Here is a 43,273-nt window from a genome sequence, read left to right as displayed (position 1 = left end):
GGAGCAAGCTCCCATCGATCCGCTCGACTTGCATGTATTAGGCACGCCGCCAGCGTTCGTCCTGAGCCAGGATCAAACTCTCCATAAAAAGTTTGAATAGCTCTTTTAAAAATAAATCTAGAATTAACGTTGACGTGTTTGTCTTGTTTTGTTCAGTTTTCAAGGTTCAAATGTTCGTTGCTTTTCTCGAAGCAACTTTTATATTATATCGCATCTTTCGTTCTGCGTCAAGGGTTTTTGTTAATTATTTTCTCGCGTTTCTTTCGAATAAGTAACTTCCCTTTCGGACAACAAATATTATTATATACAGGATCTAAGGAGATTGCAAGACTTATTTCAAAAACTTTTATCCATTAGAAATCTATTCTTTTAATACGAAGTTTTCCCTCTTGTTCCTCCATGGTTATTGGCAGTCTAAAAAGAATCAGCCCGCTAGCAGATCGGCAGCGGGCCTTTCCTCATGAGAGGACTTCTGCTATATGTACGTCCTGCTGCTTAGACAAATCGAGGAGTTCTTCTGACCCCTCCAATTTTATGATCGGTCTTGTCGGTGAGTGGGATTGGGTGAATACCACCTTCCCCTGATGACCGGAAGTAAGTCGTACTCCTGTCCCTGTACTCAGTCCACTGATCAAGCCGAGGAGACCCGTGACGACCTGCGGAGGGAATTGACCAAAGTGGTCCTTTCTTATAATATCTAGCACTTTGAAGATCGGTTGTTTGGTTTTATAGAGTCGATCCGAGCTCATGGCGTGGAAGATATCTGCAATTCCGATGATCTGGGCATACAGATGAACGCGGTCTCCTTTTTCCCTCGAAGGATAACCGGTCCCGTCATACCGCTCATGATGCTGGAGGATGGCGAGCTTGGTTTCGCTTTTTAAAAGAGGAGAGTCTTTGATCAGTTTATAACTATGGACAGGATGCATCTTCACTTCACTAAATTCTCTTTCTGTCAGTGGACGTTCCTTTTTAAGAATGATTGAACTGATTTTTGCCATTCCACAGTTTGATAGGGCTGCCCCCAACCCAAGCTGGGTGCTCTGGGTGTCGTCTATCCCCAGCTTCTTTCCGATCAGCATGCTGAGGAGGGCAGTGGCCATGGCATGATGATAGAGATAATCCGGCTTGGATTGCACCTGGATCACGGTGTGGATCAAGGTAGGGGATTGCTGGACCTCTGCCAATACAGAGAGGAGGATTTCTCGTATTTTAGCAATATCGACTGCCATACCGGATTGCCACTTCACAAATTCCTTCTTATAATCCTCTACTGACTTCATGTACCGCGTAAGGAACGGGGTGGATTCCACCTTCTGCTCATCTCTTTCACCTTGCTGGGCAGGAGGAGTTGCCTTCAGTAGATCCCCTGCACTCTCCACGGTTAATTCTTGGATATTGAATGCGCGCAATGCTTTTATGTGCTGGTCGGTCAAGACCGTGCCTTTCATGATCAGTGGAACAGAGGTCATTCCCATTATATCTTCTGATACCAGATGTCCAACTCTTGCATCCTGACGTTTAATTTTCACGGCTCTGACTCCCTCGGTACTATTTTTAGTTTATTTTACCAATAAAAAGGGCCGAGCGGGGGACTTTGTCGCTTCTTTCCACGAAAAAAATGCCCCCGCTCGGCGGAGGCATTTTCATTCTTGCTAGTTATTCTTCTGAATCGTCACCCGGTTGTTCCTGTGGGTCGAGGTCATCTGCCGTTTCGACCGGCGGGGTGGTTTCTTCGTCTTCCTTCTCCACCTTAGCCACGGTAGATACAAATTCACCATCTTGGAGACGGATCAGTTTGACCCCTTGGGTGTTACGGCCGGTGGTAGAGATATCATTGACGTCCATGCGGATCATGACACCTTGAGCCGTGATGAGCATTAGGTCTTCTTCACCCGTTACAGCTTTGACGGCAACGAGTTCACCGTTCCGCTCTGTCACGTTCAATGTTTTTAATCCTTTACCACCACGCGTCTGGATGCGGTACTCGCTTGCAGGTGTACGTTTACCGTACCCATTGACGGTGACAACCAGCACATCATTGGTTTCTTCAAGGATTTCCATGCCGACGACGTGATCATCGTCGCTCAGGTTGATCCCTTTGACACCGGTAGCCGTCCTTCCCATGGACCGGACATCGGTCTCTGGGAACCTGATAAGGAGACCATTCTTCGTACCGATGATCATATCCTTGTCCCCATCGGTCAATCTGACAGAAATCAGTTCATCCTGTTCCCTCAGATTGATGGCGATTAGACCGTTCGTGCGGATATTGGCGAAGTCCGAAACCGGCGTACGCTTGGAAATCCCCTGCTTCGTTGTGAAGAACAGATACCAATCATCGACAAACTCTTCGATACGAATCATGGCATTGATCCACTCATCCTTCTCGACGCCGAGAAGATTGATAATCGGCAGGCCTTTAGCCGTTCGGCTGAACTCAGGAATTTCATATCCCTTCGCCTTGTAGGCCTTCCCTTTATTCGTGAAGAAGAGGATCGTATCGTGGGTGGAAGTAGTCAAGAGGTTCTCAACGAAGTCCTCCCCGTTCGTACCCATCCCTTGAATACCGCGTCCTCCACGCTTCTGGCTGCGGTATGTCGAAACCGGAAGGCGCTTGATGTATCCGTTATGAGTAAGGGATACCACGATATTTTCACGAGGGATCAAATCTTCATCTTCGATATTTTCGATTCCGCCGGCTACGATTTCAGAACGGCGGCTGTCGTTGAAGCGTTCTTTGATCTCCAGCAGCTCTTCACGGATGATTTCGAGTACCTTCTCATCATCAGCAAGGATTGCTTTCAACTCATTGATGAGCTTTACAAGCTCTTGGTACTCATCTTCGATCTTCTCTCTTTCCAGACCAGTCAACCGTTGTAGACGCATGTCCAGGATCGCTTGAGCTTGTTTATCGGATAGGGAGAAGTTCTCCATGAGTCCTTCTTTGGCGATGTCTGTGGTTTGTGAACGACGAATCAACGCAATAATCTCATCAATGTGATCCAGGGCGATACGCAAACCTTCGAGGATGTGAGCACGGGCTTCTGCTTTCCGAAGCTCGAATTCCGTCCTGCGTCGGATCACGATACGCTGGTGATCAAGATAATGCACCAGGCACTGCTTAAGGTTCAAGACTTTAGGCTGTCCGCCTACAAGAGCAAGGAGGTTGATTCCGAAGCTCGTTTGCAGGGACGTTTGTTTATATAGATTGTTCAGAAGAACGTTGGCATTGGCATCCTTACGAACTTCTATGACGATCCTCATCCCATTACGGTCGGATTCATCGCGAAGATCGGTGATTCCTTCAATCCGCTTATCGCGCACAAGCTCGGCAATCTTTTCGATAAGACGTGCCTTGTTGACCTGATAAGGGATTTCGTGGACGATGATCGTCTCTTTCCCGTTGCTCTTCTCTTCGATTTCCACACGTGCCCTCATGGTAACGGAGCCTTTACCCGTTTCGTATGCACGGCGGATTCCGCTCCGTCCGACAATCAGTCCGGCGGTAGGGAAGTCAGGTCCGTGAACATATTCCATGAGCTCAGGGATTGTGATTTCCCCATCCCGGCTGACAGCAAGGATCGCATCGATCACTTCCCCGAGATTATGGGGAGGGATATTGGTGGCCATCCCGACGGCAATCCCTGAGGAACCATTCACAAGCAGGTTAGGGAAACGGGCAGGAAGCACTTCCGGCTCACGCTCGGTACCATCATAGTTGTCTTTATAATCAATCGTGTCTTTATTGATGTCGCGGATCAGCTCCATCGAGATCTTGGACATACGGGCTTCTGTGTAACGCATGGCCGCCGCAGCGTCCCCGTCCACCGAACCGAAGTTCCCGTGTCCATCCACGAGCATATAGCGATAGTTGAAATCCTGTGCCATACGCACCATCGTATCGTAAACGGCCGAGTCACCATGCGGATGGTACTTACCGATGACTTCCCCGACGATACGGGCCGATTTCTTATAGGCTTTATCCGCGGTCATACCAAGGTCGTTCATCGCATAGAGGATCCTGCGGTGAACAGGCTTCAGGCCGTCACGGACATCAGGTAGGGCACGGGAGACGATAACGCTCATGGCATAATCCAGGAACGATGAGCGCATCTCATTACTAATATTAATCTCTTGAACATTAGACTGTGGTGTTTCTGCCATAGTTAAAGGGACCTCCTTTTGAAGAAAGATGGATTCTTTCTCATTTTTTCTTGTCCACTATGTAAAAGACAGGATAGAGTTTCAGTCTATCCTGATCATTTTAGGGAATTTTCGTTTAGGTTAACGGGCTTTGGGGCTCGAGGTCGTAAGCCGTGCCGACCAAAAAGGCAAGGAACGCCTTTCCGACCGGCCCGTCTTACGCTTGTCGCCCCATGTCTAAGCCCGTCCGCTTTTCTTTAGATATCCAGGTTTTTGACGTAGGCGGCGTTTTCTTCGATGAAGTTCCGGCGCGGTTCTACTTTGTCACCCATGAGGATCTCGAACGTTTCGTCTGCCTCGATGGCGTCCTGAAGGCTGACTTGGAGAAGCGTCCGTGACTCCGGATCCATGGTTGTTTCCCAAAGCTGTTCCGGATTCATCTCACCAAGACCTTTGTAACGCTGGATGCCCGGTTTCGGTGTCGGGGAGATTTCCCCGAGGATCCTGTCGAGTTCTTTATCATTGTAAGCGTACTGGATCCTCTTGCCCTGCTGGACCTTATACAATGGCGGCTGTGCGATGTAGATGTAACCCGCTTCGATAATCTGCCTCATGTAACGATAGAAGAATGTCAGAAGCAGCGTCCGGATATGGGCACCGTCGACATCGGCATCCGTCATGATGACGACTTTATGATAGCGCGCCTTCGATAGATCGAAATCTTCTCCGATGCCTGTTCCAAGCGCTGTGATGATGGCGCGGATTTCATTGTTGGAGAGGATTTTATCAAGGCGTGCTTTTTCCACGTTGATGATCTTACCACGCAGTGGAAGAATGGCCTGGAAGTGACGGTCACGGCCCTGTTTCGCAGATCCACCGGCTGAGTCACCCTCAACCACGTAGATTTCGCTGATACCAGGGTCCTTGGACGAACAGTCTGCCAGTTTACCAGGCAGGCTTGAAACTTCCAGTGCACTCTTACGGCGCGTGAGCTCACGGGCCTTTTTGGCAGCCATACGTGCACGTGCCGCCATGAGCCCTTTTTCCACGACCTTACGCGCGACGACCGGGTTCTCCAGAAGGAAGGTTTCAAGATGCTCGGAGAATAGCGTATCCGTGATTTGACGGGCTTCGGAGTTTCCGAGCTTCGTCTTGGTCTGACCTTCGAACTGTGGATCCGGGTGCTTGATGGAGATGATCGCAGTGAGTCCTTCACGAACGTCTTCCCCTGAAAGGTTGGCATCACTGTCTTTGAAGACGCTGTTCTTTCTTGCGTAATCATTGATGACCCGTGTCAGTGCCGTCTTGAAGCCTGATTCGTGGGTACCACCTTCATGGGTATGGATGTTATTCGCAAACGAGTAAATATTGCTGGCGAATCCATCATTGTATTGAATGGCGATTTCAACGGTGATGTCATCCCGCTCACCTTCAATGAAGATCGGCTCTTCATGGATGACTTCTTTCGTCCTGTTCAGGTGCTCCACGTAGGATTTGATCCCACCTTCGTAGTGGAAATCCTTACGGCGTGGTTCTTCTCCGCGCTTATCTTCAATGCTGATCTGGATTCCCTTGTTCAGGAAGGCAAGCTCCCTGATCCGGTTTGCGAGGGTATCATAATCATACTCCGTCGTTTCCGTGAAAATCTCGGGATCCGGTGTGAAGTGGATGATCGTCCCGGTTTTATCCGTATCACCGATCACCTTCAAATCGAAGCTTGGGACACCCTTCTCGAATTTCTGATAGTGGATGTGTCCTTCCCGGTGCACATAGATTTCAAGCTCGGTGGACAGGGCGTTCACGACGGATGCCCCTACACCGTGAAGTCCGCCGGACACTTTGTATCCGCCGCCGCCGAATTTACCTCCGGCGTGAAGGACCGTCATGATGACTTCGACTGCGGGACGTCCCATTTTCTCGTGGATTCCGACCGGGATACCGCGTCCGTTATCTTTGACGGTAATGCTGTTGTCTTTCTCGATGATGACCTCGATATGATCACAGTATCCTGCGAGTGCTTCATCAATACTGTTATCGACGATTTCCCACACGAGATGGTGCAAGCCTCGACCGCTTGTGGAACCGATATACATACCCGGTCTCTTTCTGACGGCCTCTAACCCTTCTAAAACCTGTATCTGATTTTCATCATAGGATTGACCTTGCTGTTGGTCCATAGCCATACTGATTCACCTACACTTTCTAACCTTCAGGGCTTTTGAATTCTATAGTAAGTTCTCATAACTTGAGTACTTCTTGGAGCGCTTCTTCAACGTACTTGAAGCCAGCGGGGATAAATAAAGCTGATTGAACGTGATGACGAGAGATTTATATGAACCCTTTGCGAGATTGCAAAGGTCTTTATCTTTTTGTTTAAGCAGACGCTGTATTTCCTCTGAAAATTGAACGGTGTCACGATCGATAATGGCAATGATTTCATCCGTACGCACCATGACATCTTCTCCTACATGAATGTACAAGGTAACACCTCATTTCAATCTTTTCATCGTACCGGCTTCCACGTGGAACGTGGTTGCTTCATTCAGGGTCTGATGGTCGATCCCATCGACGTTCGTCGTGGTGACGAAGGTCTGAACCTTCCCTTGTATGGTATTGAGCAAGTGGGACTGTCTGTAATCATCAAGTTCGGACAAAACGTCATCGAGAAGCAGGATCGGGTACTCCTTGATCTCCGAATGGATCAATTCAATTTCTGCAAGCTTCACCGACAGAGCCGTCGTCCGCTGTTGTCCCTGCGAACCGAACGTCTGGACGTCGCGGTCATTCACGATAAATTGAAGATCGTCCCTGTGAGGTCCCACAAGGGTCACCCCGCGGTCGATTTCACGTTCCCGGATCTGATCGAATTTCCGTTCATATATCTCTACCATTTTCGACCATTCTTGATCATCTGATACCTCTAAAGACGGTTTATATAGGATTTCGAGGGTTTCGAGGTTTCTCGATATGCCTGAATGAATCGGTTTGGCCCAACTTTCGAGCATACGAACAAACTCAAACCGCTTCTTCGTGATCTTCACAGCCATTTCGATGAACTGCTCCGTCAACACATCAAGCATCGTCTGATCCTTCTGCTTCCTTGTCTGTAATTGTTTCAGATAATGATTCCGCTGCTGTAAAATCTTTTGGTAAAGACTGATATCATGCAAATAAACAGGCGAAACCTGGCCTATTTCCATATCGATGAAACGGCGTCTCACCTGAGGACTCCCTTTTACGAGGTGGAGATCTTCAGGGGCAAACATAACCACATTCATATTTCCGACGTACTGGCTCAGCTTCTGCTGCTCCAGATGGTTACATTTTGCCTTTTTGCCTTTTTTCGATAGCACAAGCTCTAAAGGTATCGGCCCATTATGTTTTTGTATCCTACCTTTTATTTTAGCATATTCCTCATCCCAACGGATTAAATCTTTGTCATTTGATGTCCGGTGGGACTTGGCCATGGCCAAAACGTAGATGGACTCCATGATATTCGTTTTTCCCTGGGCATTTTCCCCGAGAATGACGTTCACCTTATTCTCGAACGTCACATCGATGGACTCGTAATTCCGGTAATTTTTCAGTTCTAATTGTTCAATGTACATGGACACGACATCCTTTATTATTCTCCGGTAACAACAAACGTCCCCACTTCAGGGATTTCAACGGTATCTCCTACCGCCAGTTTCCTGCCCCTTCGTTGATCCTGTTCACCATTCACATATACTTCATACTCACTCAGGAACCATTTCGCCATGCCGCCCGATTGGATGACTTCGGCAAGCTTGAGAAATTGTCCTAGCGTGATGATTTCCGTCTCGATCTTGATTGGTTGTGCCACTTCGAATCACTACTTTCCGTGTAAAGTCTCTGATAGTTTATTTTACTCTAAACCGGGACAAGTCACAACTAGCTGGAAACAATGGGAGCTGGAGGGTCCGGGCAAAAAAAGGCGGAGCTGTTCTAAAAAGGGAAAAAGCCAACGCCTTTAAACGGCATTGGCTTTTCAATCAGTACGTACGGACCGGCAGGATCAATTGAAGGATGGAATCATCATGAAGCGGGCGAAGGACGAATGGTCTCATCGCTCCTGTGAAATTCACATGGATTTCCGTTCCTTCGATGGCTTTCAGGGCGTCCATCATATATTTGGCACTGAAGGAGATCTTGAGCTCTTCTCCCTCGATGGATTGACTTTGAACCTGCTCGATGACCTTCCCGATCTCAGGCGTATTGGAAGAGATTTCGATCATGCCGCCTTCAAGGGTCGAAAGCTTGACCACATTATTTCTTCCTTCCCTTGCGAGGAGGGAGGCACGGTCGATGGCCTGCAAGAACTCTTTCGTATTGAGGGTGATTCCGGTTTTCGTATCTGTCGGGATCAGGCGCGTCGTATCTGGATAGTTACCCTCAAGCAGCCTTGAGAAGAACAATAGATGCTTCGCCTTGAACAGGACCTGATTCTCCGTGATGACGATTTCGACAGGCTCATCCGTATCATCAAGGATCTTATTCAGTTCGTTGAGGCTCTTACCAGGAATGACGATATTGTATGCTGCATCGTGGTTCGTTTCGATCGGCGCTTTCCTCATGGCGAGCCTGTGGCTATCTGTTGCAATACAGCTCAATGAACCATCAGCAACCTGACAGTTTACACCTGTCAAGATCGGGCGTGTTTCTGAGGTGGACACTGCGAACACGGTCTGACGGATCATCGTCTTCAGAAGGTCTGTCGATACTTTGATCCCGTTCCCTTCTTCGATCTGAGGAAGATGCGGATATTCTTCTGGATCAAGACCATTCAGATTGAACTCGGCCTGACCGGAGCGGATGACCGTTTGGAAATGATTCAACACTTCCATCTCCACTGTATCCCTTGGAAGCTTCTTGACGATTTCACTGAAGAACTTCGCTTGAAGGACAATTCCCCCAGGCTGCATGATTTCTACAATCTCTTTTCCTTCTTCTTCATTCGGGATGAACGATTCAATCGAAATATCGGAGTCGCTTCCAGTCAGCGTAACACCGTCTTCTGTCGCAATGATCTTGATTCCTGTCAAAATCGGAATCGTTGTTCTTGATGTCACGGCTTTCATGACATCTTGGACGCTTTGCACGAGTTTATCCCTCTGGATAACAAATTTCATGATCAATTTCCTCCCACTTGCACATAATTTTTTAGGACGCACATATAATAATATTTTATTTAAAAAAGTAGTAATAATAGTAATAGGGCCTGTTGATATGTGGATAAGTGTGTGAATCGAACGGAAACACAGCCTATCCACATGTGGACAGACTGTGTGCTATCTGGTTCGGGTTATTCACATGGCCCACTTGAGCTGTGGGTGAAAAAATCAGCTTTTCAGCGTTTCACGGATATCTTTCAGCTGTTGTTGAAGCAGAGCATCGGCCCCGAGGAGCGTACTGATCTTCTCATGGGCGTGGATGACGGTCGTGTGATCCCGTCCTCCGAATTCTTCCCCGATCTTCGGCAAAGAAGAATCGGTCATTTCACGGGACAGGTACATGGCAATCTGCCGTGGGAACGCAATCGACTTCGTACGCTTCTTCGCTTTGAAATCTTCGAGCTTCACATTAAAATGCTCCCCGACGACGCGCTGGATTTCCTGGATGGTGATCACGCGGGGCTTTGAGCTCGGGATGATGTCTTTCAACGCCTCTGCAGCAAGGTCCGCATTGATATCTTTATTGATGAGAGATGAATACGCCACGACACGAATCAAGGCCCCTTCAAGCTCACGGATATTGGAATCGATCTGATTGGCAATGTACAGCATCGCTTCATTCGGGATATCGAGGCCTTCCGCTTTCGCTTTCTTACGAAGAATCGCAATCCTGGTCTCAAGGTCAGGAGGCGTGATATCCGTGATCAGCCCCCATTCGAATCGGGAACGGAGCCTGTCTTCAAGCGTCGGGATCTCTTTAGGAGGCCGGTCGCTGGAGATGACGATCTGTTTGCTTTCTTCATGGAGCGTGTTGAATGTATGGAAGAACTCTTCCTGCGTTTGTTCTTTTCCCGCCAGGAACTGAATATCATCAATGAGAAGAACGTCGACATTTCGATATTTATTGCGGAAATCGACGGCCTTATTGTCCCGGATGGAATTGATGAACTCGTTCGTGAATTTCTCGGAAGATAAATAAACAACCTTCGCATTAGGGTTATGTTCGAGTACATAGTGACCGATGGCGTGCATCAAGTGGGTTTTTCCCAGTCCTACGCCCCCATAGATAAAGAGTGGATTGTACGCTTTTGCCGGGGCTTCTGCTACTGCGAGTGAAGCGGCATGGGCAAAGCGATTGCCTGATCCGATGACAAAAGTGTCGAATGTGTATTTCGCATTGAGCATGTTCTGGTTGAGATCCTGATGCTCATCATCCTTCGAAGCCTTCTTTGGCGGAAGCGGTATATCGAATTCCTCGGGTTCTTGATTCTGAGGAATGATGAACTTGATCAGCAGCTCTTCGCCGGTAATGTCATATAGAACGCCTGAAATGAGCTGCGAGTAGCGTCCTTCAAGCCAATCGCGGGCAAATTCATTCGGTGCAGTGATAACAAGTGTATCGCCCTGGATCGAATGAGCTTTGGTCGATTTGAGCCATGTATCAAAACTGGGCTTGCTGATCTTCTTTTCGATGTTTTCTAAGGCCTTTGCCCATAAATCCCCGATATTCTCCAACCCTGATCCCTCCTTTTCTCTCTTTGTATAACTTCTGTACAACATGTATAAGTGCTAAATCGCTAGTGTTCATAAAAATACAACGCTTTGAATGTGGAGAAAATATATTATAAGGAAGAAACTCGGTTTTTCGACATTATCCACTACTTGTGGACAACGTTTTACAAAGCCTCTGAATAAGTTACCCACAAACTATCCACAAATTGTGGATAAACATATTTGGTCATTCACGTTATTAAGAGTGAAAACACAATAATCATATCAAAATATCCTAAGCGGTGCAATGCTTTAAAAAATTTATCCACAACCCCTTTCCCTTGTGGAATAAATTTGTCCACAGGCAAAGAATATGTGAAAAAGTTGTCAGTATGTGTTGTGGATAATTTATAAGGGTGTCGAAATCTATCCACAGAGGCGTTTTAGAGGAATCGTGGATGATGTTTGTAGAAGGAGAAAAAGATCATCCTTTCTGGAGGAGATAGAAGTTTTTTTATTACATGCTGCTCGTAGAAATGAATGTTTGGGTAGGAGGATCTCATCGGAACTCGCGTGAAGATTTTTTCGGGGAAAATCGATGCCACATTTCCCCACTATAAAATAATATGAGAACGGTGTTGACTTTTGATGGGGGGCATCTTTATAATGGTGAAGAATGTCTTTAACTTATAAAGATATCCTTCAGGGAGGTGTCATAGATGAAAAGAACGTTTCAACCAAATAAGCGTAAAAGAAGTAAAGTACACGGTTTCCGCGCACGTATGAGTTCTAAAAACGGCCGTAATGTTTTAGCTCGTCGTCGTAGCAAAGGAAGAAAAGTATTATCTGCTTAGACCACTGAACTGACTCAGTGGTCTTTTTTTCTCTATCCATGTGATTGAAAGGCCATGTAGTTGGGCAAGATTGAGCAGGGAAAACCATTTAGAAAATTAGGTGTGATTCATGCGCAAAGAACAACGAGTGAAAAAGAATGAAGAGTTTCAGGACATCTTCAAAAAAGGAACGTCATTTGCCAATCGGCAGTTCGTTTTGTATTTTTTGAAAAAGGATGAGCCTCAGCCATTCCGGATCGGGATCTCGGTGAGCAAGAAAATCGGCAATGCCGTATGCCGGAATCGGATCAAACGGTATGTGCGCCAGTCGTTCCTTGAATTGAGGGAAGAAGTGAAAGATCAGTACGATTATTTAATCATCGCCAGGAAACCGGCGGCCGACATGAACTTCCATGAGGTGAAAAGCAGCCTCACGCACGTTCTTAATAGAGGGAAAGTATTGAAGCGGGGTTCTTATGGCAAAAATGTTCGTAAAAAGTCATAAACTATTTGCGGGATGCACAGGATTGCTCAGCACAAACCTGTGAAAAGATGTTACAATACGAAAGATTCTATCTTTTGTCATAATAGGATGTAACCGCATCCTTTATCACACTTGATTACTTATTAGTTGGGAGGAAATAGAGGGTGAAAAAGAGAATAATAGCCCTGATGTCAATTGTTGGGCTAATGGCTATTCTATCTGGTTGTACAGAATATAATAAGCCGATCAACTCAGATAGTACCGGTTTTTGGAACGAGTACATTGTTTATCCTTTGTCACAATTAATTACATTCTTCGGAGAAAAATTGGACGGGTTCGGATCCTATGGTCTGGCCATTATCATCGTCACATTGATCATCCGTTTAGCGATTCTACCATTAATGATCAAGCAAACGAAAAATTCTAAAGCAATGCAGGCACTGCAGCCGGAAATGAAAAAGCTGCGTGAGAAATACAGCTCCAAAGATGCACAAACACAGCAAAAGCTTCAACAGGAAACGATGGCGTTGTTCCAGTCACATGGCGTCAATCCACTGGCAGGATGTTTCCCGCTGATCGTCCAGATGCCGATCCTCATCGGTTTCTATCACGCAATCAGTCGTACAGCAGCCATCAAGGAACACAATTTCCTATGGTTCGACCTTGGAAGCCCGGATCCGATCTATGCGCTTCCCTTGATTGCCGGTTTGACAACCTTCATCCAGCAGAAGCTGATGATGGCAGGAACAGCTGATCAAAACCCGCAAATGGCCATGATGCTTTATATCATGCCGGTCATGATCATCATCTTTGCCATCAACTTCCCTGCGGCCCTTTCCCTATACTGGGTTGTAGGTAACCTGTTCATGATTGCTCAAACGTATTTCATCAAAGGTCCTGATATTAAAGAAGTCAAAGCGGCCAAGGCCACTGCCCAATCAGGGGGCAAGAAGAAGTGAAAGAAGTGAATGTGACAGGTCCAACGGTGGAAGAAGCCATTGAATCAGCCTTGTCTCAACTGAACATCACAAAGGACCGTGCCGAAATCACGGTCATCGATCCCGGAAAGAAAGCCTTTTTCGGCCTTTTCGGAGGAAAACCTGCCGTCGTGGCAGTGAAGGAAACAATTGATCCCGTGGAAGAAGCGAAGAACTTCCTGATAGCTGTCGCCAAAGAAATGGGCGTGGAAGCGTCGATTGAAGAGAAGCGCAGCGGGAGAGAAGTGGAATTCAATATCTCCGGTGAGAAAATGGCTCTCCTGATCGGCAAAAGGGGACAGACCCTGAACGCCCTTCAGCATCTTGCCCAGCTAGTGGCGAATCGCTCGTCTGACCAATTCGTCACCATCCTGCTCGATGCGGAGAATTACAGGGCCCGCCGCAGGGAAACCTTATCGAATCTTGCGAAGCGCCTTGCCGACAAGGCCCTCCGCATCAATCGTCCCGTTTCCCTCGAGGCCATGCCATCCTACGAGCGCAAGGTGATCCATGCTGCCCTCGTGAACAAGACCGATGTGGAAACCCACTCGGAAGGCCGTGAACCCAATCGATATATTGTGATTTCACCGAAATAAAGAACAAAACGACCCCGTTGGGACGCACTCGTTGGAGTGGGTGTCCCGGTGGGGTCGTTTTTTGATTGGATGGCGGGTGGAGGAGCGAGTGGGGAGTGTGGGAGTTGGTCATAAACGTTGGAAGTTGGAAATAAACAGTGAAAGTTGATCGGAAAGGCTGAAAGTTGAATAAATCCGGAAAGTTGGCAGTAGAAACGGGTGAAAAGGTGAGAGTTGATAGAAAAACTCGAAAAGTTGATAGTAAATTTGAAAAAGTCGGTAATAAAATCTTGGCTCTTCCGAAAAAAGTAGCCGAATGGGACGAAATCTCCCTTTTCTTAACCTGTTCAATGGTCCAAACCACTAAAAATCGTCTCCGCTACATCCCGTTTCAACCCTTTCGACAAATTTCGCCACCACCCCTTCCCATCAAAAGCCCCTAATCAGACAAAAAGCCGCCCGGATCAACAACCCGAGCGGCCTTTCTACCTTATCATTCACTCTTTTCTTTCCATTCATCTGCAAGAATTCCGTAAATCACATGATCCACGTACCTGTCATAAAGCCATTCTGCTTGGCGGATGGTGCCTTCTTCAATATAGCCGAGTCGTTCCGGGATTCCCCGGCTTTTTTGATTCCCGACGGCCGCGCGGATTTCGACTTTGTCGAGTGCATAATGTTCAAAAGCGTATGTCGTCAACGTACTGACCACCCGGGTCATGATTCCATTCCCCTGGTTGCCTTCGCCGAGCCAGTATCCGATATAGGCGGTTTTGTTGGACCAGTTGATGTTATTGAATCCGGCCGTGCCGACCACTTTACCATGATAGAGGATGGCAGCGGATAGACTGCTGCGGTTTGCATAGCCTTTCATCGTTCCGGCAATGAACTCTTCTGTATCGCTCACCTTGGTGGTGAAGTCCAGCCATGGCAACCACTCTTTCAAGTGGGAGCGGGATTTGTCGGTCAGCTCAAATAGCGCCTGGGCATCCTGGGGTTCAAGTAGTTTCAATGATAGATCGTGATCGATTTTGTAGGTGAACATGATGTGTTGCTCCTTTCCTGGTTGGCTATAGTATCGGTTCGGCCGCAGGGATATTTTAGTTTCTTTAAAAAGTATTCTTTCAAGGCGATATCCGAGGGGTTACCCATGCCTATATTTTACCAAACCACAACAGAAGGAGCTCAATCTTTTTGCGTCTGCCCTCTGGATAAGTGACAATCCTGCCAATTTCACCTGCCGTTTATTGTTATTCACATGTGGATAAGTTAAAATGAGAGGGATAAAAGAATGGGGCTGTGGATAATTTGACGTATCTGCCAGTTTTCCGTTCTTTAGGTTTAAATCGGTTTGTGCTATTCTAATAATTTGGGGAAACACTGCTTAATGATAGAGGCTGCTAGAACAAGACAGCCATTTTTTTATAGATGTAAGAAGAGAAGAAAGAGAGGTGACTCATATGGAATTCGATACGATTGCGGCGATTTCCACTCCGATGGGGGAAGGGGCGATCGCCATTGTCCGTCTGAGCGGAGATGACGCTTTTGCGATCGGGGACCAGGTGTTCAGGGGCAAGAAAGGCAAGCCGCTGACGGAACTGGACTCCCATACGATCCATTACGGTCATATCGTTGATCCCGCGACAGAGCAGGTGGTGGAAGAGGTCATGGTGTCGGTGCTGAAGGGACCGAAAACTTTCACGCGTGAGAATGTCCTCGAAATCAACTGTCACGGAGGTCTTGTATCGGTCAATAAGGTGCTTCAGCTTGTGTTGAAGCACGGTGCGAGATTGGCTGAGCCGGGAGAGTTCACAAAGCGTGCTTTCCTGAACGGACGGATCGACCTGTCCCAGGCGGAGGCCGTCATGGATTTGATCAGGGCGAAGACGGACCGGGCCATGAATGTGGCGTTGAATCAGATGGAAGGTCGCCTATCCAAGCTGATCCAGAAGCTACGCCAGGAAATCCTCGAGACCCTCGCCCATGTGGAAGTGAATATCGACTATCCCGAGTATGATGACGTGGAGGAGATGACCCACAGCGTGCTCCTGGAGAAATCGAGCTATGTCAGGGATGAGATCGAGAAGCTCATCAAGACGTCCGAGCAGGGCAAAATCCTCCGTGAAGGGCTGTCCACGGTCATCATCGGCCGCCCGAACGTCGGGAAGAGTTCTTTATTGAATAGCCTCGTCCATGAAAATAAGGCGATCGTGACGGATATTCCCGGAACGACGCGTGATGTGATCGAGGAGTATGTGAACGTCAGGGGTGTACCGCTCCGCCTCGTCGATACGGCGGGGATCCGGGAGACGGAGGATATCGTCGAGCGGATCGGCGTCGAGCGTTCACGACAGGTATTGAAGGAAGCGGATCTCATTCTCCTTGTCCTCAATCACGCGGACGACCTTACCTTTGAAGACGAGCAATTGTTTGAAGCCGTCAAGGGAATGGATGTCATTGTCATCGTGAACAAGACGGACCTTCCAAGGAAGATCGACCTGGGGAAAGTGGAAGCACTTGCTGCCAATCACAAGCTTGTGACGACGGCCCTGATCGAGGAAGAAGGAGTGGATGAGCTCGAGGAAGCCATTTCATCCCTCTTCTTTGATGGGTCCATCGAGGCGGGGGATATGACGTATGTATCCAACAGCCGTCACATTGCCCTGCTTCATCAGGCGTCGACAAGCATCAACGAAGCGATTCAAAATGTAGAAATGGGCATACCGATCGACATTGCCCAGATCGATCTGACAAGAACATGGGAGCTTCTCGGTGAAATCATCGGTGAAAGTGTACATGATAGTTTGATCGATCAGTTGTTCTCACAATTCTGCCTAGGGAAATAAATTTGTATATAGGATCATGTGATCCTTTAAGGAGGATAAATCACCATGCAATATGACGCAGGACAGTATGATGTCATTGTCATTGGTGCTGGACACGCCGGAGTGGAAGCAGGACTTGCTTCCGCCCGCATGGGGGCGAAAACGCTGATGGTCACCATCAACCTTGATATGATCGCCTTCATGCCATGTAACCCATCTGTCGGCGGACCGGCAAAAGGGATCGTCGTTAGGGAAATTGATGCCCTCGGCGGTGAAATGGGGCGCAACATCGATAAGACCCACATCCAAATGAGGATGCTGAATACAGGTAAAGGCCCGGCCGTACGCGCGCTGCGTGCCCAAGCCGATAAATTCACGTACCAAAATGAAATGAAGAAAACAATCGAGAATGAACCGAACATTACCCTCATGCAAGGCATGGTGGAAGAGCTCATCGTGGAAGATGGCGAGTGTAAAGGTGTCGTCACCATGACTGGTGCCGCCTATCGCGCGAAGACGGTCGTCATCACGACCGGGACCTTCCTACGTGGGGAGATCATCCTCGGCGAGTTGAAGTATTCAAGCGGTCCGAACAATCAGCAGCCATCGATCCGTCTGGCAGATCACCTGCGCGAGCTCGGGTTCGACACCGTGCGATTCAAGACCGGAACACCACCACGGGTGAACGGTTCGACCATCGATTACTCCAAGACGGAAATCCAGCCAGGCGATGATGTACCGAGGGCGTTCAGCTACGAAACGACGAAGTACATCACCGATCAGCTTCCGTGCTGGCTTACCTACACGAATGAAACGACGCATCAGCTCATCGATGATAACCTTCATCGCTCGCCGATGTATTCTGGCATGATTAAAGGCACAGGCCCTCGCTACTGCCCGTCCATCGAGGATAAGGTCGTCCGTTTCAACGATAAGCCGCGCCATCAGATCTTCCTTGAGCCAGAAGGCCGCAATACGCAGGAAGTATACGTTCAAGGACTTTCAACAAGCCTGCCGGAAGATGTGCAGCAGAAGATCCTTTCAACGATCCCTGGTCTTGAGAACGTCCAAATGATGCGTCCGGGCTATGCCATCGAATATGATTCCATCGTACCGACTCAGCTATGGCCGACTCTTGAGACGAAAAAGATTAGGAATCTGTATACAGCGGGTCAAATCAATGGAACATCCGGTTATGAAGAAGCAGCCGGACAAGGGCTGATGGCAGGAATCAATGCCGCATGCCGCTCCCTTGATAAAGAGGAAGTCATCCTCGGCCGTTCCGATGCGTACATCGGTGTGCTGATCGATGATCTTGTCACAAAAGGTACGAACGAACCGTATCGTCTCTTGACCTCGAGGGCAGAATACCGCCTTCTTCTCCGTCATGACAACGCCGACCTTCGTCTGACCGATATCGGTCACAGAATCGGACTAATCTCAGACGAGCGCTATGGACGTTTCACAGCGAAAAAAGAGTTGATCGAAGCGGAAAAAGAACGTCTGAAGTCAACCCGCATCAAACCGACGGAAGAGACACAGTCCGTGATCCGTGAAGCAGGCGGAAGCGAATTGAAGGACGGAATCCTGGCAGTGGATCTTCTGAAACGTCCTGAGATGAACTATTCACACATGAAATCCCTCGTTCCGAATGAATTGGATCTTGATCCAGAAGTGGAAGAACAGGTGGAGATCCAAGTGAAATACGAAGGATACATCGAAAAATCCCTTCAGCAGGTCGACAAGATGAAGAAAATGGAGAACAAGCGGATCCCTGAAAACATCGATTATTCGAAGATCAGCGGTCTGGCATCTGAAGCGAGACAGAAGCTGATTGAAGTACAGCCGTTGTCCCTTGCCCAGGCTTCCCGTATTTCCGGAGTCAATCCTGCGGACGTTTCCATCCTTCTCGTCTACATCGAACAGGGGAAAATTGCAAAAGTATCAGGTGATCAATAAAGGATGGGTTGCGCATGAATATCAATGAATTTCAAGCCGGTCTCGAGGAGAAGGGGATTTCCCTTTCCTCTGAGCAGCTGGCACAATTCGAGAAATACCACGAGCTATTGGTCGAGTGGAATGAAAAGATGAATCTGACGGCAATTACGGATAAAGAAGAGGTTTACCTCAAGCACTTCTATGATTCCATCTCTGCTGCTTTTTACGTTGATTTCAATTCCATCACTTCCCTCTGTGATGTCGGTGCAGGGGCCGGGTTCCCAAGCATTCCGATCAAAATCTGTTTCCCGCATCTGCATGTCTCCATCGTGGATTCGCTGAACAAACGCATCACGTTCCTGAATCATTTATCAGATCAGCTGGGACTTGAGAACACGCACTTCCATCACGACCGTGCAGAAACATTCGGCAAGAATAAGGATCACCGCGAAGCATACGACATGGTCACGGCTCGTGCCGTTGCCAGAATGTCGGTACTCAGCGAGCTCTGCCTGCCCCTTGTCAAAAAGGGCGGATATTTTGTTGCCATGAAGGCTGCCAGTGTGAACGATGAGATGGAGAAAGCCAAGAAAGCCATCACGACCCTCGGCGGGAAGACGGAGCAGGTCGATTCCTTCCTCCTTCCTGAAGAGAACAGTGAGCGCACGATCGTTCAGATCAAGAAAGTGAAAGATACACCGAATAAGTATCCCAGGAAGCCTGGTACACCGAATAAATTACCATTAGAATAGAAAACTGACGTAGTACTACGGAAAATGTCATGGGAATAAGGCAGGAACTTGTCATTTCTTAGAGAATAGTATTAAAGGGAGTTTCTTAAAGGTGGTGTAGGAAGATGAAGCATCCTTTCTCTCGTTTTTTTGGTCTGGGTGAAAAGGAGCAAGAGCCGGAAGAATCAACAGAATCAGCAGTAGTGGAAGATCGGGATGAAGTGAAGAAGATTCCAGTCTCTCAGATCGTACCCAACCGCTTCCAGCCTAGGACGATTTTTAATGATGATAAAATAGAAGAGTTATCGAGGACGATCCATATACACGGCATCATCCAGCCTATCGTGGTAAGGGAATACGGCGAGGATCAATTCGAGATCATTGCCGGGGAGCGGCGATTCAGGGCGGTGTCAAAACTAGGTTGGGAAACGGTCCCTGCCATCGTCAAGAATATGAATGACACGGAAACAGCCTCTGTCGCGCTGATCGAGAACCTTCAACGCGAAGAGCTGTCACCGATCGAGGAAGCCATCGCGTACGGCAAGCTTCTCGAACTTCATGAATTGACCCAGGAAGCCCTTGCACAGCGTTTGGGGAAAGGACAGTCGACGGTGGCCAATAAGCTCCGTCTCCTCAAGCTCCCCGAAGAGGTGCAGGGTGCCCTTCTTGATAAGAAGATCACCGAGCGCCATGCCCGCGCCCTCATTCCTTTGAAGAATGCCGAGAAACAGGTCCAGCTTCTTCAAGAGGTGGTCGAGAAGAACCTCAATGTAAAGCAGACGGAAGACCGCGTGAACAAAATGCAGGAAGCCTCGGACAAAAAGCCGAAGCCGAAGCGCAAAGCCTTCTCGAAAGATATGAGGATCGCCGTCAACACGATCCGCCAGTCACTGAATATGGTTTCCGACAGCGGGATCAACCTGGATGCCGAGGAAGAAGAACATGAGGAATTCTATCAGTTCACCATCCGCATCCCAAAAAAGAAATAGAGTCATAGAGTGAGAGACTGTAATCAGGCAGTTCTCACTTTTTTTGTGGGATTTTGGCAATCATAGTCGATGGGAACGCGCAACATAATAAAAATTGCCAGACAATTTTCCGAGAATTTTGTTAGAATAGAAGAATACTGTGAAAAAAACTAGGTAGGTGACAACCTTGGGCAGAATCATAGCCGTTACAAACCAGAAAGGCGGAGTCGGTAAGACCACGACCAGCGTCAATCTGGGGGCTTGTTTAGCTTATATTGGAAAGAAAGTCCTGCTCGTCGACATAGATCCGCAAGGGAACGCTACGAGCGGTGCCGGTGTGGAAAAAGGAGACGTGCAACAATGCATATATGATGTTCTTGTGGATGACGTGGAAGTGAAGGATACGATCAAGCAGTCGAAGGTCGAGAATCTGGATATCGTACCCGCCACCATTTCCCTTGCCGGTGCTGAAATCGAGCTGGTTCCGACCATCTCAAGGGAAGTCCGCTTGAAGAAGGCACTGGAAAAAGTGAAGGATGATTATGATTATATCGTCATCGATTGCCCGCCATCGCTGGGCTTATTGACCATCAATGCCCTGACGTCTTCGGATGCGGTGATCATCCCTGTTCAATGTGAATACTACGCACTGGAAGGTCTGAGTCAGCTGCTCAGCACCGTGCGTCTTGTTCAGAAGCACTTGAATCACGATCTGATGATCGACGGTGTCCTGTTGACGATGCTTGATGCCCGTACGAATCTCGGCATCCAGGTCATCGAAGAAGTGAAGAAATACTTCCAGGATAAAGTGTACCGTACCATTATCCCGCGCAATGTCCGACTGAGCGAAGCACCGAGCCATGGGGAACCGATCATCATCTATGATGCCAAGTCCCGGGGAGCGGAAGTGTACTTAGAACTTGCGAAGGAGGTGGCGATGAGTGGCTAAAGGTTTGGGAAAGGGACTTGATGCCCTATTCACAGCAAATAAAGAAGAGGAAACGGTTCAGGAAGTGAAGCTGAAGGATCTCCGTCCGAATCCGTATCAGCCCCGTAAGATCTTCCAGCCCCAGGCGATCGAAGAGCTGAAGGCCTCCATCCAGGAGCATGGGATCCTTCAGCCGATCATCGTCCGGAAATCCATCAAAGGCTATGAAATCGTGGTCGGTGAGCGTCGCTATCGTGCAGCGAAAGCGGCTGATCTCAAGACGGTCCCCGTTGTTGTAAGAGAGCTTGATGAGAAGCAGATGATGGAACTGGCCGTACTGGAAAACCTTCAGCGTGAGGATTTGACGCCGATTGAAGAGGCAGCCGCCTATCAGATGCTGATGGAGAAGCTTGGGCTCACGCAAGAGGAGCTGGCAAAGCGGTTGGGGAAAAGCCGTCCCCATATCGCCAATCATATCCGTCTTCTTGGGCTCTCACAGCCCGTTCAGGAACTGATTTCAGATGGAAAGCTTACGATGGGGCACGGCCGGGCCCTTCTTGGACTGAAGAACAAGAAAGGGTTGACCCAGCTAGTCAATCGGGTCATGAAGGATTCCCTGAATGTTCGTCAACTTGAGAAGCTCGTACAGGAACTGAACGACGATGTTTCACGTGAAACGAAGAAAAAAGAGCGCAAGGATGTGTTCATCGAGGAGCAGGAGACGCGACTTCGGGAACGGTTCGGCACGACGGTCACGATCAAGCAATCAAAGAAAAAAGGAAAGATCGAGCTTGAGTTCTTCTCGAAAGAAGACCTTGAACGGATCCTCGATCTTCTTCAACAACACGACTGATGGAGTCCGGCTCTGAAGGGAACCCCTTCAAGCCGGTTCTTTTTTGTCGAAAGCGATAGGAGAAAGAGAAAATGGTGTTATTCGGTACGATCATCAACGGAATATGTATCATCCTGGGAACACTTCTCGGGAAACTCCTCCACCGCATTCCGGAGAATGTGAAGGATACGGTATTGAAGGCAATCGGCCTTGCCGTGACGGTCCTCGGACTGCAGATGGGATTGAAAAGTGAGAACTTCCTGATCGTCATCATCTCTCTTGCAGTCGGTGCGGCCCTTGGCGAATGGATGAACCTTGATTCCAAGCTCAATGCCCTTGGGGATTGGCTTGAAAGGAAAATCGGTACAAAGGGAGATACCTCCATCTCTCAAGGTTTCATAACGGCCACCCTGATCTTCGTGATCGGTGCCATGGCTGTCATCGGTGCCCTTGATAGCGGAATCAGGGGAGACCATGACGTCCTACTCACAAAAGCGATCATCGATGGATTCACCTCCATCATCCTTGCCACGACCCTTGGGATCGGCGTCATGTTCTCAGCTGTACCGGTCATCCTCTATCAAGGTACGATCGCGTTGTTCGCCACCCAGATCCACCGCTTCGTCCCACAGGAACTCATGGACGCCTTCATCACTGAAATGACCGCGACAGGCGGCATCATGATTTTTGCCATCGGACTCAATCTGGTCGGAATCACCAAGATCAGGGTGGCTAATCTTCTTCCTGGAATAGTAGTCGTCGGAGTGATTGTTTCGTTCCTTCATCTGTATCAAGCGTAAAGAGTGCTTCAGTCATAGCAAAACCCGAATTAATTCGCCTACTATAAAGCAAATTAGTTCGGGTTTTTCATTTGTTTCATGAACATTTACATGAAATTTTTTCTAGCGGTTGATTGAAGTGCAAGACGAAGACTCCAGCGGGAAGAGTAGCTGATGTGAGACCCCGCAGGCTTGCCGAGGAGGCTCACGGGCTACCCGCGCGCAGTTTTGCACGGAAATCATGAGCGGTATAAAGAATTCACACTGATATATTTCGATAGTAAACGGACCCTTGGTTTTCTAACAAGATCTTCTTTTTATTCAGACCGTTAAGAACAATCCGTAGGCCGGTGTGGCGATTGCTTCCACTGCCAATAGGAATAGGAGCCAGTTGGCATTCACGTCTTTTTCCCTTGAATAAGTCGTTTTGATCGTGTGTGCAATAACGCCTACTAAGAGAGTGCCAAGTGCAATTTTAACAAGTAAAAGTATGGTCATTCACGTCTCCACCTTTCCACCTTTTATATACGAAAGAACGGAATGGTGGTTTCGGAAAATATCTATAAAAAAACAGTCCGCATCCGGACCGTCCTCTTATTGTAGTTCTTCCCGCCATTTTTCGATACTCACGGCGTTCCTGCGCTCGATGGTTTCGGCAGCCAGGGCGATCGACTCGGCCATGATCTTGGCCATTCGCATCACAAGGCTGAGCCGGGTATTTTGAAGTACGAAGAATTCCATGAATCCGCTCACGTTGACGATCCCGGTCAGGTGGATATTGCCGACTTCCGGAAGTTCCTTATTCACTCCAGCACCGGGTTTGAGCGGCCCGTGACTGAGCTGGATCGCCCCGACACTCTTAAGGCGGCCTAAACATGCGTCGATTCCGATGATGAATGGATTCTTATGAATGGAGTGGATATAGGCCATCTTCTCTTCCAGATTGACGGCGTGGATGGGATCATCCAGGGTCCCGTATACATGGAAGGTCTCTAAACCCCGATCTTCCAGGAGGGTACCGATCAATGGACCGAGGGAGTCGCCCGTGGAACGATCTGTCCCGATACATATGAAGACGATCGGACGCGTCCGGTAGAGGATGGGCAGCATGGCTGAAAGGTGGACGGAAAGATCCAGTGCCGCATTTTCATTTTCATAAGAGACCCTGTATGGTTCGGTCTTGCGGTCGAAAAGTCCTCGTTTCAGATTCATCACTACCACTCCCTTGCTCCTCGTTATCGTCCAGGCATGTTTACCGCTTTTTAACAGTATACGGACAATCGCCGTCGTTCATACATAATCGGGGCAGTTTTTTCATATGATAAAAATTTTTAAACTTCTTTACAGATCGAGGTTATATCTATTCATGGAGAGGGAAAGTTGTTAAAATAAAGGGTACTTCTAATAAGGGAGGGCTGTTGAGATTATGGCAACAGAGACAAAAATTGAGGAATCCGTTCAAAAAGCAGTATCAACATTAACAGATAATCAGCTGTGGACTTCACTCGGTCTCGGCGCTCTCAAAATCGTGGCCATCATGGTTATTACGTATATTGCCCTTCGTGTCGGACGGTCTGCGATCCGCAACGTCTTCAAGGCAAGGTCCCGTTCGCCGATCAAATTCTCCGAACGTCGAGAAGCCACGTTATTAAAACTATTGGAAAACGTGTTGACATATGTGATCTACTTCATCTCACTCATGACGATCCTGTCGACGCTCGAAATAGATGTAAAAGGCTTGATCGCTGGTGCGGGAATCGTCGGTCTTGCCGTCGGATTCGGTGCACAGAATCTCGTGCGTGATATCATTACCGGTTTCTTCATCATCTTCGAGGATCAGTTCTCAGTAGGGGACTATGTGAAAATTGGTTCTGCCGAAGGAACGGTGGAGGAAATCGGTCTCCGTACGACGAAAATAAAAAGTTGGACCGGTGAATTACATATATTCCCGAATGGCAACGTAGCAGAGGTCACCAACTTCTCTGTTCATAACAGCGTGGCGGTGGTGGACGTCAACATTGCGTATGAAGAGAATATCGATAAGGCCGAGCGGGTATTGCAGGAGCTTCTCCTCACGCTCCCTCAAAAATATGAGGAGCTGGTGAATCCTCCGGAGCTTCTCGGTATCCAGACCCTCGGAGCGCCCGATGTGATGATGAGGATCGTCGCCGAGACGACACCGATGAATCACTGGTACATCGCCAGGGTCCTCCGCAAAGAAGTCAAGCAGTGCTTCGAACGGAACGGGATCGAAATCCCTCTTCCGCGCATGGTCATGTATTCACGCAATGATGAGGACGATGTGCAGGAAGAACTTCAGAAAAAACAAAAGCAGGTTGAACGAGACTAAGGAGGTATGCGTCCATGGAGGCGAAGACGTTCGCACTAAATGATGTGGTGGAAATGAAAAAGCCCCATCCATGCGGCACCAATGAGTGGAAAATCATTCGCATGGGGATGGATATCAGGATCAAATGCGAGGGCTGCGGCCATAGCGTGATGATCCCCCGGAAGGATTTTTCCAAAAAGATGAAAAAAGTCCTTAGCTCATCAGAAAGCTGATACTGATAAGTACCCAGCTGGCACAAACCATAATCCAAACCAGTGTGTCTTTACACACAAAAACAGCTTACCGTTTACCGGCAGGCTGTTTTTTTATTTCCCGGGGAGCGGGACCGGGATTTTACGCCGTGTCATCAGTGGAGCATCACTTGTCTTTTTCCCCCATTATCTCTATAATTGTGAAAGGTTCGACCGTTTGTACGGTCGTCATTCAGGTATGAAGCTGTCATGATGACAGAGATATGAATAGATAGGTAATCAATCAGGAGGAGTGACCGATATGGCTTTAACAGCTGGTATTGTAGGTCTGCCGAACGTCGGTAAATCTACGTTGTTCAATGCAATTACTAAAGCGGGTGCGGAATCTGCCAACTACCCGTTCTGTACCATTGATCCGAACGTGGGGATTGTAGAAGTACCCGATCATCGTCTGGATAAATTGACTGAGCTTGTGAATCCGAAAAAGACAGTTCCGACCGCATTTGAATTCACCGATATTGCAGGAATCGTGAAAGGTGCGAGCAAAGGGGAAGGACTTGGGAATAAATTCCTTTCTCATATCCGCCAAGTTGACGCCATTTGTCAGGTTGTTCGTTGCTTCGCTGATGATAACATCACCCACGTAGCGGGGAAAGTGGATCCGATCGCAGATATCGAGGTCATCAACCTTGAGTTGATCCTTGCTGACCTTGAAACCGTGGACAAGCGTCTCGTGAAGGTCCAAAAAATGGCGAAACAAAAGGACAAGGAAGCGGTCTTTGAGTTCGAGATCCTTTCCAAACTGAAAGAAGTCCTTGAAAATGAGCAGCCTGCCCGTACGGCTGAATTCAACGAAGAACAGGCAAAATACGTGAAACAACTTCACTTGTTGACGTCCAAACCTGTCCTTTATGTGGCAAACGTCAGTGAAGATGAGATTGCCGACACAGAGGACAATGAATACGTACAAAAGGTACGTGAATTCGCGAGTGAAGACAATGCAGAGGTCATCGTCGTTTGTGCGAAGATCGAATCAGAAATCGCCGAGCTCGATGATGAAGAGAAAGCCATGTTCCTTCAAGAACTTGGTATTGAAGAATCAGGACTCGATCAGCTGATCCGCGCGACCTACTCCCTCCTTGGACTTGCCACATACTTTACGGCAGGTGTACAGGAAGTACGTGCATGGACCTTCCGTGAAGGCATGAAGGCTCCTCAGTGTGCCGGTGTCATCCACACCGACTTTGAGCGCGGGTTCATCCGTGCCGAAACGGTTTCATATGACGACCTCGTTGCTGCCGGTACCATGAATGCAGCCAAGGAAGCCGGGAAAGTCCGTCTTGAAGGAAAAGAGTACCTAGTGAAAGATGGAGACATCATCCACTTCCGCTTCAACGTATAAGATCACTCAGCCCCGAATGGAGATTCGGGGCTTTTTGACATGAAAATAAAGACATCGTTCATGTTCCGGGGCAATCTGTCTTTTTCCTCCAGCTTATTGCATTTGGACAATCCCTATGATATAATTTTAATTCGTGAGTAATGAACGCATTGCTCCTTGTTCTTTCGTAAAGAAAGGACCGCATAGACCACGAGGAGGTGACATTCAGATGAGAAAGTACGAAGTTATGTACATCGTCCGTCCAACCGTTGACGAAGAGTCAAAGAAAGCAGTTGTTGAGCGTTTTGATAACGTATTGACTACTAACGGCGCGGAGATCATCGAGTCAAAAGATTGGGGTAAACGTCGTTTAGCGTATGAAATCAACGATTTCCGTGATGGTTTCTACCAATTGGTGAAAATCAACGCTGGCTCTGAAGCTGTAAACGAGTTCGATCGTTTGGCTAAGATCAGTGACGACATTATCCGTCATATCGTTGTAAAAGACGAACAATAATTCGAACGTTTCATAGATATACACTTCTAGCAATAGAAGGAAGGGGTTGATTCTGATGATGAACCGAGTTGTATTAGTGGGCCGATTAACCAAAGACCCTGAACTAAAATATACTCCAAGCGGAGTGGCTGTTGCCTCATTCACACTGGCAGTGAATCGTTCTTTTACGAATCAATCAGGTGAACGAGAAGCAGATTTTATTAACTGTGTTGTTTGGCGCCGACCTGCCGAAAACGTAGCGAACTTCCTTAAGAAAGGAAGCCTGGCCGGCGTTGACGGTCGAATCCAGACCCGTAACTTCGAAGGACAGGATGGACGACGCGTGTTCATGACGGAAGTCGTGGCCGAAAGCGTTCAATTTCTTGAGCCTCGCAGTGCGAGTCAAGGTGGAGATCGCGGCGGAAGCCCAAGCTATTCTGGCGGCGGTGGTGGTTACCAACAGGGTAACCAAGGTGGTAACTCATTCGGCCAGAATCAGAATCAACAACAGCGCAACAACAATAATAACAATAACTACACTCGCGTAGATGAAGATCCATTCGCAAATGACGGTCAGCCGATCGACATTTCCGATGATGATCTACCATTCTAAGAGCGAACGATACTGACTTTTAAAACGATAGGAGGCGAAAAACATGGCAGGAGGACGTAGAGGTGGACGTAGACGCCGTAAGGTATGCTACTTCACAGCAAACGGAATTACTCACATCGATTTCAAAGATGTGGAACTTCTTAAAAAATTCATCTCTGAACGTGGAAAAATTCTTCCACGTCGCGTAACTGGAACAAACGCTAAGTACCAACGTAAATTGACTCGTGCAATCAAACGTGCGCGTACAATGGCATTGCTTCCATACGTAAGCGGGGAATAAATAAGAGAGACATCCTTCTTTTGGAGGATGTCTTTTTTTTGCATTCATTATGGTCGTGAAATTTATCATGAAGCTGGTGCAAGTATCGTGATATGCACCACGATGTGTACACATACCGCCACAATTTGTACCAAGGCGCCATTGCTTCTTTTAGGCTATCATAACTGTTTTACTTCCTCTATACCCCTATATGATTGTAGGACCTCAGCATGTTTTGACCCACAATTACCCGCCCTCTCTAATAGTAAGGCGTAGAGAGAAATCGATCTGCCATTGATCCAAAAGTCTCTTCATCCTATGGCTAAATGCACCACAATGTGTACACATACCGCCACAATTTGCACCATTACATCCATCCTTCTTTCAGGAGTCTATAAACGGCCACTAATTGCCATTGTAAAAATTGAAATTTAATTAAATGTCCTTTCTAATCCCTAGAAGCAGAACCCTCTCTATTTATTAGAAAATTCAATATTTTTAGTAAAAAAGACTCAATCTCTCCCCTTTTCTGCCGATACAACCAATACTAAGCAGTGTCTGGAGTGAGTTTTGGTGAAGAAGAAAAAGAGGGGCCTTTCGATTCGAACAAAGTTAACAGGGGTATTTTCGACATTATTTATTTTATCATTGGCAGTCATATTTGCGATTACGTCCTGGCAGACCCGGTCGAAGACGGAGGATGAGGTAATCCGGCAGTCGACGACTGTGGCGGGCGAAATGGGTGATTCCGTCGAACTCTTCCTCGGACAGTTTGAGAAGAGCCTTATTCAGTACTCGAAGTCGAAAGGGCTGCTGGAATATCAATCCTTCAAGATGACGGGGGAGAAGAATGGAAAATCGGAAAAAGAGCTCACCCAAGGGGTACAGGAGGACTTTGATAACTATATCGATCTCTATGATGAAGCGACTTCTATTTATATTGCTTCCCCGAACAAGAATCTCTTCATCGTTCCCGAGGCTGAATTGCCGGAAGGGTTTGATCCCACCGGACGGGATTGGTTCAAGGCTGCTGCCGCTTCACAGAACGATGTAAACTGGAGCGAGCCGTATGTGGATACGGCGACCAACCAGGACATCATTACGGCTTCCAAGGCCATTCTGGTGGATAACAAGCTTGTCGGTGTCATCGGTGTCGATATCAATCTATCGAAGCTGACAGAGCGGATTTCTTCCATGGAGTTGGGATACGGCGGCAATGCCGTGCTGATCGGGGAGAATGGAACCGCCATCGTCCATCCAACCAGGCGTGGAGAGAATCTATCATCCTTTACGTTCATCAAAAAGATGTTGGATTCCAAGGATGAGAACGGGATTATTCACTATACCCTCGAAGGGGAACAGAACGTGATCATTTATGACACAATCCCCGGTACGGACTGGAAGACAGGTGCCGTCTATTCCATGGATAACATCATTGGCAATGCAAAAGAGATTGAACGCCAGCTCCTTGTGACGGGACTCATCACCCTGGCTGTCCTCCTTGTGGTGATCGCCATCGTCTCGAGAAAGATGACCCGACCGCTGAAATCACTTCAGGCAACGGTGAAACATGTAGCAACGGGCGATCTGACAAAGCGTTCAGATGTGAAAGCGACGGATGAAACAGGGCGTCTTGCCGATGATTTCAACCAAATGATCGATTCGATTTCCACGACGCTTCAGACTGTACAACACGCCTTCCTCCAGGTGAGACAGTCTGCTGAAGGTCTCAGCGCCGTCTCAGAGGAGACGCATGCGTCAAGTGAAGAGATGGCCTCGGCCATTTCGAGTATCGCCAGGACCGCCTCTGAAACGGCTTCTGATTCCGAGCGTGCCCAAAGTGGTGCTGAGAGCCTTGGGGACAGCATCAACCACATCTATGCGCAGTCCCATAAAATGTCGGAGCTTGCCGATGAGGTAGGCGAACGCAATGAACAGGGTATGAATCAGATCTCCAAGCTTCGCGGGGCGTATGATACGTCCCAGCAGTATATGGACTCGATGCAACAGGTGATTCTAGGATTCGGGGAGCACGTGAAGAATATCGAAAACGTGATGGCGACCATCACGGATATTTCCTCCCAGACCAATCTTCTTGCCCTTAACGCAAGCATCGAGGCTGCTCGTGCAGGAGAGCATGGGAAAGGGTTCGCCGTCGTGGCAGAAGAAGTACGGAAGCTTGCGGATCAATCCGTCCAGGCGACGGAGAGCGTAAAGCGCACGATCAAGGAGATCCAGGAGGGTTCCAATCAGGCAGTGGAAGAAATGAATCTGACTAAAGACACATTCGACGCCCAGCTCGGCGTGTTGAATGAAACCCATCAGGTGTTTGACCGGAATGCGGAGGTCATGAGGACCATTAATAAAGAAATTGGTCATATGCATGAGGGGATCGAAGGAATCAATGGAGATAAAGACCAGGTATTCACTGTCATCAAGGCCATGGCAGAAGCTGCAGAAGAAACGGCAGCGTCATGTGAAGAGATGAATGCGTCCACCGATGAGCAGCTGAAGGCCGTACAATCCATCACAGCGGCAGCCGAACAGCTCACCGACCTGAGCCAGGAACTCCAGGAGGCCATCGACCGTTTCAAGATCGCCCAATCAGAATAAGCGATTACGGCCGGACACGGGGATGCTCCCGTGGTCCGGCCGTTTTGTTTGTTGTCTAAAGAGGTTTCAAAGGCCGGGTTTATACGCATCCTATTTAGAGGGGAAATGACTGAAGAGTCCATAAGATGAAATTCCCTTCCAAAATTGATATGATAATACTATTGTATGTATTTCGCGAGGAGAGTAATGAAGTGAAAAATGCCCGTATCATCACAGAAGGCGCCATATCGGTGGCCATCTTTACTGTGTTTCTATTGTTTACGCTATATACACCGGTTATATCCGTAGTAGGCTTGCTCTTCCTGCCGCTACCGTTCATGCTCTACAGTCAAAAATTCGCCCATCGTGATGCGATGGTGATGTTGTTTGTAGGCATTGGGATCTCGTTCTTGTTCGGTGGTTTCCCCGGATTGGGCTTCGGTGTATTGGGCGCTTCTCTCGGGACGGCTATCGGCTGGGCGATAAAATCGGATATACAGAAAACCCACATCCTTTTGCTCGGAACCTTGGTGACCACCATCAATGCCGTAGTCGCTTATGTAATCTCCATTAAACTGCTTGGAATGGATGTCATCAAGGAGAGCCTGGACATGGCGAAGACTGTGGTGCATCAGAATTATGCAGCGATGACCGATCTTGGTTTCATCCAGCCTGATGACAAAAAGCTTGAGCAGATGGATAATTTGCTTAAATTGATGAACGTGACCACGCCAGCCGCATTTGCAATCGGGGCTGCACTATACACGTTCCTCATCCTGGCGATCAGCTTCCCGATCATGAAGCGCCTCGGAAGGATTGTCCCATCGTTCCTCCGGTTCCGGGACTGGAAGTTCCCAAAGAGCATCCTGTGGTACTACATCATATTGTTTGTGCTATCATTGGTCATTCAGCCCGAGAGCGGATCGTTTACATTCAGCGCCATCATCAACGTACAGATCATCCTTGGGATGCTGTTCACCATTCAAGGGCTTTCGTTCCTCTATTTCTTCGGCCACATGAAAAATTGGTCGAAAGGTTTAATGGTAGTAGTGACCATTATTTCAATCCCACTCCTTTCTCTCGTCCGGATTTTAGGTATAATTGACTTAGGATTCGATCTCAGAGAACGCTTAAAGAATAAGTCATAGAAAAAATTTGTTGCAGGAGCTGACAGTATGCCTTCTTATTTCAATAAGCGAATGATCCGCTACCCACTGTACGGTCTTGCTGCATTAACGCTTCTCTTACTGGTAGCAATCGTGTTTTATAACTGGATCCTTGCGTTTGCGGGGCTCCTCGTGTTCGGACTTGTCTTCTTCCTTGCCTTCTATTTCGAAGGTAGGTCACACGATGAAACGGAAGAGTACATTTCCACCCTCTCCTACAGGGTCAAACGCGTCGGTGAAGAAGCGCTCATGGAGATGCCGATCGGGATCATGCTGATCAATGACGAGTACTACATAGAATGGACCAATCCATTCCTCGCTTCTTGTTTCAACGAGGATACCGTCGTCGGAAGATCCCTTTATGATGTGGCGGACTCACTTGTCCCCTTGATCAAGCAAGAGGTAGACTCGGAAATCGTGACGATCAATGAACGGAAATATCATGTTGTATTAAAACTGAAAGAACGACTGCTATATTTCTTTGATGTGACCGAACAGAAGGAGATCGAGAAGCAGTATCATGAAGAACGAACAAATATCGCCATCATCTATCTGGATAACTATGATGAGCTCACCCAGGGGATGGATGACCAGACCCGGAGCAGCCTCAACAGCCTGGTGACATCCAACCTCAACAAGTGGGCCCAGGAATACGGTGTCTTCCTTAAGAGAACATCGTCCGAGCGGTTCATCGCCGTCATCAACGATAAAGTCCTTCAGATTCTTGAAAAAGAAAAATTCGGGATCCTCGATGATGTCCGCGATTCCACATCCAAGCATAACGTCCCCCTTACCTTGAGCATCGGGGTTGGGACAGGCGTATCATCCCTGCCGGAACTCGGTACCCTCGCCCAGTCGAGCCTTGATCTTGCCCTCGGGCGCGGTGGAGACCAGGTCGCCATCAAGCAGACGAACGGGAAGGTCAAGTTCTACGGCGGGAAAACGAACCCGATGGAAAAACGGACCCGTGTCCGTGCCCGCGTCATCTCCCATGCCCTGAAGGAAATCATGGTGGAAAGCGACAAGGTCATCATCATGGGGCATAAACATCCCGATATGGATGCGATCGGAGCGGCCATCGGGATCCGTAAAGTGGCCCAGATGAATCAGCGTGACGGGTATGTGGTACTGAATTTCAACGAAATCGACAACAGCGTCAAGCGCCTCATGAAGGAGATCAAAGGCAACACCGATCTTCACAGCCGTTTCATCACGCCTGAAGAAGCACTCGAGATGGCGACGGATGATACGCTGCTCGTCGTCGTCGATACGCATAAGCCTTCCCTTGTCATCGAGGAGCGCCTCCTGAACAAGGTGGACAAGGTTGTCGTCATCGACCATCATAGACGTGGCGAGGACTTCATACAGAACCCTCTTCTTGTGTATATGGAGCCATATGCCTCCTCGACGGCAGAGCTTGTCACAGAGCTCCTGGAGTATCAGCCGAAGCACGAGAAGATCTCCATGCTGGAAGCGACCTCGCTTCTCGCAGGTATCATAGTCGATACGAAAAGCTTCACCCTCCGGACAGGATCCCGGACGTTCGATGCTGCCTCGTATTTGCGGGCGCAGGGAGCCGATACGGTCCTTGTCCAGAAGTTCCTCAAGGAGGACGTGGCCACATATATCAAACGGGCCCGCCTCATTGAAACCGTGGAGTTCTACCGGGACGGTGTCGCGATAGCCCATGCGCCGGACGAGGTCGTTTCCGATCCCGTCCTCATCGCCCAGGCAGCCGACACGCTCCTGACCATGGACGGTGTCATCGCCTCCTTCGTCATCTCGAAGCGGGATGAGGAGACGGTGGGTATCAGTGCCAGATCCCTTGGTGATGTAAACGTCCAGATCATCATGGAGAATCTTGAAGGCGGAGGCCACTTGAGCAATGCCGCCACCCAGCTGAAACATAAAACGGTCCAAGAAGCCGAAAAACTTCTGAAAGAAGCACTAGATGATTATTTCGAAGGGAGAAGAGAACTATGAAAGTCATTTTCTTAAAAGATGTAAAAGGTAAAGGTAAAAAAGGCGAAGTGAAAAACGTGGCAGATGGCTACGCACATAACTTCCTTCTCAAAAAAGGCCTAGCGGTAGAAGCAAGCAATGCCAACATCAGCCAGCTTGAGGGTCAAAAGAACAAAGAAAAGCAAATCGCACAGGAAGAACTCGAAGAAGCGAAAAAGCTCAAAGCAGCGATGGAAGAGCTTCAGGTCGAACTGAAAGCGAAATCCGGTGAAGGCGGCCGCCTATTTGGTTCCATCACGAGCAAGCAGATTGCCGATGCCCTTAAAAAGCAGCATGACATCAAGGTAGACAAGCGCAAAATCGAGATGAACGACGCGATCCGCGCCCTTGGCTTCACGAACGTACCAGTCAAGCTCCATACCGATGTGTCAGCTACCCTCAAGGTCCACGTCACAGAAGAGTAAGAGATTGACATCTTCATTTCCAACGAAAACATGTTAAAATAGTACTAGATTGAAAAAAGGTGATTTGGATTCGGTCCAGGTCACTTTTTTTCCGTAAACGATACATGCCTCAAACATCAGCCTATAGTGGAAACCAAGAATTCCTCGTGCAGGAGGTCATATACAATGAACGAAATGTTTCAGGACCGGATCCCGCCTCAGAACATCGAAGCTGAACAGGCCGTTCTGGGTGCGGTATTCCTGGAGCCAAGTGCTCTGACGACCACATCGGAGATCCTCATACCGGAGGACTTCTATCGTCATTCCCACCAAAAGATCTACAATGTGATGCTGAAGCTCGGTGACGGAGGGAAAGCCGTCGACCTGATCACGGTCACGGAAGAACTCGCTGCCGCCAAGGAACTCGAAGATGTGGGCGGAGTCGCCTACCTGAGTGAACTGGCCGGCTCCGTCCCAACGGCAGCCAACATCGAATATTACGCCAAGATCGTCGAAGAGAAGTCGCTTCTCCGCAGACTGATCCGCACCGCCACCGACATCGCTTCAGACGGCTATGCCCGCGAAGATGAAGTCGACGCCCTTTTGGGAGAAGCCGAGAAAAACATCATGGAGGTCGCCCAGCGGAAAAACGCCGGGGCCTTCCATAACATCAAGGACGTCCTTGTCCGCACCTATGATAACATCGAGATCCTGACGAACCGCAAAGGGGACGTCACCGGAATCCCGACAGGCTTCGCCGATCTTGATCACATGACCGCCGGATTCCAGCGGAATGATCTCATCATCGTCGGTGCCCGTCCTTCCATGGGTAAGACTGCCTTCGCCCTGAATATCGCTCAGAACGTCGCCGTCAAGGCACGGGAAAACGTCGCGATCTTCAGCCTCGAGATGGGGGCTGAACAGCTCGTCATGCGTATGCTCTGTGCAGAGGGGAACATCAACGCTCAGAACCTCCGTACAGGTGACCTGAGCGACGAGGACTGGCGGAAGCTCACCATGGCCATGGGAAGCCTCTCCAACGCCGGTATCTTCATCGATGATACACCTGGTATCAAAGTCGGGGAGATCCGCTCCAAATGTCGCCGCCTCGCTCAGGACCAGGGACTCGGTATGATCATGATCGACTACCTCCAGCTCATCCAAGGTAGCGGCCGCGCCGGCGAAAACCGTCAGCAAGAGGTATCGGAAATCTCCCGTGCCCTCAAAGGGCTCGCCCGTGAGCTCCAGGTACCCGTCATCGCCCTCTCCCAGCTCTCCCGTGGAGTCGAGCAGCGCCAGGACAAACGCCCGATGATGTCCGACATCCGTGAATCCGGAAGCATCGAGCAGGATGCCGACATCGTCGCCTTCCTGTACCGCGAAGACTACTACGACAAAGAATCAGAGAACAAGAACATCATTGAAATCATCATCGCCAAACAGCGTAACGGTCCCGTTGGCGCCGTCTCACTGGCGTTCGTGAAAGAATACAATAAGTTCGTGAATCTGGAGCGTCGGTTTGACGATGCTCCTGCTTAGAGGGAGAGATCCGGTTTTAGCTGGGTCTCTTTTTTTGTGATCGTGAAAGTGGGTGCGATGGCAGGAGGTTCGCATTGGATATGGAGTTTTAGTGTTGAGAGAAGGTCCAGGCAGAGGTTGGAGCAGTTGGCTTGAATGGGAGCATGGCGACGGGATTCGCAAATAAGGAAGGCCTTTCGTATGTACCGTAACTTACTCGCAAATGGACATTCGAGCAGAATCGCCGTTCGCAAATAAAATGTTTGGATTCACAAATAAAATTCAAATAGTCGCAAATACTTTTTGGAAAGTCGCAAGTAAATCCACTACTCTCGGCCCTGGGCGTCCTCAATAGGGTCAAAATTCTCTAAAATAGCCTGCGAAATAAGTCGGAATTTGTCGGTGGAGGTACAACTGGAAATCACATCCAGTATCTCGCTGATAAATCACCCTGTTTTCAAAGTATCCTATACCTTTCACTCGTAACAGGAAAAAGTCGCAAATAGACACCAACCAACCAACCATAACCGACCCCACTCAATCTCGCTACGAACCATCTATTAAACGACAAAAAGGAGGAAGCCATACACGGCTTCCTCCTTTCTACTTTCATTTATGAACCGATCGTCGCATTCTGATGGGAATGCAGCCTCGTAAAGATTCCTCCTGCGTCCGAGAGGAGCTCTTCATGGGTCCCGTCTTCAGCAATGCCGTCTTCTGTGACGACGAGGATCCGGTCGGCTTTCCGGATCGTGGCGAGCCTGTGGGCGATGACCAGGGTCGTGCGGTCCTTCGCCAGGTCGTTCAAGGCATCCTGGATGATTGCTTCTGTCTCTGTATCAAGGGCCGACGTCGCTTCATCGAGGATGAGGATGCGAGGATTCTTGAGGAACATCCTCGCGATGGACAGGCGCTGTTTCTGACCGCCTGAGAGCTTGAGTCCACGCTCCCCGATCTCAGTGTCATACCCATCAGGCAGGGAAGCGATGAGATCCGTCAGATGGGCGCGTCTTGCCGCCTCCTCGATCTCCTCCTGTGTCGCTCCCAGACGTCCGTAGGCGATGTTTTCACGCAGCGTACCCGCGAATAGGAAGACATCCTGCTGCACAATCCCGATCTGGGACCGGAGTGATGATTTCGTCATGTTGCGGACATCGATGCTGTCGATGGTGATCGCCCCGTCCTGCACATCATAGAAGCGCGGGATGAGGGAGCAGATCGTCGTTTTTCCGGCACCGGATGGTCCGACGAATGCCACCGTTTGTCCCGGCTGGATCGTGAAGGAGAGATCGTTCAGAATCGGACGTTCCGCTTCATATCCGAACGTCACATCACGGAAGGTGATGCGTCCTTCGAGACTTTCCACTTCAACCGCATTCGGACGGTCTTCGATATCCGGCTCCTGATCCATGAGTTCCGTGAATCGCTTGAAGCCTGCCATTCCTTTCGGATAGAGCTCCAAAAGGGCAGAGATTTTATCAATCGGTTTGAACAGCACGTTGATGTATAGAATAAAGGCGACGAGCTCCCCGTAAGAAAGGGCGCCGCTGAACGTGAGCCATGCCCCGTACACGAGGATGACCAGCGTCATGAGCCTTGTGGTGATGTAGATTCCGGACAGGTTCACGCTCATCACTTTGTACGCCTTCAATTTTGATTTGCGGAAGAACAAATTGTTCTTGTTGAAGCGTTCCATTTCATAGGACTCGTTCGTGAATGATTGAACGACACGTGAGCCCGACACGCTGTCTTCCACGCGGCTGTTGACGTCTGCGATATTCCCATACATCTTGGTCCATGCCTTGTTCATCTTGATGTTGGAGTATGAAATCAGCCAGATGAGGAACGGCACGATGATGATTGCCACGAGGGCAAGCTTCACATTGATCGTCATCATGATCCAGAATGCGCCAAAGAAGGTCATGACGGCAATGAACAAGTCCTCGGGTCCATGATGGGCAAGTTCCCCAATATCCATGAGGTCATTGGTTACGCGGCTCATGATATGCCCGGTCTTCGTATTATCGAAGAATCGGAATGACTGGCGCTGCACATGATGGAACAGCTCGCGCCTCATATCCGTCTCGATGTTGATCCCGAGCTTATGACCCCAGTAGTTCACGACGAACTGCATGGACGAGCTGATCAGATAGAGAAGCAGGAGGCCGATGCTGACCGAAACGATCGTGCTCCAATTCCCTTCAGGAAGGAGGGAATCAATAAACCATGATACGGCCATGGGGAATCCAAGTTCCAGGACTCCGACGAGTACGGCACAGAAGAAATCAATATAAAAAAGCCGTCGATGGGGACGGTAATACGAGAAAAATCGTTTGATCATAGGACCACTCCACCTTTATGTATTAGACAAAACATAAGATAATTTTACCATAGTGACACCCAGGAGAGGAGAAAAGATTCACCGATTTTCACGAACGTATTTGATGAGTACAATAATAAATGTTCGTGTTTTCGTTGACTTTCTTCCAGCGAATTGATAAAATAAGCTTGTTTGAAAAAAGGGGAATCATGATTCCCGTCGGAGGTGCTCACATGTCTTCAGTAGTAGTAGTTGGAACACAATGGGGAGACGAAGGAAAAGGAAAGATCACTGATTTCCTTTCTGAACATGCAGAAGTAATCGCACGATACCAAGGCGGAAACAATGCCGGACACACCATCAAATTCGATGGTGAAACTTACAAATTACACTTGATCCCATCTGGAATCTTCTATAATGAAAAAATCTCTGTCATCGGAAACGGTATGGTCGTGGATCCGAAGGCACTCGTACAAGAATTGAAATACCTTCACGACCGTGACGTAAAAACAGACAGCCTGCGCATCAGCAACCGCGCCCACGTCATCCTTCCATATCACCTGAAGCTTGACGAAGTGGAAGAAGAGCGTAAAGGTGCCAACAAGATCGGTACAACGAAAAAAGGAATCGGCCCTGCATATATGGATAAAGCAGCACGTATCGGAATCCGTATCGCCGACCTTCTTGACCGCAAATCATTCGAAGAAAAGCTTGAACGCAATCTTGAAGAAAAGAACCGTCTCCTTGAGCGCTTCTACGAAACAGAAGGCTTCAAGATCGAAGACATCCTTGATGAGTACTATGAGTACGGTCAACAAATCAAGCATTACGTCGTCGATACATCTGTCGTTCTGAACGACGCCATCGACAACGGACGCCGCGTCCTATTCGAAGGAGCACAAGGTGTCATGCTCGATATCGACCAGGGTACATACCCGTTCGTTACCTCATCCAACCCGGTAGCTGGTGGCGTAACCATCGGTTCAGGTGTCGGCCCGACGAAGATCAACCACGTTGTCGGTGTATCAAAAGCGTACACGACCCGCGTAGGAGATGGCCCGTTCCCGACTGAACTGACAGACGAAATCGGTAACCAAATCCGTGAAGTCGGCCGCGAATACGGCACAACCACTGGCCGCGCCCGCCGCGTAGGTTGGTTCGACAGCGTCGTCGTCCGTCACGCACGCCGCGTCAGCGGATTGACTGATCTTTCATTAAACTCCATCGACGTCCTAACCGGCATCGAAACATTGAAAATCTGTGTCGCCTACAAATACAAAGGCGAAATCATGGAAGAATTCCCGGCAAACCTCAACGTCCTCGCCGAGTGCGAGCCTGTCTACGAAGAGCTTCCAGGCTGGACCGAAGACATCACTGGCTGCAAAACGCTCACAGAGCTTCCAGACAACGCACGTCACTACCTCGAGCGCGTATCACAGCTCACAGGTATCCCGCTATCCATCTTCTCTGTCGGACCAGACCGTTCACAGACGAACGTGGTTCGCAGCGTGTGGAGTGTACGATAAGAATTGCTTGATTGATGGACCTGGCCCTTTGGGGTTGGGTCTTTTTTTGATTGGTGTGGGGATTGCTGCTTGTTGGGGCGGTGGTTGCGGTTGGACAGGGGTGGTCGATGCGGGTGGAGTAGCTAATACAAGATGGTTAGGTTTGCTTGTAATGGAGGCTGATCGCAAATACCGGACATTAAGCGTATGTATATGTATTAGATAAAAAATACTAAAAGCCTTTCGTATGTATCAGACTAAACGCGCAAATAGAGAATGGAGTGTAAATTCGTTTCGCAAATAAATTTTTGAGTTTCGCAAATAAAAAATTTAAACTCGCAAGAAAATCTTTTAAACTCGCAAATAATCCCTTCTTTCTTTGAGGACTCAGCCCTCAATGTGCATGAAATCCACAAAAACCAACTGCGAGAAAAGTCGAATAATGTCACACTTACATAATGTACCTTACCATCAGTGGAAACTCGCAAATATTTAACCCCTACTCGCTAATATAGTAGGATTTTAGCTAGAATCATAAAAAAGTAGCAAATAATTCTTTCTCCATCAGCGGGAGAAGACCACATCCCATCGTGTACTGGTACCGGTATTCCACCAACAAATAAATGACGGTTTGGAATTCAGCACATGCAAATCTTATGGTGTAGAAGGAATATCGCAGCTTGTGTCGAATTATCAATTAACCCTTTGAATTGGAGTGATGAAATGATAGTTAAAAAGCTTGTCCTTCCTCGGCAAATCAGCAAACTGCAGGCATTGTCCAAGAGGCTCAGGACCTCGCATGATAAATTTACACATGTTCAGAATGATCTAGGAAGGTTTCTAGCAGGATACAATGGCGAAAAAGCTCTTCAATTCCACCTCACACCCCTCTCCTCGAAAGACACACATCTTCTCCACAACGTACGCCTTTTCCATGGAAAGCAGTTTTCTCAAATGGATTTACTAATCGTAACTCGGAAATTCGTGTTGATTCTTGAGGTGAAGTATATGTCTGGGATGCTTCACTTTGACCGTTCATTTGGTCAGTTGCTACAGCACAAAAATGGAGTGGAGAGGGCCTTCACTGACCCCATGTTTCAGCTTGAACGACAAGTTCACCTATTGACAGATTGGATGGAAAAGAGATATTTGCCGCGCATCCCAGTGCACGGCCTGGTAGTAATGAGTCACCCGCATGCCATTCTGAAAGGGGACTCGTCAAAGCAGGATAGCTCCATCATACGACCGGCGAGTATTGTTGAGAGGGTAGCACAGTTAGAAGAGCATTATAGGGAACCATTTATCAGCATAGCCGAAATGAAAAAAATTTCTCATGAGTTTATGAGGTGGGATGCGAGCCATGATGAGTCCGTACTACAAACTTATAAGCTAGATAAGGAAGACATATTACGTGGTGTGATCTGCCATAGCTGTGGCCATATGCCCCTTGACCGTATTCATGGATCGTGGAGGTGTGGGAATTGCACATTACGTATGAAAACGGCTCATCATTCAGCTCTCAGTGATTACTTCTTACTTTTCGGACCTACCATAACCAATCGGGAAATGAGATGGTTCTTCCACATACAATCTACGTTTCTGGCAAACCGCCTCCTCCAATCCACCCCCCACCTAACCAAATCCGGCCACTACAAAAGCACGGTATACACCATTTCCGAGCAAATAAACCTTTAAATTATTCCCCGAGAAATAATTTTCGACGAAAAAAGACAAAAAACTATTGCAGTAGTGTTTTGCTCTGTGATAATATTAATTTCGTTGTCACGAAAGAGGCCTGATAGATGTAAGATATAAACGGCCGAATCGTGTTTATATATATCCTTTTTTAGAGCCATTAGCTCAGTTGGTAGAGCATCTGACTTTTAATCAGAGGGTCGAAGGTTCGAATCCTTCATGGCTCACCATTATTTTTGTGGCCCGTTGGTCAAGCGGTTAAGACACCGCCCTTTCACGGCGGTAACACGGGTTCGAATCCCGTACGGGTCATTTTTTCATTCCTTCATAGGGATTTAAAAATAGACGATCCACCATGTGGGTCGCAAATTTTTATTCGTGATTTGTCGAAATTTTCCGGAATTAAAAGGTTTCGGCGTTTGATGTGGCTGCTTGGCATCCATGTCGAGTATGGTTCACGAATGTGTTGTAGATTTTTCCTCGCTAACGCGAAAGGGCAATGACAGCTCTTTTGCTGAAGCAAAGCTAATGTCCCTTATTTTCGCTAAGGCGAATACTAATGATAGCTATTTTGCTATCGCAATGCATTGATCTTTATTTTCGCTAATCGCGAATACTAATGATAGCTATTTTGCTATCGCAAAAAGCTCTGGTCCGGTAGTTCAGTTGGTTAGAATGCCTGCCTGTCACGCAGGAGGTCGCGGGTTCGAGTCCCGTCCGGACCGCCATTTTCATATTGTGGCTCAGTAGCTCAGTTGGTAGAGCAATGGACTGAAAATCCATGTGTCGGCAGTTCGATTCTGTCCTGAGCCATTTATAAAAAGTACTGCGACGACGTTGCCTCTCGTAGTACTTTTTTATTATGCTTTTTTGTCATCCCTCTGTAATATTCCCCGCTCGTTTTACCCATGTTTCCCCATGTTTATTGCAATGTCCTTACATTCCCAATTCCCTCTATGACAGGCTTGAACGCCCTTCTGTCAATCGATTGTCCTAGTCGTTGCTACAGTTTTTTTACAATCATGATACATCAGCCCGGACTTCATTGAAATATGGTAAATTGGGTTGGTATGAGTGATTGAAAGACTACTACGATAGACATGCATGTCTTGTAATAGGAGGAAAATCAATGAAATTCGGGTTACCATCATCACCGTTTCCCTCGCTGAAAAGAGCAGGTGCGATTGCCCTTGTGTTGGGAGCTTTTACGACGGCGTCGAGTGCTTCTGCCGCTGAGGATTTTAAGACGGTGTATCATGTATATATGGGTTCTGAGTATGTGGGGGCCGTGACGGATAAAGGGGAAGTAGATGCTGTACTTGAGAAGAAGCTTTCCAAAGCCATGGATGAACATAAGGATGTCGATCTTGATTTTAATAAAGAAGTAACATACATACCTGAAGATGTATTTACGATTGAATCACAGGATCAGGACGTGTTGAATACGATCCAGAAGTCGGTTTCTGTCGAGGCGAATGCCTATGCCGTGGAGGTGGACGGTGAGCCGGTTGCATATGTGAAGGATGAGAAGGACGCCGAGGATGTGCTCAAGGCGTTCAAGCTCAAGCATGTGTCGAAGGATGAATTGAAAGAGTACGAGAATCGTAAAGACGATGAGTCCCTGCCGGAGCTCGGGGAGAACGAGTCCAGGATCTTGGATCTTTCGTTCAAGGAGCAGGTAGAGACGAAGGAAGCGAAGGTCGATCCGGATGAAGTGGTTTCGGTTAAAGAGGCTGCGAAGGATCTTGAGTCTGGTAAAGTCGAAGAGAAGGATTACAAAGTGGAGCGCGGTGACAGTCTTGGGGAAATTGCCAAGGAGCATGACCTTTCCATGGATGACATCCTCGACTTGAACAAGGACGTGAAGGCTGACGAGGCGCTGAAGGTCGGCGAGAAGCTTGTGATCAAGGATTCTGAACCATTCCTTCATATGGTGGTGAAGAAGGAATTCAACAAGCTTGAAGCAATCGACTATGAGAAGAAAGTAAAAGACGATGCGTCCATGACGAAGGGCGATACGAAGGTCGAGCAGGCCGGTAAAGAAGGCGAGAAATCCGTGACCTATGAGGTGACCGAGGAGAAC

Annotated in this window: 38 protein-coding genes, 4 tRNA genes and 1 rRNA gene (1 of these 43 cut by a window edge); 30 read left to right on the top strand and 13 right to left on the bottom strand. The window is 48.2% G+C overall.

Annotated elements, in window-relative coordinates:
- The 9 genes from ABJ225_RS17615 to dnaA form a co-directional block, all read right to left on the bottom strand.
- Nucleotides 1-88, bottom strand: a 16S ribosomal RNA gene (locus ABJ225_RS17615); the annotation flags it as partial.
- A gap of 370 nt (nt 89-458) precedes the next feature.
- Nucleotides 459-1,532 (bottom strand): HD-GYP domain-containing protein, encoded by a 1,074-nt coding sequence (locus ABJ225_RS17610; RefSeq protein ID WP_347321220.1) that lies wholly within the window; start codon nt 1,530-1,532, stop codon nt 459-461.
- Nucleotides 1,533-1,659: 127 nt separating this feature from the next.
- Nucleotides 1,660-4,167, bottom strand: coding sequence for a DNA gyrase subunit A (gene gyrA / locus ABJ225_RS17605; RefSeq protein ID WP_056539938.1), 2,508 nt, complete (start codon nt 4,165-4,167; stop codon nt 1,660-1,662).
- A 236-nt stretch (nt 4,168-4,403) separates the two neighbouring features.
- Nucleotides 4,404-6,323 carry a DNA topoisomerase (ATP-hydrolyzing) subunit B gene (gene gyrB, locus ABJ225_RS17600; protein ID WP_053429937.1) on the bottom strand — a complete coding sequence of 640 codons (1,920 nt, stop codon included), beginning with the start codon at nt 6,321-6,323 and terminating at the stop codon, nt 4,404-4,406.
- A gap of 48 nt (nt 6,324-6,371) precedes the next feature.
- Complete coding sequence (gene remB / locus ABJ225_RS17595; protein WP_048004565.1) at nt 6,372-6,626, bottom strand: extracellular matrix regulator RemB; 255 nt, start codon at nt 6,624-6,626, stop codon at nt 6,372-6,374.
- A 9-nt stretch (nt 6,627-6,635) separates the two neighbouring features.
- Nucleotides 6,636-7,754, bottom strand: coding sequence for a DNA replication/repair protein RecF (gene recF / locus ABJ225_RS17590; protein WP_048004566.1), 1,119 nt, complete (start codon nt 7,752-7,754; stop codon nt 6,636-6,638).
- A 17-nt stretch (nt 7,755-7,771) separates the two neighbouring features.
- On the bottom strand, nt 7,772-7,990 hold the full coding sequence (yaaA, locus tag ABJ225_RS17585) for a S4 domain-containing protein YaaA (RefSeq protein ID WP_048004567.1): 219 nt from the start codon (nt 7,988-7,990) through the stop codon (nt 7,772-7,774).
- Between the two features lie 169 nt (nt 7,991-8,159).
- Nucleotides 8,160-9,296 carry a DNA polymerase III subunit beta gene (gene dnaN / locus ABJ225_RS17580; RefSeq protein ID WP_053429910.1) on the bottom strand — a complete coding sequence of 379 codons (1,137 nt, stop codon included), beginning with the start codon at nt 9,294-9,296 and terminating at the stop codon, nt 8,160-8,162.
- Nucleotides 9,297-9,506: 210 nt separating this feature from the next.
- Nucleotides 9,507-10,853 (bottom strand): chromosomal replication initiator protein DnaA, encoded by a 1,347-nt coding sequence (gene dnaA, locus ABJ225_RS17575; protein WP_056539935.1) that lies wholly within the window; start codon nt 10,851-10,853, stop codon nt 9,507-9,509.
- Between the two features lie 695 nt (nt 10,854-11,548).
- On the opposite strand from dnaA, the gene rpmH reads away from it, so the two are divergent.
- The 5 genes from rpmH to ABJ225_RS17550 all read left to right on the top strand — a co-directional run bounded on the left by rpmH (nt 11,549) and on the right by ABJ225_RS17550 (nt 14,141).
- Nucleotides 11,549-11,683 (top strand): 50S ribosomal protein L34, encoded by a 135-nt coding sequence (rpmH, locus tag ABJ225_RS17570; protein WP_079513904.1) that lies wholly within the window; start codon nt 11,549-11,551, stop codon nt 11,681-11,683.
- 109 nt (nt 11,684-11,792) lie between these two features.
- Nucleotides 11,793-12,167: a ribonuclease P protein component gene (gene rnpA / locus ABJ225_RS17565; RefSeq protein ID WP_053429909.1), complete on the top strand. Its 375-nt coding sequence runs from the start codon at nt 11,793-11,795 to the stop codon at nt 12,165-12,167.
- A 143-nt stretch (nt 12,168-12,310) separates the two neighbouring features.
- Nucleotides 12,311-13,105, top strand: a complete 795-nt coding sequence (gene spoIIIJ / locus ABJ225_RS17560) for a YidC family membrane integrase SpoIIIJ (RefSeq protein WP_053429908.1) — start codon at nt 12,311-12,313, stop codon at nt 13,103-13,105.
- On the top strand, nt 13,102-13,719 hold the full coding sequence (jag, locus tag ABJ225_RS17555) for an RNA-binding cell elongation regulator Jag/EloR (protein ID WP_347321219.1): 618 nt from the start codon (nt 13,102-13,104) through the stop codon (nt 13,717-13,719). The genes spoIIIJ and jag overlap by 4 nt, the downstream gene beginning before the upstream one ends.
- 182 nt (nt 13,720-13,901) lie before the next feature.
- Nucleotides 13,902-14,141: a hypothetical protein gene (locus tag ABJ225_RS17550; RefSeq protein WP_347321218.1), complete on the top strand. Its 240-nt coding sequence runs from the start codon at nt 13,902-13,904 to the stop codon at nt 14,139-14,141.
- Nucleotides 14,142-14,191: 50 nt separating this feature from the next.
- Here the strand turns inward: ABJ225_RS17550 and ABJ225_RS17545 are convergent, their stop codons facing one another.
- Complete coding sequence (locus ABJ225_RS17545) at nt 14,192-14,743, bottom strand: GNAT family N-acetyltransferase (protein ID WP_347321217.1); 552 nt, start codon at nt 14,741-14,743, stop codon at nt 14,192-14,194.
- A gap of 415 nt (nt 14,744-15,158) precedes the next feature.
- On the opposite strand from ABJ225_RS17545, the gene mnmE reads away from it, so the two are divergent.
- The 7 genes from mnmE (at nt 15,159) to ABJ225_RS17510 (ending at nt 22,720) form a co-directional block, all read left to right on the top strand.
- Complete coding sequence (gene mnmE / locus ABJ225_RS17540) at nt 15,159-16,544, top strand: tRNA uridine-5-carboxymethylaminomethyl(34) synthesis GTPase MnmE (RefSeq protein WP_347321216.1); 1,386 nt, start codon at nt 15,159-15,161, stop codon at nt 16,542-16,544.
- A 45-nt stretch (nt 16,545-16,589) separates the two neighbouring features.
- The gene (mnmG, locus tag ABJ225_RS17535; protein WP_056539925.1) at nt 16,590-18,482 is read left to right on the top strand and encodes a tRNA uridine-5-carboxymethylaminomethyl(34) synthesis enzyme MnmG; all 1,893 of its coding nucleotides are present in this window, start codon (nt 16,590-16,592) and stop codon (nt 18,480-18,482) included.
- Between the two features lie 14 nt (nt 18,483-18,496).
- Entirely contained in the window at nt 18,497-19,213 is a 717-nt protein-coding gene (rsmG, locus tag ABJ225_RS17530; RefSeq protein ID WP_347321215.1) for a 16S rRNA (guanine(527)-N(7))-methyltransferase RsmG, read from the top strand.
- A gap of 104 nt (nt 19,214-19,317) precedes the next feature.
- Nucleotides 19,318-20,181 carry a nucleoid occlusion protein gene (noc, locus tag ABJ225_RS17525; RefSeq protein ID WP_048004577.1) on the top strand — a complete coding sequence of 288 codons (864 nt, stop codon included), beginning with the start codon at nt 19,318-19,320 and terminating at the stop codon, nt 20,179-20,181.
- 166 nt (nt 20,182-20,347) lie between these two features.
- Nucleotides 20,348-21,109: a ParA family protein gene (locus ABJ225_RS17520; protein ID WP_053429901.1), complete on the top strand. Its 762-nt coding sequence runs from the start codon at nt 20,348-20,350 to the stop codon at nt 21,107-21,109.
- A complete protein-coding gene (locus tag ABJ225_RS17515; RefSeq protein ID WP_056539922.1) occupies nt 21,102-21,941 on the top strand; it encodes a ParB/RepB/Spo0J family partition protein in 840 nt (279 codons plus the stop codon). Before ABJ225_RS17520 ends, ABJ225_RS17515 begins: the two co-directional genes overlap by 8 nt.
- Before the next feature lie 71 nt (nt 21,942-22,012).
- Nucleotides 22,013-22,720 carry a DUF554 domain-containing protein gene (locus ABJ225_RS17510; protein ID WP_053429899.1) on the top strand — a complete coding sequence of 236 codons (708 nt, stop codon included), beginning with the start codon at nt 22,013-22,015 and terminating at the stop codon, nt 22,718-22,720.
- A gap of 300 nt (nt 22,721-23,020) precedes the next feature.
- Here ABJ225_RS17510 and ABJ225_RS17505 read toward each other — a convergent pair whose 3' ends face one another.
- Together ABJ225_RS17505 and yyaC are read right to left on the bottom strand one after the other, a co-directional pair.
- Nucleotides 23,021-23,197, bottom strand: a complete 177-nt coding sequence (locus tag ABJ225_RS17505) for a hypothetical protein (RefSeq protein ID WP_347321214.1) — start codon at nt 23,195-23,197, stop codon at nt 23,021-23,023.
- A gap of 96 nt (nt 23,198-23,293) precedes the next feature.
- On the bottom strand, nt 23,294-23,911 hold the full coding sequence (yyaC, locus tag ABJ225_RS17500) for a spore protease YyaC (RefSeq protein ID WP_347321213.1): 618 nt from the start codon (nt 23,909-23,911) through the stop codon (nt 23,294-23,296).
- Nucleotides 23,912-24,125: 214 nt separating this feature from the next.
- Here yyaC and ABJ225_RS17495 point away from each other — a divergent pair, with 214 nt between their 5' ends.
- The 11 genes from ABJ225_RS17495 to dnaB all read left to right on the top strand — a co-directional run bounded on the left by ABJ225_RS17495 (nt 24,126) and on the right by dnaB (nt 35,691).
- Nucleotides 24,126-25,049 (top strand): mechanosensitive ion channel family protein, encoded by a 924-nt coding sequence (locus ABJ225_RS17495; protein WP_053429898.1) that lies wholly within the window; start codon nt 24,126-24,128, stop codon nt 25,047-25,049.
- Nucleotides 25,050-25,063: 14 nt separating this feature from the next.
- Nucleotides 25,064-25,261 carry a DUF951 domain-containing protein gene (locus ABJ225_RS17490; RefSeq protein ID WP_048004584.1) on the top strand — a complete coding sequence of 66 codons (198 nt, stop codon included), beginning with the start codon at nt 25,064-25,066 and terminating at the stop codon, nt 25,259-25,261.
- Between the two features lie 280 nt (nt 25,262-25,541).
- A complete protein-coding gene (ychF, locus tag ABJ225_RS17485) occupies nt 25,542-26,642 on the top strand; it encodes a redox-regulated ATPase YchF (protein WP_048004585.1) in 1,101 nt (366 codons plus the stop codon).
- 208 nt (nt 26,643-26,850) lie between these two features.
- Nucleotides 26,851-27,138: a 30S ribosomal protein S6 gene (rpsF, locus tag ABJ225_RS17480; protein ID WP_053429896.1), complete on the top strand. Its 288-nt coding sequence runs from the start codon at nt 26,851-26,853 to the stop codon at nt 27,136-27,138.
- Nucleotides 27,139-27,193: 55 nt separating this feature from the next.
- Nucleotides 27,194-27,730 (top strand): single-stranded DNA-binding protein, encoded by a 537-nt coding sequence (ssb, locus tag ABJ225_RS17475; RefSeq protein WP_056539912.1) that lies wholly within the window; start codon nt 27,194-27,196, stop codon nt 27,728-27,730.
- 43 nt (nt 27,731-27,773) lie between these two features.
- The gene (gene rpsR / locus ABJ225_RS17470; RefSeq protein ID WP_048004588.1) at nt 27,774-28,010 is read left to right on the top strand and encodes a 30S ribosomal protein S18; all 237 of its coding nucleotides are present in this window, start codon (nt 27,774-27,776) and stop codon (nt 28,008-28,010) included.
- Nucleotides 28,011-28,562: 552 nt separating this feature from the next.
- Nucleotides 28,563-30,602, top strand: coding sequence for a methyl-accepting chemotaxis protein (locus ABJ225_RS17465; RefSeq protein ID WP_347321212.1), 2,040 nt, complete (start codon nt 28,563-28,565; stop codon nt 30,600-30,602).
- Between the two features lie 191 nt (nt 30,603-30,793).
- Complete coding sequence (locus ABJ225_RS17460) at nt 30,794-31,729, top strand: YybS family protein (protein WP_347321211.1); 936 nt, start codon at nt 30,794-30,796, stop codon at nt 31,727-31,729.
- A gap of 27 nt (nt 31,730-31,756) precedes the next feature.
- The gene (locus tag ABJ225_RS17455; RefSeq protein WP_056539902.1) at nt 31,757-33,730 is read left to right on the top strand and encodes a DHH family phosphoesterase; all 1,974 of its coding nucleotides are present in this window, start codon (nt 31,757-31,759) and stop codon (nt 33,728-33,730) included.
- Nucleotides 33,727-34,173 (top strand): 50S ribosomal protein L9, encoded by a 447-nt coding sequence (rplI, locus tag ABJ225_RS17450; RefSeq protein WP_056539898.1) that lies wholly within the window; start codon nt 33,727-33,729, stop codon nt 34,171-34,173. Before ABJ225_RS17455 ends, rplI begins: the two co-directional genes overlap by 4 nt.
- A gap of 165 nt (nt 34,174-34,338) precedes the next feature.
- Nucleotides 34,339-35,691, top strand: coding sequence for a replicative DNA helicase (dnaB, locus tag ABJ225_RS17445; protein ID WP_048004594.1), 1,353 nt, complete (start codon nt 34,339-34,341; stop codon nt 35,689-35,691).
- Between the two features lie 592 nt (nt 35,692-36,283).
- Here the strand turns inward: dnaB and ABJ225_RS17440 are convergent.
- A complete protein-coding gene (locus ABJ225_RS17440) occupies nt 36,284-38,011 on the bottom strand; it encodes an ABC transporter ATP-binding protein (RefSeq protein ID WP_053429890.1) in 1,728 nt (575 codons plus the stop codon).
- A 212-nt stretch (nt 38,012-38,223) separates the two neighbouring features.
- On the opposite strand from ABJ225_RS17440, the gene ABJ225_RS17435 reads away from it, so the two are divergent.
- From ABJ225_RS17435 to ABJ225_RS17405, 7 genes are all read left to right on the top strand, one after another.
- Complete coding sequence (locus tag ABJ225_RS17435; protein ID WP_218246838.1) at nt 38,224-39,516, top strand: adenylosuccinate synthase; 1,293 nt, start codon at nt 38,224-38,226, stop codon at nt 39,514-39,516.
- Nucleotides 39,517-40,218: 702 nt separating this feature from the next.
- Nucleotides 40,219-41,190: a nuclease-related domain-containing protein gene (locus ABJ225_RS17430; RefSeq protein WP_347321210.1), complete on the top strand. Its 972-nt coding sequence runs from the start codon at nt 40,219-40,221 to the stop codon at nt 41,188-41,190.
- Nucleotides 41,191-41,344: 154 nt separating this feature from the next.
- A tRNA-Lys gene (locus tag ABJ225_RS17425) sits at nt 41,345-41,420 on the top strand.
- Nucleotides 41,421-41,430: 10 nt separating this feature from the next.
- Nucleotides 41,431-41,502, top strand: a tRNA-Glu gene (locus ABJ225_RS17420).
- 339 nt (nt 41,503-41,841) lie between these two features.
- Nucleotides 41,842-41,918 (top strand) — tRNA-Asp (locus ABJ225_RS17415).
- A gap of 12 nt (nt 41,919-41,930) precedes the next feature.
- A tRNA-Phe gene (locus tag ABJ225_RS17410) sits at nt 41,931-42,003 on the top strand.
- 316 nt (nt 42,004-42,319) lie between these two features.
- Nucleotides 42,320-43,273 carry the 5' portion of a peptidoglycan DD-metalloendopeptidase family protein gene (locus ABJ225_RS17405; protein WP_347321209.1) on the top strand. It continues 477 nt past the right edge of the window, so the window shows 954 of its 1,431 coding nt (coding positions 1-954); it begins with the start codon at nt 42,320-42,322; its stop codon lies beyond the right edge, outside the window.

This window comes from Rossellomorea sp. RS05 (assembly GCF_039822645.1).
GTDB lineage: Bacteria > Bacillota > Bacilli > Bacillales > Bacillaceae_B > Rossellomorea > Rossellomorea marisflavi_B.
Note: the sequence above shows the minus strand (reverse complement) of the source record. Positions and strands in the feature narration are given on the sequence as shown.

Coding starts and splice junctions, on each gene's coding strand:
- gyrA (WP_056539938.1), bottom strand. CDS start 4,167: ATGGCAGAAACACCACAGTCTAATGTTCAAGAGATTAATATTAGTAAT.
- gyrB (WP_053429937.1), bottom strand. CDS start 6,323: ATGGACCAACAGCAAGGTCAATCCTATGATGAAAATCAGATACAGGTT.
- recF (WP_048004566.1), bottom strand. CDS start 7,754: ATGTACATTGAACAATTAGAACTGAAAAATTACCGGAATTACGAGTCC.
- dnaN (WP_053429910.1), bottom strand. CDS start 9,296: ATGAAATTTGTTATCCAGAGGGATAAACTCGTGCAAAGCGTCCAAGAT.
- rpmH (WP_079513904.1), top strand. CDS start 11,549: ATGAAAAGAACGTTTCAACCAAATAAGCGTAAAAGAAGTAAAGTACAC.
- rnpA (WP_053429909.1), top strand. CDS start 11,793: ATGCGCAAAGAACAACGAGTGAAAAAGAATGAAGAGTTTCAGGACATC.
- ABJ225_RS17545 (WP_347321217.1), bottom strand. CDS start 14,743: ATGTTCACCTACAAAATCGATCACGATCTATCATTGAAACTACTTGAA.
- mnmE (WP_347321216.1), top strand. CDS start 15,159: ATGGAATTCGATACGATTGCGGCGATTTCCACTCCGATGGGGGAAGGG.
- mnmG (WP_056539925.1), top strand. CDS start 16,590: ATGCAATATGACGCAGGACAGTATGATGTCATTGTCATTGGTGCTGGA.
- rsmG (WP_347321215.1), top strand. CDS start 18,497: ATGAATATCAATGAATTTCAAGCCGGTCTCGAGGAGAAGGGGATTTCC.
- noc (WP_048004577.1), top strand. CDS start 19,318: ATGAAGCATCCTTTCTCTCGTTTTTTTGGTCTGGGTGAAAAGGAGCAA.
- ABJ225_RS17510 (WP_053429899.1), top strand. CDS start 22,013: ATGGTGTTATTCGGTACGATCATCAACGGAATATGTATCATCCTGGGA.
- ABJ225_RS17505 (WP_347321214.1), bottom strand. CDS start 23,197: ATGACCATACTTTTACTTGTTAAAATTGCACTTGGCACTCTCTTAGTA.
- yyaC (WP_347321213.1), bottom strand. CDS start 23,911: ATGAATCTGAAACGAGGACTTTTCGACCGCAAGACCGAACCATACAGG.
- ABJ225_RS17495 (WP_053429898.1), top strand. CDS start 24,126: ATGGCAACAGAGACAAAAATTGAGGAATCCGTTCAAAAAGCAGTATCA.
- ABJ225_RS17490 (WP_048004584.1), top strand. CDS start 25,064: ATGGAGGCGAAGACGTTCGCACTAAATGATGTGGTGGAAATGAAAAAG.
- ychF (WP_048004585.1), top strand. CDS start 25,542: ATGGCTTTAACAGCTGGTATTGTAGGTCTGCCGAACGTCGGTAAATCT.
- rpsF (WP_053429896.1), top strand. CDS start 26,851: ATGAGAAAGTACGAAGTTATGTACATCGTCCGTCCAACCGTTGACGAA.
- ssb (WP_056539912.1), top strand. CDS start 27,194: ATGATGAACCGAGTTGTATTAGTGGGCCGATTAACCAAAGACCCTGAA.
- rpsR (WP_048004588.1), top strand. CDS start 27,774: ATGGCAGGAGGACGTAGAGGTGGACGTAGACGCCGTAAGGTATGCTAC.
- ABJ225_RS17455 (WP_056539902.1), top strand. CDS start 31,757: ATGCCTTCTTATTTCAATAAGCGAATGATCCGCTACCCACTGTACGGT.
- rplI (WP_056539898.1), top strand. CDS start 33,727: ATGAAAGTCATTTTCTTAAAAGATGTAAAAGGTAAAGGTAAAAAAGGC.
- dnaB (WP_048004594.1), top strand. CDS start 34,339: ATGAACGAAATGTTTCAGGACCGGATCCCGCCTCAGAACATCGAAGCT.
- ABJ225_RS17440 (WP_053429890.1), bottom strand. CDS start 38,011: ATGATCAAACGATTTTTCTCGTATTACCGTCCCCATCGACGGCTTTTT.
- ABJ225_RS17435 (WP_218246838.1), top strand. CDS start 38,224: ATGTCTTCAGTAGTAGTAGTTGGAACACAATGGGGAGACGAAGGAAAA.
- ABJ225_RS17430 (WP_347321210.1), top strand. CDS start 40,219: ATGATAGTTAAAAAGCTTGTCCTTCCTCGGCAAATCAGCAAACTGCAG.